Annotated in this window: 53 protein-coding genes, 1 pseudogene and 1 riboswitch (1 of these 55 cut by a window edge); of the genes and pseudogenes, 29 read left to right on the top strand and 25 right to left on the bottom strand. The window is 67.6% G+C overall.

The annotated features are described in order from the left end of the window. Positions 1–230: 230 nt before the first annotated feature. On the top strand, positions 231–1,235 hold the full coding sequence (locus ABD231_RS37105; protein WP_344163319.1) for an LLM class flavin-dependent oxidoreductase: 1,005 nt from the start codon (positions 231–233) through the stop codon (positions 1,233–1,235). A 285-nt stretch (positions 1,236–1,520) separates the two neighbouring features. Here ABD231_RS37105 and ABD231_RS37100 read toward each other — a convergent pair whose 3' ends face one another. Then, positions 1,521–2,033, bottom strand: coding sequence for an Lrp/AsnC family transcriptional regulator (locus ABD231_RS37100; RefSeq protein WP_344163316.1), 513 nt, complete (start codon positions 2,031–2,033; stop codon positions 1,521–1,523). 143 nt (positions 2,034–2,176) lie between these two features. On the opposite strand from ABD231_RS37100, the gene ABD231_RS37095 reads away from it, so the two are divergent. Further along, positions 2,177–3,343: a trans-sulfuration enzyme family protein gene (locus ABD231_RS37095; RefSeq protein WP_344163313.1), complete on the top strand. Its 1,167-nt coding sequence runs from the start codon at positions 2,177–2,179 to the stop codon at positions 3,341–3,343. Here ABD231_RS37095 and ABD231_RS37090 read toward each other — a convergent pair. Continuing rightward, a complete protein-coding gene (locus tag ABD231_RS37090) occupies positions 3,315–3,887 on the bottom strand; it encodes a ClpP family protease (protein WP_344163310.1) in 573 nt (190 codons plus the stop codon). The genes ABD231_RS37095 and ABD231_RS37090 overlap by 29 nt on opposite strands. Before the next feature lie 126 nt (positions 3,888–4,013). Between ABD231_RS37090 and ABD231_RS37085 the strand changes: the two genes are divergently transcribed. From ABD231_RS37085 to ABD231_RS37070, 4 genes are all read left to right on the top strand, one after another. Continuing rightward, positions 4,014–4,361 (top strand): helix-turn-helix domain-containing protein, encoded by a 348-nt coding sequence (locus ABD231_RS37085; RefSeq protein WP_344163307.1) that lies wholly within the window; start codon positions 4,014–4,016, stop codon positions 4,359–4,361. 3 nt (positions 4,362–4,364) lie between these two features. Beyond that, positions 4,365–5,348, top strand: coding sequence for a pyridoxal-phosphate dependent enzyme (locus ABD231_RS37080; protein ID WP_344163304.1), 984 nt, complete (start codon positions 4,365–4,367; stop codon positions 5,346–5,348). A 174-nt stretch (positions 5,349–5,522) separates the two neighbouring features. Next, entirely contained in the window at positions 5,523–6,116 is a 594-nt protein-coding gene (locus tag ABD231_RS37075) for a hypothetical protein (RefSeq protein WP_344163301.1), read from the top strand. Continuing rightward, the gene (locus tag ABD231_RS37070) at positions 6,034–6,408 is read left to right on the top strand and encodes a hypothetical protein (RefSeq protein ID WP_344163298.1); all 375 of its coding nucleotides are present in this window, start codon (positions 6,034–6,036) and stop codon (positions 6,406–6,408) included. The genes ABD231_RS37075 and ABD231_RS37070 overlap by 83 nt, the downstream gene beginning before the upstream one ends. On the opposite strand, the gene ABD231_RS37065 is transcribed toward ABD231_RS37070, so the two are convergent. Then, the gene (locus ABD231_RS37065; RefSeq protein WP_344163295.1) at positions 6,377–6,772 is read right to left on the bottom strand and encodes a GNAT family N-acetyltransferase; all 396 of its coding nucleotides are present in this window, start codon (positions 6,770–6,772) and stop codon (positions 6,377–6,379) included. The two genes, ABD231_RS37070 and ABD231_RS37065, sit on opposite strands and share 32 nt — an antisense overlap. A gap of 76 nt (positions 6,773–6,848) precedes the next feature. After that, a complete protein-coding gene (locus ABD231_RS37060; RefSeq protein WP_344163292.1) occupies positions 6,849–7,523 on the bottom strand; it encodes a phosphotransferase family protein in 675 nt (224 codons plus the stop codon). 277 nt (positions 7,524–7,800) lie between these two features. Between ABD231_RS37060 and ABD231_RS37055 the strand changes: the two are divergent. After that, a pseudogene (locus ABD231_RS37055) lies at positions 7,801–8,793 on the top strand (MFS transporter); the annotation flags it as partial. Between the two features lie 17 nt (positions 8,794–8,810). On the opposite strand, the gene ABD231_RS37050 reads toward ABD231_RS37055, so the two are convergent. Further along, a complete protein-coding gene (locus ABD231_RS37050) occupies positions 8,811–9,584 on the bottom strand; it encodes a TetR/AcrR family transcriptional regulator (RefSeq protein ID WP_344163289.1) in 774 nt (257 codons plus the stop codon). A gap of 62 nt (positions 9,585–9,646) precedes the next feature. On the opposite strand from ABD231_RS37050, the gene ABD231_RS37045 reads away from it, so the two are divergent. Next, positions 9,647–10,558 carry an SDR family oxidoreductase gene (locus ABD231_RS37045; protein WP_344163286.1) on the top strand — a complete coding sequence of 304 codons (912 nt, stop codon included), beginning with the start codon at positions 9,647–9,649 and terminating at the stop codon, positions 10,556–10,558. Positions 10,559–10,562: 4 nt separating this feature from the next. Here ABD231_RS37045 and ABD231_RS37040 read toward each other — a convergent pair whose 3' ends face one another. Genes ABD231_RS37040 through ABD231_RS37030 form a run of 3 tightly spaced genes read right to left on the bottom strand, consistent with a single transcriptional unit; the run spans position 10,563 to position 12,348 of the window. After that, a complete protein-coding gene (locus ABD231_RS37040) occupies positions 10,563–11,363 on the bottom strand; it encodes an MBL fold metallo-hydrolase (RefSeq protein ID WP_344163329.1) in 801 nt (266 codons plus the stop codon). Further along, a complete protein-coding gene (locus ABD231_RS37035; protein WP_344163283.1) occupies positions 11,363–11,731 on the bottom strand; it encodes a hypothetical protein in 369 nt (122 codons plus the stop codon). Before ABD231_RS37035 ends, ABD231_RS37040 begins: the two co-directional genes overlap by 1 nt. A gap of 20 nt (positions 11,732–11,751) precedes the next feature. Then, the gene (locus ABD231_RS37030) at positions 11,752–12,348 is read right to left on the bottom strand and encodes a LysE/ArgO family amino acid transporter (protein WP_344163280.1); all 597 of its coding nucleotides are present in this window, start codon (positions 12,346–12,348) and stop codon (positions 11,752–11,754) included. A gap of 72 nt (positions 12,349–12,420) precedes the next feature. Here ABD231_RS37030 and ABD231_RS37025 point away from each other — a divergent pair, with 72 nt between their 5' ends. After that, positions 12,421–13,308, top strand: a complete 888-nt coding sequence (locus tag ABD231_RS37025) for a LysR family transcriptional regulator ArgP (RefSeq protein WP_344163277.1) — start codon at positions 12,421–12,423, stop codon at positions 13,306–13,308. Here ABD231_RS37025 and ABD231_RS37020 read toward each other — a convergent pair. Continuing rightward, a complete protein-coding gene (locus tag ABD231_RS37020; RefSeq protein WP_344163274.1) occupies positions 13,259–14,464 on the bottom strand; it encodes an FAD-dependent monooxygenase in 1,206 nt (401 codons plus the stop codon). The genes ABD231_RS37025 and ABD231_RS37020 overlap by 50 nt on opposite strands. A gap of 101 nt (positions 14,465–14,565) precedes the next feature. Here ABD231_RS37020 and ABD231_RS37015 point away from each other — a divergent pair, with 101 nt between their 5' ends. Beyond that, positions 14,566–15,141, top strand: coding sequence for a TetR/AcrR family transcriptional regulator (locus ABD231_RS37015; protein WP_344163271.1), 576 nt, complete (start codon positions 14,566–14,568; stop codon positions 15,139–15,141). Here the strand turns inward: ABD231_RS37015 and ABD231_RS37010 are convergent. Beyond that, positions 15,138–15,986 carry an SCO6745 family protein gene (locus ABD231_RS37010; RefSeq protein ID WP_344163268.1) on the bottom strand — a complete coding sequence of 283 codons (849 nt, stop codon included), beginning with the start codon at positions 15,984–15,986 and terminating at the stop codon, positions 15,138–15,140. The genes ABD231_RS37015 and ABD231_RS37010 overlap by 4 nt on opposite strands. After that, positions 15,983–16,483: a GNAT family N-acetyltransferase gene (locus ABD231_RS37005; RefSeq protein WP_344163265.1), complete on the bottom strand. Its 501-nt coding sequence runs from the start codon at positions 16,481–16,483 to the stop codon at positions 15,983–15,985. Before ABD231_RS37005 ends, ABD231_RS37010 begins: the two co-directional genes overlap by 4 nt. Before the next feature lie 72 nt (positions 16,484–16,555). Here ABD231_RS37005 and ABD231_RS37000 point away from each other — a divergent pair, with 72 nt between their 5' ends. Further along, complete coding sequence (locus ABD231_RS37000) at positions 16,556–17,650, top strand: calcium:cation antiporter (protein ID WP_344163262.1); 1,095 nt, start codon at positions 16,556–16,558, stop codon at positions 17,648–17,650. On the opposite strand, the gene ABD231_RS36995 is transcribed toward ABD231_RS37000, so the two are convergent. The 3 genes from ABD231_RS36995 to ABD231_RS36985 form a co-directional block, all read right to left on the bottom strand. Then, on the bottom strand, positions 17,616–19,046 hold the full coding sequence (locus ABD231_RS36995) for an ankyrin repeat domain-containing protein (protein ID WP_344163259.1): 1,431 nt from the start codon (positions 19,044–19,046) through the stop codon (positions 17,616–17,618). The two genes, ABD231_RS37000 and ABD231_RS36995, sit on opposite strands and share 35 nt — an antisense overlap. A gap of 148 nt (positions 19,047–19,194) precedes the next feature. Beyond that, entirely contained in the window at positions 19,195–19,551 is a 357-nt protein-coding gene (locus ABD231_RS36990) for a YybH family protein (RefSeq protein WP_344163257.1), read from the bottom strand. Between the two features lie 12 nt (positions 19,552–19,563). Then, positions 19,564–20,598: an amidohydrolase family protein gene (locus ABD231_RS36985; RefSeq protein WP_344163255.1), complete on the bottom strand. Its 1,035-nt coding sequence runs from the start codon at positions 20,596–20,598 to the stop codon at positions 19,564–19,566. Positions 20,599–20,718: 120 nt separating this feature from the next. Between ABD231_RS36985 and ABD231_RS36980 the strand changes: the two genes are divergently transcribed. Genes ABD231_RS36980 through ABD231_RS36970 form a run of 3 tightly spaced genes read left to right on the top strand, consistent with a single transcriptional unit; the run spans position 20,719 to position 22,210 of the window. Then, positions 20,719–21,144, top strand: coding sequence for a hypothetical protein (locus ABD231_RS36980; RefSeq protein ID WP_344163253.1), 426 nt, complete (start codon positions 20,719–20,721; stop codon positions 21,142–21,144). 3 nt (positions 21,145–21,147) lie between these two features. Beyond that, entirely contained in the window at positions 21,148–21,570 is a 423-nt protein-coding gene (locus ABD231_RS36975) for a thiol-disulfide oxidoreductase DCC family protein (RefSeq protein ID WP_344163250.1), read from the top strand. Beyond that, the gene (locus tag ABD231_RS36970) at positions 21,542–22,210 is read left to right on the top strand and encodes a TetR/AcrR family transcriptional regulator (protein WP_344163247.1); all 669 of its coding nucleotides are present in this window, start codon (positions 21,542–21,544) and stop codon (positions 22,208–22,210) included. Before ABD231_RS36975 ends, ABD231_RS36970 begins: the two co-directional genes overlap by 29 nt. A gap of 1 nt (position 22,211) precedes the next feature. Here ABD231_RS36970 and ABD231_RS36965 read toward each other — a convergent pair whose 3' ends face one another. After that, the gene (locus ABD231_RS36965) at positions 22,212–22,712 is read right to left on the bottom strand and encodes a DinB family protein (protein WP_344163244.1); all 501 of its coding nucleotides are present in this window, start codon (positions 22,710–22,712) and stop codon (positions 22,212–22,214) included. A 177-nt stretch (positions 22,713–22,889) separates the two neighbouring features. Between ABD231_RS36965 and ABD231_RS36960 the strand changes: the two genes are divergently transcribed. The 4 genes from ABD231_RS36960 (at position 22,890) to ABD231_RS36945 (ending at position 27,384) form a co-directional block, all read left to right on the top strand. Beyond that, positions 22,890–24,518, top strand: a complete 1,629-nt coding sequence (locus tag ABD231_RS36960; RefSeq protein WP_344163240.1) for a DEAD/DEAH box helicase — start codon at positions 22,890–22,892, stop codon at positions 24,516–24,518. 179 nt (positions 24,519–24,697) lie between these two features. Beyond that, a complete protein-coding gene (locus ABD231_RS36955; RefSeq protein WP_344163326.1) occupies positions 24,698–25,594 on the top strand; it encodes a phosphotriesterase family protein in 897 nt (298 codons plus the stop codon). 12 nt (positions 25,595–25,606) lie between these two features. Then, entirely contained in the window at positions 25,607–25,975 is a 369-nt protein-coding gene (locus tag ABD231_RS36950) for a DUF1304 domain-containing protein (RefSeq protein WP_344163237.1), read from the top strand. 38 nt (positions 25,976–26,013) lie between these two features. Beyond that, positions 26,014–27,384 carry an MFS transporter gene (locus ABD231_RS36945; RefSeq protein WP_344163234.1) on the top strand — a complete coding sequence of 457 codons (1,371 nt, stop codon included), beginning with the start codon at positions 26,014–26,016 and terminating at the stop codon, positions 27,382–27,384. Here the strand turns inward: ABD231_RS36945 and ABD231_RS36940 are convergent. Continuing rightward, positions 27,365–28,006, bottom strand: a complete 642-nt coding sequence (locus ABD231_RS36940; RefSeq protein WP_344163231.1) for a LysE family translocator — start codon at positions 28,004–28,006, stop codon at positions 27,365–27,367. The genes ABD231_RS36945 and ABD231_RS36940 overlap by 20 nt on opposite strands. A 97-nt stretch (positions 28,007–28,103) precedes the next feature. On the opposite strand from ABD231_RS36940, the gene ABD231_RS36935 reads away from it, so the two are divergent. The 4 genes from ABD231_RS36935 (at position 28,104) to ABD231_RS36920 (ending at position 30,455) form a co-directional block, all read left to right on the top strand. Continuing rightward, positions 28,104–28,718, top strand: coding sequence for a hypothetical protein (locus ABD231_RS36935; RefSeq protein WP_344163228.1), 615 nt, complete (start codon positions 28,104–28,106; stop codon positions 28,716–28,718). Between the two features lie 123 nt (positions 28,719–28,841). Continuing rightward, positions 28,842–28,906, top strand: a riboswitch (cobalamin riboswitch). A 52-nt stretch (positions 28,907–28,958) separates the two neighbouring features. Continuing rightward, a complete protein-coding gene (locus tag ABD231_RS36930) occupies positions 28,959–29,156 on the top strand; it encodes a CbtB domain-containing protein (protein ID WP_344163225.1) in 198 nt (65 codons plus the stop codon). A 4-nt stretch (positions 29,157–29,160) separates the two neighbouring features. Further along, positions 29,161–29,907 (top strand): CbtA family protein, encoded by a 747-nt coding sequence (locus tag ABD231_RS36925; RefSeq protein WP_344163222.1) that lies wholly within the window; start codon positions 29,161–29,163, stop codon positions 29,905–29,907. Then, positions 29,904–30,455 carry a histidine phosphatase family protein gene (locus ABD231_RS36920; RefSeq protein ID WP_344163219.1) on the top strand — a complete coding sequence of 184 codons (552 nt, stop codon included), beginning with the start codon at positions 29,904–29,906 and terminating at the stop codon, positions 30,453–30,455. Before ABD231_RS36925 ends, ABD231_RS36920 begins: the two co-directional genes overlap by 4 nt. A 165-nt stretch (positions 30,456–30,620) precedes the next feature. On the opposite strand, the gene ABD231_RS36915 is transcribed toward ABD231_RS36920, so the two are convergent. From ABD231_RS36915 to ABD231_RS36890, 6 genes are all read right to left on the bottom strand, one after another. Then, on the bottom strand, positions 30,621–31,085 hold the full coding sequence (locus tag ABD231_RS36915; protein WP_344163216.1) for a hypothetical protein: 465 nt from the start codon (positions 31,083–31,085) through the stop codon (positions 30,621–30,623). Then, positions 31,082–31,651, bottom strand: coding sequence for a hypothetical protein (locus tag ABD231_RS36910; protein WP_344163213.1), 570 nt, complete (start codon positions 31,649–31,651; stop codon positions 31,082–31,084). Before ABD231_RS36910 ends, ABD231_RS36915 begins: the two co-directional genes overlap by 4 nt. Before the next feature lie 71 nt (positions 31,652–31,722). Continuing rightward, positions 31,723–32,100 (bottom strand): VOC family protein, encoded by a 378-nt coding sequence (locus ABD231_RS36905; protein WP_344163211.1) that lies wholly within the window; start codon positions 32,098–32,100, stop codon positions 31,723–31,725. Positions 32,101–32,109: 9 nt separating this feature from the next. Further along, positions 32,110–32,742, bottom strand: a complete 633-nt coding sequence (locus ABD231_RS36900) for a class I SAM-dependent methyltransferase (protein WP_344163209.1) — start codon at positions 32,740–32,742, stop codon at positions 32,110–32,112. Positions 32,743–34,127: 1,385 nt separating this feature from the next. Beyond that, on the bottom strand, positions 34,128–34,976 hold the full coding sequence (locus tag ABD231_RS36895; protein ID WP_344163207.1) for a fumarylacetoacetate hydrolase family protein: 849 nt from the start codon (positions 34,974–34,976) through the stop codon (positions 34,128–34,130). Between the two features lie 25 nt (positions 34,977–35,001). Then, positions 35,002–35,697 (bottom strand): GntR family transcriptional regulator, encoded by a 696-nt coding sequence (locus tag ABD231_RS36890; protein ID WP_132413387.1) that lies wholly within the window; start codon positions 35,695–35,697, stop codon positions 35,002–35,004. 123 nt (positions 35,698–35,820) lie between these two features. On the opposite strand from ABD231_RS36890, the gene ABD231_RS36885 reads away from it, so the two are divergent. The 6 genes from ABD231_RS36885 (at position 35,821) to ABD231_RS36860 (ending at position 42,498) form a co-directional block, all read left to right on the top strand. Further along, positions 35,821–36,909, top strand: a complete 1,089-nt coding sequence (locus ABD231_RS36885) for a sugar ABC transporter substrate-binding protein (protein WP_344163204.1) — start codon at positions 35,821–35,823, stop codon at positions 36,907–36,909. Beyond that, positions 36,906–37,994 carry a mandelate racemase/muconate lactonizing enzyme family protein gene (locus ABD231_RS36880; RefSeq protein ID WP_344163202.1) on the top strand — a complete coding sequence of 363 codons (1,089 nt, stop codon included), beginning with the start codon at positions 36,906–36,908 and terminating at the stop codon, positions 37,992–37,994. Before ABD231_RS36885 ends, ABD231_RS36880 begins: the two co-directional genes overlap by 4 nt. Positions 37,995–38,070: 76 nt before the next feature. Beyond that, positions 38,071–39,150, top strand: coding sequence for an ABC transporter permease (locus ABD231_RS36875; protein WP_344163200.1), 1,080 nt, complete (start codon positions 38,071–38,073; stop codon positions 39,148–39,150). After that, the gene (locus ABD231_RS36870; protein ID WP_344163197.1) at positions 39,147–40,142 is read left to right on the top strand and encodes an ABC transporter permease; all 996 of its coding nucleotides are present in this window, start codon (positions 39,147–39,149) and stop codon (positions 40,140–40,142) included. The genes ABD231_RS36875 and ABD231_RS36870 overlap by 4 nt, the downstream gene beginning before the upstream one ends. Beyond that, positions 40,139–41,656 (top strand): sugar ABC transporter ATP-binding protein, encoded by a 1,518-nt coding sequence (locus tag ABD231_RS36865; RefSeq protein ID WP_344163195.1) that lies wholly within the window; start codon positions 40,139–40,141, stop codon positions 41,654–41,656. Before ABD231_RS36870 ends, ABD231_RS36865 begins: the two co-directional genes overlap by 4 nt. Continuing rightward, on the top strand, positions 41,653–42,498 hold the full coding sequence (locus tag ABD231_RS36860) for an amidohydrolase family protein (RefSeq protein ID WP_344163192.1): 846 nt from the start codon (positions 41,653–41,655) through the stop codon (positions 42,496–42,498). Before ABD231_RS36865 ends, ABD231_RS36860 begins: the two co-directional genes overlap by 4 nt. A gap of 70 nt (positions 42,499–42,568) precedes the next feature. On the opposite strand, the gene ABD231_RS36855 is transcribed toward ABD231_RS36860, so the two are convergent. Continuing rightward, complete coding sequence (locus tag ABD231_RS36855) at positions 42,569–43,462, bottom strand: helix-turn-helix transcriptional regulator (RefSeq protein ID WP_344163189.1); 894 nt, start codon at positions 43,460–43,462, stop codon at positions 42,569–42,571. Between the two features lie 159 nt (positions 43,463–43,621). Between ABD231_RS36855 and ABD231_RS36850 the strand changes: the two genes are divergently transcribed. Then, positions 43,622–44,383: an SDR family oxidoreductase gene (locus ABD231_RS36850; protein WP_344163186.1), complete on the top strand. Its 762-nt coding sequence runs from the start codon at positions 43,622–43,624 to the stop codon at positions 44,381–44,383. Here ABD231_RS36850 and ABD231_RS36845 read toward each other — a convergent pair. Next, on the bottom strand, positions 44,358–44,996 hold the full coding sequence (locus tag ABD231_RS36845) for an HAD family hydrolase (RefSeq protein ID WP_344163183.1): 639 nt from the start codon (positions 44,994–44,996) through the stop codon (positions 44,358–44,360). The genes ABD231_RS36850 and ABD231_RS36845 overlap by 26 nt on opposite strands. Positions 44,997–45,190: 194 nt before the next feature. Next, positions 45,191–45,619, bottom strand: partial view of a DNA polymerase IV gene (locus ABD231_RS36840; protein ID WP_344163180.1) — the 3' end only. Its footprint extends 654 nt past the window's final position; 429 of the gene's 1,083 nt are visible here — the last part of the coding sequence; its start codon lies beyond the right edge, outside the window; the stop codon is at positions 45,191–45,193.

The following is a 45,619-nucleotide window of genomic DNA, read 5'->3' as shown; positions in this document are numbered from 1 at the left end:
AGCAGCCCTCCGCTCCCCAACACGCCCGCTGCTCTTTGTGCACCAAGTTCATCTTTGGGAACCCACCAACCACGCGGAGGCCGCGAAAATGGTTGGTGGGTGCACAAAGTTGGATCTCGTGCACAAAGAGAAGGCGACCCACCTTTGGGCGGGGGGGAGGGGGAGGGGGGAGGGGCGGCGGAATACGGGGTGGACGGAGGTGGTTGGCGAGTGGTGTGAGTAGCGAAGCTATGCCTTTGTCCGTGCTCGACCTGTCGCCCGTGCCTTCGGGGAGCAAGCCTTCTCAGGCGCTGCACGAGACGCTGGAGTTGGCGCGAGTGGCCGAGGCCGCCGGCTACCACCGGTACTGGCTGGCTGAGCACCACAACATCCCGAGCGTCGCGAGCTCCAGTCCCGAGGTGATGATCGCGGCCGTAGCCGGCGCCACCTCGACGATCCGGGTCGGAGCCGGCGGGATCATGCTCCCGAACCACTCACCCCTCAAGGTCGCCGAGACCTTCCGAGTCCTCGCAGGGCTGTACCCCGACCGCATCGACCTCGGTCTAGGTCGCGCGCCCGGCACCGACCAACGCACAGCCCTCGCCCTCCGCCGGAGCCGCGAGACTCTCGGCGCGGACGACTTCACCGAGCAATACGCCGAACTCCGCGCGTACGCCGAAGGTTTCCCGGCCGGCCACCCGTTCGAACCGATCACCGCGCAACCGTCCGACGTACCGCTTCCGCCGGTCTACATCCTCGGCTCCAGCACGTACGGCGGTCAGGCGGCAGCCGCCCTCGGAACCGGATTCGCCTACGCCGGTCACTTCGGCACCCTCGATCCGGCCGGCGTGATCTCGTCGTACAAGACGAACTTCGAGCTGTTCGAGCACGAGACCGAGCCCTACGCGATCCTCGCCCTCGCTGCGATCGTCGCCGAAACCGAGGAACGCGCCCACCAGCTAGCCGAGGCGAACGCCCTCTCGATCCTCCGCCTCCGCTCCGGCCGCCCCGGCCCGCTCCCCTCACCCGAAGAGGCCGCGGCCTACCCCTGGAGCGAAGGCGAACGAGCAGCCGTCGAAGAATGGGCCGGCCTGGCCACCGTCGGCACCCCCGACCAGGTAGCCACCGAACTCCGCCGTCGAGCCAACAAAGCCGGCGCCGACGAACTGATCATCACCACCCACATCCACAACCCCGCCGAACGCCAACGCTCCCTCCAACTCCTCGCCGAAGCCTGGGGCCTGAAACCCCGCTGATCCGGCGAAGGACAGCCGCTCGCATGTCCCCTCCGCAATCACACCCCGGTTGCCGCCCGCCCCGCCTCGCGTAGCTGATGGGTCAACCCATCAGCTTGTGGGTTCTGCACCCGCATGCGATGGGGGAACCCACAACCTCGTGGGCTGACCCACCAAATCGCGCGGAGCTGGGGCCCGTCCGCGGCCGGCGCATCGTCCCGTCCCCATCTGGTGGGCTGACCCACGGTGTGTGGGTTGGCCAACGTGTACGCGGTTGGCCAACCCGCCACGGCGTGGGCTGACCCGTCAAACGGGGGAGGTGGCTCGGACGTGTTCGAAGATGAGGCTGGTTTCGGCGTGGGCTACTGCGGGGTCCGCGGTGAGGTGGTCCAGGACGAACTCGCGGAGGGCGTCGGGGGAGGCGGCCGACACGTGCAGCAGGTAGTCGTTGGCGCCGCTGACGTGGAAGAGGGACAGTACGCCGGGTAGTGCGGGGACCTTGGCGCGGAATCGGTCGATCTCGTCGCGCGAATGTGTGCTGATCCGGATCGCGATCAGCGCCTGCAGGGGTTGACCCAGCGCGCCGAGATCCACGTCGGCGTGGAAGCCGCGGATGACACCGCGTTCGCGGAGGGCGCGGACGCGGGTGAGGCATGTCGACGGCGCGATGCCGGTTGCCTCGGCGAGGGCGTTGTTCGGCATCCGTCCGTCGACGGTGAGCAGCCGGACCAGCTCGCGGTCGACCTCGTCCAGGCCGCCCGACAGCGCACCCGGTACCGCCCGTGGGGCCGGTCCGGGGCTCCGGCGATCCTTCGGCATACCACCACTGTAGAGCGCGCACACAGAATCCACAGCGTGTGGACATCCCTGTGGACGAATTTTCTTCGGAACTATTGCGCTCAATCCGCAGAAGATTCCATCCTCAACCCCATCAGTGCCTGTGGATAACTTTGGGAGGCGTCATGCAGCTCGACACCCGCTCGGTGCACGCCGGCCGCGACGACCTGACCGCCCTCGGGGTACACGTCCCGCCGATCGACCTGTCCACGACGTACCCGCTCCCCGACGTCGGGACCGGCGGCGCGTCGTACGACGCACTCGCGCAGGGCAACGGCCCGGACGGCGGGAGCCTCGTCTACCAGCGCCTGTGGAACCCGACCGTGGCCCGGTTCGAGGACGCGCTCGCGGAGCTCGAGCGGACCGACGGCTCGGTCGCGTTCAGCTCCGGCATGGCCGCGTTCACCGCCTGCCTGCTCGCCACAGTCGCCGCCGGCCGCCCGCATGTGATCGCGGTCCGGCCCATCTACGGCGGCAGCGACCACCTGTTGTCCACAGGCCTCCTGGGGACAACAGTCAGTTTCGTCCGGCCGACCGACATCGCCGCAGCCGTCCGTGCCGACACGGGACTGGTCATCCTCGAGACGCCGGCCAATCCCACGGTCGAGCTCGTCGACATCGCCGCGGCGGTGCGGCAGGCGGGCGACGTACCGGTGCTGGTGGACAGCACCTTCGCGACTCCGGTGTTGCAGCAGCCGGCTCGGCACGGGGCGAGCCTGGTGTTGCACTCCGCAACGAAGTACCTGGGTGGTCATGGCGACGTCATGGGCGGCGTCGTAGCGGCCGGCCGGGACTGGGTCGGCCGGCTCCGGCAGATCCGCGCAGTAACAGGTGGCCTGCTGCACCCGTTGGCGGCGTACGAACTGCACAGGGGACTGCAGACGCTGCCGGTGCGAGTGCGGGCGCAGCAGGCCACCGCTGCCAAGGTGGCCGACTGGCTGTCCGCGCAGCCGGCCGTGGAGCAGGTCTACTACCCCGGTCTCTCCGACCCGCTGGAGCTCGTCGGCCGTCAGATGTCCGGACCGGGCGCCGTACTGGCGTTCACCGTCGCCGGTGGCTACTCAGCCGCGGCACAGGTCGCTGGAGCGCTGCAGCTGATCACCCACGCGGTCTCACTGGGCGGCGTCGACACCCTGATCCAGCACCCCGCCGCCCTCACGCACCGCCTGGTCGAGGCGACCGCCAAGCCCTCCGGCGCCCTCCTCCGACTCTCCCTCGGCCTGGAGGACCCCGAGGACATCACTACCGACCTCGAACAAGCCCTCAAGCAGGTACGGCGACCGGTCGCGTAAGCACGCGGTCGACAATCCCGTACTCCCGGGCATCCTCCGGAGTGAACCACCGATCGCGGTCGAAGTCCGTGGTGATGCGCTCCAGCGGCTGACCGGTCCGTTCGGCGATCAGCTGGGCCAGGTCCTCACGGGCCTTGATCGCCTGCTCGGCCTGCACCTTGATGTCACTCGCCGTACCGCCCATGCCGCCGGTCGGCTGGTGCATCATGATCCGCGCATGCGGCAGGGCGAACCGCTTGCCCGGCGTACCGCAGGTCAGGAGCACCTGCCCCATCGAAGCGACCAGACCCATCCCGTACGTCGCCACGTCGTTGCTGATGAAGTTCATCGTGTCGTAGATCGCCAGACCGGCCGAGACCGAGCCGCCCGGTGAGTTGATGTAGAGCGAGATGTCCGCCCGTGGGTCCTCGGCGTTCAGCAGCAGTAGCTGAGCGCACAGCGCGTTGGCGTTCGCGTCCTTGAGCTCGTCGCCGAGGACGAGGATGCGCTGCCACATCAGGCGTTCGTAGACGTTCTTGTCCAGGTTGTTCAGTAGCTCGCTCATGGAATCCAGAGTGCGGGCGGACCGCCTGATCAGGCCCAGGAATCTGCCCGTGGCAGATCTGCCCACCGCAGAGACCACCGGGATGGCACACTCGGTACAGGACATCGGAGCCGAGGAGGGCCACACGTGTTGCTACGCGAGGTGATCGGGAACGTCTTCCGCCGGTTGCGGCGCGAGCGCGGGATCACCCTGCGCGAGCTGGCCGAACGGGCGCAGGTGTCGGTGCCCTACCTGTCCGAGATCGAGCGTGGCCGCAAGGAGCCGTCGTCCGAGATCCTGGCGGCGATCTGCCGGGCTCTCGAGCTCGAGCTCACCGACCTGCTGAACGAGGTGCAGTTCGACCTCGCGACCGCGGTCCGCGCCACGCTGCCGATCCGCCTGCAGACCACCTCCATCCAGGTCCGCCAGTCCGAGCCCCGCGCGGTCGGCTCTTCGCCAACAGCTCAGTACGGCGCTTTCGCACTGGTCGCTTAGTTGGTGGACTGGTACGAGAACCCTCCCGCCCGGGAGTGGCGGACGACGCCTGCCCCGGTCGAGGTGCTCGCGTTCCACCAAAGCCTCCCGGCGTACCGGCCGACACCGCTGACCGCGGTTCCGTCGTTGGCTCGTGAGCTCGGGGTCGGACAGGTCCTGGTCAAGGACGAGTCGCAGCGGCTCGGTCTGCCCGCGTTCAAGGCACTCGGCGCCTGGTGGGCGATCCACCGCGCGCTGCGTGAACGCCCCGGCCCGGCCGAGCTCGTCACCGCGACCGACGGCAACCACGGCCGCGCGGTCGCCCGCCGGGCCGCGATGCTCGGGTTGCCGGCTCACGTGTTCGTCCCGGACATGGTCAGCTCGGCCGCGATCGACGCGATCCGGAATGAGGGTGCGACGGTGAGCGTCGTACCGGGCTCGTACGACGACGCGGTCGCCGAGGCGGCGGCGTACGCAGGGGACGAGCGGTTGTTGATCCAGGACTCGGCCTGGCCCGGGTACGACGTCGTACCGCAGCTGATCGTGGACGGGTACTCGACGCTGTTCCGCGAGATCTCCGTCGAGCCCGACCTGGTCGTCGTACCAATGGGCGTCGGTTCTGTCGCGCAAGCCGCAGTCACCCACTACCGCAGTGAGGCGCCCGCCCCGATGATGCTCGGCGTCGAACCAACAGCCGCCTCCTGCGTCACCACCAGCCTCCTAGCCGGCGAGCTGCTAAGCATCCCCACCACGAAGACAGTCATGGCCGGCCTCAACTGCGGTACCCCCTCCACCCTCGCCTGGCCCGTCCTCCAAGCCGGCCTCGACCACGCAGTCACCGTCGACGACGCCGCAGCCCTCCAAGCCTCAACCGACCTAGCCGCCGCCGGCATCTCCTCCGGCCCCAGCGGCGCCGCCACCCTCGCCGGCCTAAGAGCCGCCCGCCCCCGCCTAGACCTCTCGCCCGACAGCACAGTAATCCTCATCAACACCGAAGCCGCCCCCTGACATCCGCCCGGGCTCAGCGTGGTTGTGGGGTTGGTGCGGACCTGAAGGCCATTGCAATTGGTCGCGCTCATCGCCTTCCCCGCTCAGCGCCTCTCGATTCGTGCAGTTGTGATGGCGTCTAGGTTCGGGTAAATCGGGAGCGTTGGGGGACTGCGGTCCGGCAGAGTGGTGAGGGTGGATGTGAGTGAGCGGTTCTGGGGGAGGTTGCCGGCGGGGAGTCGGGAGGCTCTGGTCGACGGGTTGAGTGCTTCTGAGTTGCAGTCGGTGTTGCTGGATGTGAGTCGGGAACGGGCGGCGAAGGTGACGCCGGCGCGGTTGATGCAGCGGTGGCGGGACGATCGGTTCGTGCGGCCGTCGACTGCTGATCCGCGCGCGCTGGTGCGGACGCAGCAGCGGTTGTGGGAGGCGTTGCCCGAGCGGTTCGCTGGGGTGGAGTTGTCGCCGGTGACGCCGTTGGGGACCTCGTCGGCGGTGGCGACGATCAACCAGCACCAGGTGCTGAGCACGATCCGCGGTACCGAGGTCGCCAGCGATCCCACCAACGAGCTGGCGATCGAGGCCGCCGTACGGCGTCGTGCTGGGCAGGCGCGTGTTGATCTGGCCGCGTGCCAGCGGGTGGTTCGGGCTCAGCCGGTCGACGGGCCGGGGATGTTCGCGCACTTCCAGCTGTTCGTGTTGGTGTCGAGTGCTCGCGACACTGGTTCGGGTCGGACTGAGGGCCGAGCTGCTGATCGATCATCTGAACTTCTGGGCGGACGTTCTCGGTGAATCTGCCGACCTGACGTTCACCACGTTCACCCCGTCCGCGGTCACCGAACGCATCGCCGACACGGTTCGTCCGGCGGTGCGGGCGCCACTCCGCGAGGATGCCGACCGTACGAAGAGCGCGACCTACTACACCGGTACGGCGCTCGGTGTCGGAATGCGGGGCGCGGAGTTGGGTGATGGTGGATTCACCAGCTGGACCGCCGACCTGCTCGGTGATGCCAAGGAACGTTGCCTGACGTCGTGTATCTCGACCGAGCGGCTCACCGCAGTTTCAGCAGACCCGCCTGAGTAGGACGGAACCCGCAGGCATCCAGGTAGAACGCGGCCAGGTGCGGCTCGAAGTCGACGTGCAGCCACTCGCACCCGGCTTGCCGAGCCTCGGATGCCGCAGCCGCCACCAACTGCTGCCCGATCCCACGCCGGCCGAACTCCGGGTGCACGGCCGTGTCGAGCACGAACGCGTGCGCGCCGCCGTCCCAACACACCTGTACGAATCCCACGAGCCGATGGTTGCTAAAGGCACCGACCCAGGTGAGTGCCCACCGCTCCAACCGCTCCGCCCACGGCTGCACCTCCGGTTCGCCCTCGAACGCCGCCGCATGCAGCTCCGACAACACGTGATCATCAACCGGGAACTTCACCACCAGGTCGATCACAGCATCCCCACCCCCGCCGCAAGCCGCGCCTCGAACGCGACCGCCTCAGCCGATTCCTCCGGCCAATCGGCCATGCTCAAGAATCCCTGCACGATGGCAGACGGCAGTACCGCGACAGCCCCTCGACCGGCCCGTAAGCATCCAAGGCCTCCGCCCACCGCGCCGGCTCCACCGACGAGACCAGGTGCCACGTCAGATCGACCACTCCCGGTGCGGCTGACACGTCTTCCCAGTCCAGCAAGGCGATCTCACCGTCCGGCGCAGTCCGCAGGTTCGACGCCGACGCGTCCCCGTGCACCAACGTCAGCGGTCCGGCGTTGAGCACCCGCGCCTCAACCTGCCGCACCTTCCCAACCAACCGCTCCCCGAATTCCCGCACCGGCGCCGACAACGACCTGGCGGCCAGCTTGGGCCAGGTGTCGTCGTACAGGCGAGCAACCAGTTCGTCCCCCGCCCCAATCGGCCGCAACCACGGCCACCGCACGTCGGCGCGGTCGACCCATCGCTCATGCATCGACCGCAGCAGCCCAGCCGCCGCCACCGGCTCAGCTCCCTCGCGCCAGTCGGAGAGATCCTCAAGCTCCAGCAACGAACCTTCGTCGTCGACCTCAGCCCGGTAGCACCGCGGTACCCGAACCCCAATCTCCGGCGCGATCTCCCGGTAGAACCGCACCTCCGACTCAGCCATCCGCAACTCCGCCGCAAGAGACCCAGGCTCCGCCGGCAACCGTCGCTTGACGTAGTTCCCCATGTGCCGACCCTAGGCCCGCCCCCACCAAACCGCCCTCCGATTTAGACCCGAGCGGATCCCAGACACTCACCAACTCGGGTGAGGAGTGGAGGGGCACGCTCAGGGGAGGCGGGGCGAGAGGGCTGGAGTGGGGTTGGTGAGTGGGGGCGGTCCGCGAATCCGGGGTGCGGGTGCGGAGGTTCGGCGGTACCTTCGAGAGATGAGGTTTCCGAGTCCGCATCTTTGACCTAGGTCTCGTCGCGCCGACCGGCTGCCGCCCGGGTTGTCCACCCGGATCGTGGCCTACCAGGCGTTGCAGGACTTCATTCCGTTGTATCCGCTGTACCAGTTGCTGTTCACGGATCACGGGTTGTCGACGGCGCAGATCTCGACGCTGTTCGTCATCTGGTCGGCGACCGGTTTCGTCGTTGAGGTGCCGTCTGGTGCGTGGGCGGACTCGTATTCGCGCCGCAAGCTCCTGATCCTCGGCGCGTTGATCGGTGCCGCTGGTTACGCAGCCTGGATCGTGCTGCCTACGTACGCCGGATTCGCCCTCGGGTTCGTGCTGTGGGGGATCTCGTCCGCCCTCATCTCCGGGACCTACGAAGCCTTCGTGTACGACGAATTGGCGGCCCGCTCGCTGACCGCGCGGTACGCGACCCTGCTGGGCCGAGCCCGCTCCGCGTCCTTCATTCTCAACCTCGCCGCCACCGCACTCGCGTCCCCGCTCTTCGCGCTCGGCGGCTACGCGCTGGCCGCGGCGGTCAGCATCCTGAGCAACCTCACCCAAGCGATCGTCGCCTGGATCCTGCCTGAGGCTCCGCGCGCAACCAGGCAGTCCGAAGGCACCAGCTACATAGCCATGCTGCGATCCGGCCTGACCGAAGTGCTCACCACCCGGACCGTACGGCGGGCCGTCGTGCTGACCGCGTTGGTTGCCGGCCTCCTCTCGTTCGACGAGTACTTCCCGTTGCTGGCAAGAGAAATCGGCACCCCGACCCCTATCGTCCCACTGCTGATCGCAGGCACAGTCGCGGCTCAAGCGATCGGCGGCGCACTCGCAGGCCCGGCGTACAAGTTGCCAGCAGCAACGTTCGCCGGAGCGCTCGGCATCACCGCGATCCTGATCGCGACCGGCGCACTCAGCCGATCAGCCTGGGGCTTCCTGCCAATAGCCCTCGGGTACGGCGTGATGCAGCTGGTGATCGTGGTCGCCGACGCGCGGCTGCAGGACGCGATCACCGGACCGGCCCGCGCAACCGTCACCTCAGTGGCCGGACTGTTCAGCGGGATCTTCGCGATCGCCGTTTACGCCGGGTTCGCGCTCGGATCAGTTTGGTTCACCATGTCCACGCTCGTCGCCGCACTCACGATCCCCGTGCTGCTGACCGCATTCGTCGTACCAGCGGCAATGCCAGCCGTGAAGATCGACAACGCCGATTCGAACCCGCTGTCGAAGTCATAAGCGAGCCCATCAGCCCCCAGTTCCGACACAACCCGGACCAGCGTCGGCGCCTTACCTGCAGGTAGTTCCGCCACCCGACTAAGCAAGTCAGGCCCAAGATCGAACGTCTCGGCCCGCACAGCGACCTCACCCAGCAAGAAACCGTGGATGAAGTCGATGAGCGTGTTCACCGCCTCCACGATCGACCGCGCCGGCAACCCGCCACGGTCGAGTGCGCGGTAGAACGGCTCGACCGTCACCACCACGACCGCCGACACCGTCGAGGTGTCAGACAAGATCTGCAACGCCAGATTCGGGTGCGCCCGCAGCGCGTTCCGATACGCACGCGCCGCGTCCTTCAACTGCTCCTGCCACCCAACAGCGTCCCCCGGATCCGGGAACTCCAGGTCGGCGAACACCAACTCCGCCAGCCCAGCCAGTACGGCGGCCTTGTTCGGCAGGTGGTGGTAGAGCGACATCGGGTTCACGCCGAGCGTCGCGGCCAGCCGTCGCATGGTCAGCGCATCAATGCCCTCGTCGTCGACGATCCGCAGTGCCGCGGTCAGGATCGCCTCCCGGCTGAGCCGCTCCTCGCCTGCCCGGGGCCGTCCACCGGAGCGCTTGCCAGCATTAACCATACGTCGTATGGTACATAACCATACAGCGTATGGCCAAGTCATTTAGAAGAGGGATGAAGACGATGAAGCCGTTGGCGGGGAAAGTCGCATTGGTGACCGGTGGCAGCCGGGCGGCCGGGCGGGGGATCGCGGTTCAGTTGGGCGCGGCCGGCGCGACCGTGTACGTGACCGGCCGGACCACTCGCGCCAGCCGTTCGGAGATGAACCGCCCCGAGACGATCGAGGAAACCGCCGAGTTGATCGACCAGGCCGGTGGCCGCGGCATCGCCGTACCGGTGGACCACCTCGATCCCGCGCAGGTGAAGGACCTGATCGACCGGATCGAGCGTGAGCAGGGCGCGCTGCACATCCTGGTCAACGACATCTGGGGTCAGTTCGGCGAACCTGAGTGGGACAAGACCGTGTGGGAGAGCGACCTCGACGGTGGACTGCGCCTGCTCCGGCTCGGCATCGACACGCACGTGATCACCAGCCACTTCGCGCTGCCGCTGCTGATCAAGTCACCCGGTGGTCTGGTGATCGAGATGACCGACGGCACGAACGAGTACAACAAAGACCACTACCGCGTCTCGTTCTTCTACGACCTCGCGAAGGGCGCGGTCAGCCGGATGGCCTTCGCGCTCGCCCACGAACTCGACAAGCACGAAGCAACCGCCGTACTGCTCAGCCCGGGGTGGTTGCGCTCCGAAGCCATGCTCGAAGGCTTCGGCGTCACCGAGGAAACCTGGCGGGACGCGACCGAACGCATCCCGCACTTCGCCATCTCCGAGACCCCCTCGTACGTCGGCCGTGCCGTCGCCGCGCTGGCCGCGGATCCCGACGTACGTCGCTGGAACGGCAAGTCCACCTCAAGTGGCGAGCTGGCCCAGATCTACAACTTCACCGACCTGGACGGCTCGAAGCCCGACGCCTGGCGCTACATCGTCGAAGTCCAAGACCCCGGCAAGCCCGCCGACACCACCGGCTACCGCTGAAAACCTAAAGCCGGTACGGCGGGCAGACCTCCGAGCCCGTTGTCGGAGTGGGCAAAGAATGTCCCTCGGCGTCCAGGGCCGAATGTGGATGCGCGGCCGCGATCGGAATGCCGTTCGCGGCCGCCAGCGCGAGCACCTCACGCCGGGACGTGATAGCCAGCGCCGGATCCAGCTCGTACACGTAGGTCAGCTCCGGCCACCGCGCCTGCGCAGGATGCACGAGCACATCCCCACCGAGCAACGCCCGGGACGTCAGCACCGACTGATGCCCGGGCGTATGCCCCGGCGTCGGCAGCAACCGCATCCCGCGGAACCCGACATCCCCGTCCACCACCCGCAACTGCCCGGCGTCCTCGATCGGCCGGATCATCCGCTCGTACGTCTCCCCGCCCCGAACATGCGCCAACTCAGAGGCCTGTACGACGTACTCCGCGTTCGCGAAGCGTGGTCGTGTCCCCTCCGCGCTCCACCCGACGTGATCCGTGTGCACGTGCGTCAACACGACCGCATCCACGTCGTCGGCCCCAACCCCCGCCAACTCCAGCAAACCCGGCAAGCGTCCCGCGACCCCCAACCACTCAGCCGCCGCACCGCCAGCCGGTCCGATCCCCGCATCGACCAGCACCACCCCGGCATCACCAGTCACCAGGTAACTGTGGAAATGCAGCCACCACCCACCCGCACTCACATTTCCCGGCGCCACCCGCGACGTCCACTCCGCATGCTCAGCACTCCAATCAGGCATGGCCTCCGACAACGCCTCCGGAAACACCGCCACCGCATCGCACAGCACAGTCACGTCCATCACGAGGGAAGGCGGCGAATGACGGCCTCGGCGATGTCGTGAAGACCCTGGTTGAGGGCGATCTGCGCAGTGGGCGCGTGCTGGTGGACGAGATTGAGGATTCGTTCGAAGAGGTCGAGCAGCTCCTCGTTCTTGCGGATGCCGGCGCCGACGAGGACGCAGTCCCACGCCTGGGACTGGAGGGCGGTGACGAGGGCGGGAACGTCGTCGCTGCCATCGAGGCCGACCAGGGACATGTGGGCTTCGATGCCCTCGTCACGGAAGCGGTCGATCGCGGCGTCCATCGCGTTGGCCACCGGGGCCGGGTCCCACGGGCCGGGGATGCGGTGCGGGTCGAGACCGATGACAAGGACCTTCGGAGTAGTCACCAGTCGACCGTAGTCCGCGATCAGCTCACGAGCATCACCGTGGCGAGGGTCGTCATCAGGAGCGCGATGGTGCTGTCGAGGAACTGCCACGCACGCGGCCGGGCGAACACCGGGGCCAGGCGGCGGGAGAGGAACCCGAGGGCGAAGAACCAGGTGAAACTGGCGGTGACGGACCCCAACCCATAGAGCCATCGAGCGTCAGGCCCGTGCTGGTTGGCGAGGCTGCCGAGGAGGACGACGGTGTCGAGGTAGACGTGCGGGTTGAGCCAGGTGAAGGCAAGACAGGTCAGTACGACGGTACGGACCGCGGCCGGCGCATGGTCGGTGGCTGCCATCGTCGTGGGGCGGAAGGCGCGGCGGGCGGCGAACGCGGCATAGGCGAGCAGGAAGGTGGCGCCGCCGTACTTGGCGATCGAGAGCGCCAGCGGGCTGGCCGAGATCAGGACGCCGAGGCCAGCGATACCGCTGGAGATCAGTACGGCGTCCGACAGCGCGCAGACGAGGACTACCGGCAGCACGTGTTCCCGGCGCAGGCCCTGGCGCAGCACGAACGCGTTCTGCGCGCCGATGGCGACGATCATGGCGAGGGTGGTGGCGAAGCCGGCGAGGAGGGACATGCTTCGACGGTAGGAAGATTCGCGGGCGTAAACCAGCTAAAGATTTTCACGTGCCATTAGGATTGCTTCATCATGCAGATCGATTCCGCGCAGCTGGAGACGTTCGCGGCGGTCGTCGACGAAGGCAGTTTCGACGCCGCGGCGCAACGGCTCCAGGTCACGCCATCCGCGATCAGCCAACGGATCAAGGCGTTGGAGAGCCGCCTCGGTCAGGTGGTGGTGATGCGCGGGAAGCCGGCCCGCCCGACCGCGGCCGGTGAGGCGGTACTGCGGCTCGCGCGGCAGGTCGCGCTACTCGAGTACGAGGCAATTGCCGCCGTACAAGGCACTGTCGACGCGCTCCGGCTGCCGATCGCGGTCAATGCGGACTCGCTCAACCACTGGTTCCTGGACGCGATGCTCGATCTGTCCGAGCAGTTCCCCGCGCGGTTCGTGGTCCATCGCGAGGACGAGGAGTACTCCGCGGAATTCCTTCGCAACGGGACTGTATTGGCCGCAGTCACCGGCGATCCGCGCCCTGTCCAGGGCTGTCGCGTCGTACCGCTGGGCAAGATGCGCTACCTCCCCGTCGCCACCCCCGAGTACGTCGACCGCTGGCTGACCGGCAAACCGTTGGCCGACGCGCTCGGCGACGCCCCGCTGATCGTGTTCAACGAGAAGGACGTCCTGCAGCACCGGCTGATTCGCAAGATCACCCGGCGCCGACTCGACCCGCCGTCGCACGCCGTACCGGCGGCCGGAGCCTTCCATCAGGCTGTGCTGATCGGGCTCGGCTGGGGGATGATCGAGGATCAGGTCGCCGACCCCGCGATCGAATCCGGCCAGCTGGTAAACATTGCCCCCGGCAAGTATCTCGACGTACCGCTGTACTGGCAGCACTGGAAGCTGGAGTCCGAAGTGCTCGCGGCACTCACCGCGGCGGTACTGCGCGCAGCGGCTGCAAGTCTTCGTAGGTCCTGAGCTCGATCGCGTTGCCCACCTTCAACGACATCTCGTCGATCATGTTCCGCCACGGCATGTACGGCAGCATCCGGAACATCAGATTGCGCAGCTTCAGGAACGACTTCGTCGCCGGAATGAACCACCGCGCCCCCTCGACTCCCTGCTTCTGACAGGCCGCCACGAAGTCCCGCATCCGTACGTCGTATGCCTCGAACGCCCGCACGTGGTCACCGCCGGCCAAGTGCAGTTCGCCAGCCAGCACGTATGCGCCGACGATGGCCAGGCTGGTCCCCATCCCCGACAGTGGTGAGGCGCAGTACCCGGCGTCACCGACCAATGCGATCCGCCCACGCGAGTAGCGATCCATCTTGATCTGGCTGACCGAGTCGAAGTAGAAGTCCGGCGCGTTCCGCATACCCTCGATCAGCCGCGGCGCCTCCCAGCCGATCCCCGCGAACTGCGCGGCGACGAGCTCCTTCTGCGCCGGAATGTCCCGCCGGTCGTAGTCGAGTTTCCCGGAACTGAAGTAGAACAGCGCCTTCGCCTCGGTGTTCTGACGCGAGCTGTAAGCCCCGATCGTCTTGCCTGGCTCGTTGTAGAGCCGCCCGGCGTAGTCCAGGTCCATGTGGTTCGCCACCGTGCTCACCGAGACGTAGTACCCAAGATCGTGCAGGTACGACGATTCCGGGCCGAACGCGAGCCGTCGTACGGCGGAATGCAGCCCGTCCGCGCCGATGACGAGATCGAACCGGCGTTTCCGGCCGCTCTCGAAGACGACGTCGACTCCGGTCTCGTCCTCGGTCAGCGACAGGATCGAGTCGCCGAACACGTACTCGGTGTTGTCCGAAGTCTCGGCGTACAGGATGTCGACGAGATCGCCGCGGAGAATCTCGAGCTCGCCGCTGAGCGCGGTGGACGAGGTCGACGCGACCCGCTTGCCGGCCGCATTCACGTACTCGACCTCGCCCAGGTGCGTCGCCTTCTCCTGGACCTTGGCCAGGATGCCCATCCGCTCGAGCACCGTCATCGACGCGCCGCGGAAGTCGACCGCGTACCCACCCGGCCGCGGTGCGGGCGCCCGCTCGACGACGGTCGGCGTGTAGCCGTAGCGGTGCAGCCAGTACGCCAGCGCCGGTCCGGCCACGCTCGCGCCGGAAATCAGAACCGTGGTCATCTCGGAAACCTCCAGGTCAGAGCTCGATGACCACGACTGTACGACGGTCTTAGACGTTTGTGCAAGACGTTCGTATCAGACACGGTGTTACGCTGCGTGCCATGGGTAACCGGGAGGCGCTGGTCGAGGGCGCGAAGCAGTGTCTGGTCCAGAAGGGGTACGGCCGGACGACCGCGCGCGATATCGCGTCCACGGCCGGGGTCAGCCTGGCGGCGATCGGCTACCACTTCGGCTCCAAGGAGGCCCTGCTCAACGAGGCGATGCGCGAGGCACTCGACGAGTGGGGCGCCGATGTCGGGCGCGCGCTCGCGCCCGCGGCCGGCCAGAACACCAGTTACGAGCGTTTCGTCGGGACCTGGCAGCAGGCGATCGGCAGCCTCTCCGAGGCCAACGTGAAGGCGCTGTGGACCACCCAGTTCGAGGTGCTCAGCGCGGGGCAGCCCGGCCTACTGGCTGAGCTCTCGAAGCTGCAGGGCGAAGCGCGCGAAGGGTTGGCACACCTCTTCGGCGGTGTCGATGCCGACGCGGACCAAGCCGAGGTCGACCGGATCGGCTCGTTCTTCCAGGCGCTCCTGCTCGGTGTCGTCGTGCTCTACCTCTTCGACCCGACCAAGGCCCCCAGCCCGGAAGACCTGGCCGCCTCGATTCGCATAATCGCCGAGCGGATCGACCACTAGTCCCAGCGCAGACCCATCGGGTTGTCCGGCGGAAGCAAGCCGCCAGACATCAGTACGGCGCTCAACGGGTACACCAGGTCGTGCAGCTCGGTCGTGAGGTCGTCGCCGAGCGCACGCCAACCGGTGTCAGCCAACGCATCGGTCGTGTCTTCGACCTGCTGGCGAAGCGCCCGACCGGCATCGGTCAGTGCGCCGGCCGCGTCGAGCAGTCCCCGCGAACGCAGGTCGTCCTCGGCAGCCGCCCACTCCTCGGCACTCCAGCGCCGGGCAATGTCGAGGAGCCCCTTCGTCGGGCCGCCCGCCGCCGCGGCCGTCACCAAGGCCTGGCACGGACCGAGCTCAGCGGCGACGAGTGCAGCCACATGCCCGTCACCACGCGACTCACGCAGAATCGTCGTCGCGTGCCACAGCACGAGGTGCGGCTCATCCGGCCAGTCGAGCGCCGCATTGGCCGCCCCGAGCGCGCGCCCAGCCAGCGGGGCAGCCTCGGCTGCCTGACGTGCCACCTCAGCCACGCGGTCGAACGACGGCAGCGGATCGAACAACCGTCGTACGGCGGTATCGACCGCAGCGAGCCGTGCTTCCAGCAACTGGGCCGGGGTAGCGCGGTCCCAGACGTCCGGGACCGATCGGGCGACCATCGCCGGGTGGAAGTTGTAGAAGATCGCGGCCACCAGCTCGGGTGACGCGGCGCCGAGTGGCGCAGCGCGACAACCGAAGTAGCTCATCCAGCCGCCCTTGAGCCCCAAGGCATCGGTCGCCTGCCTGGTCTCGGGCGCAAAGAAGCTGATCGCTTGGAAGGGCTCGAGCGTCTTCCACATCCGGCGTGCGCGGTTGTCCCTCACACCAGCGGACGGTACATCACATGGAGCCCGACGTACCCGAGTTTGGCGTGTTCGAAGGCCTCCGGCACGGTCCCGGCGATCCGGAACCCGAGCGCCTGCCACAGATGGACGGCCGGCTCGTTCGTCTCCACCACCGCGTTGAACTGGATCGACCGGAAACCCTCCTGCTCGGACCAGGCGATCATGTCCTCGCAGAGCAGCCGCCCGACGCCGAGGCCGCGGGCTTCCGGGCTGACCATGAAGCTGGCGCTGGAGACGTGCGCGCCCGGACCGGGACGGTTCGGGTACATGTTCGCGCTGCCGAGGACGGTGCCGTCGGCATCGACAGCGACCGTGGTGCGGCTGCGGGGCGCGGTGGTCATCCACATCGCCTGTGCCTGCTCGTAGGTGAGGTCGGGATCGTAGACGTACGTCTCCCGTGCGGCGACGATGTCGTGGAAGAACGGCCAGATGGCCGGCCAGTCGGCGTCGGTCGCGACCCTGATCTGCACTGTCATGATGCGAAAAGCATCACCTTCACCGCTGCAACTGCCAACCGATTTAGTGTTGGTCTCATAGGATGAGTGGGGATGACAAGCTCCGTGGTCCATGGGTTGCCGCGCTGGAGTCTGGCCGTGCCCCCGCTCGCCTTCGTCGTCCTGGTGCTGTCCTGGGGCCGTGATCTCGGTGCGATCCTGCTGATCCTGGTCTGCGCCGGTCTCGGCGCCGCGGTGATCGCAGCCGTGCACCACGCCGAGGTCGTCGCGCACCGCGTCGGCGAACCCTTCGGCACACTGATTCTCGCGCTCGCCGTGACGATCATCGAGGTCGCACTGATCGTCACGCTGATGGCGTCCGGCGGTGACAAGGCCGCGTCGCTGGCTCGCGACACCGTGTTCGCCGCGGTGATGATCACCTGCAACGGCATCCTCGGCATCGCGCTCGTGGTCGGTTCGTTGCGGCACCACGTGCAGGAGTTCCGGGTCCACGCATCGAGCGGCGCACTCGCGGTGATGACCGCGCTGGTCACGCTCAGCCTGGTGCTGCCGACCTTCACGACGAGCGCGTCCGGGCCTCGATTCAGCGGACCGCAGTTGGCGTTCGCCGGCGTGGTCTCCCTCGTCATGTACGGCGTTTTCGTCTTCGTGCAGACCGTCCGGCACCGCGACTACTTCCTCCCGGTGAAGTCTTCGGATGACACCGATGACGATCACGCCGCCGCGCCCAGCGGGAAGGTCGCGCTGATCAGCCTCGGCCTGCTGTTCGTCTGCCTGGTGGCCGTGGTCGGACTGGCCAAGACGGTCTCGCCGAAGCTGGAGTCCGCGGTCGAGTCGGCCGGTGCTCCGCTTGCGGTGGTCGGTGTTGTCATCGCACTGCTCGTGCTGCTGCCGGAGACGGTTGCGGCCACCCGCGCGGCACTCCGCAACCGCCTCCAGACCAGCGTGAACCTGGCGCTCGGCTCGGCTCTGGCCAGCATCGGCCTGACCATCCCGGCGATCGGGATCGCCTCGATCTGGCTCGACGGCCCGCTGGTGCTCGGCCTTGGCGGCAAGGAGATCGTGCTGTTCGCGCTGACGGTCGCGGTCAGCACCATCACCCTCGCCACCGGCAAAGCCACCCTGCTGCAGGGCGCCGTTCACCTGATGGTGTTCAGCGCCTTCCTGTTCCTCGCGGTAAGCCCTTGAGGTAGTCGGCCACAGCCTTCTGTTGATTGTGCTCGGCCCAGCCGAGCGCATCCGCGTCGTACATCCGATCGTGGAGCCAGGGGTCCGCACCGAGCTCGACCAGTCGCTTGACCGTTGCCAGATGTCCGTTCAGAGCAGCCCGATGGATCGGTGCAGCACCCGCCATGTCGTTCACGTCGAATCCCAAGCGCTGCAAGGGTTCCAGTGCTTGGGTCTGCCCGGTCTCGGCGGCTCGCATCACCAGATGCGGATTGCGCGCAACCGCCCGGGCAGCAAGGTCAGCGCTCGCTGAAGGTGACTCCCCGCGCCAGGCGGCGGCGTACAGCTCGTGTACGTCGTCCAGTGGTGCCGCGCCGTGAGCGCGCAGCAGGTCCGCGATCTCGGTATGGCCTTGTACGGCGGCGAATTCGTACGCACGATGCCCGCCGAACACCGGGTGTTGCGTCCCACGCCCTTCCGGATCGATGCCCTGGGCAAGTACCAGTTCGACCCGACGCAACAGACCTTCGGACGACGCGAACACGAGCTCATCCTCCAGCAACTGCTGAGGTGTCGGATGCGCCGCCGTCATCCGCTCATGCCACGGACCGCCGTCACCCCGACCCAGTCCGAACTCGAGCAACAGCTCCAGGTGCACTTCGTCGTACGGCGGGGGTGAGCCCGGACCGCAGTTGTACATAGTCTGGCTGTCGTTCGGATCCGCGCCGGCCTCAAGGAGCACCCGAGCCAGCTCGGCGCGGTTGTGATGCGGAGGCTGGTCGCCTTCGCCGCGGCCGAAGACGCCGGTGAGCGCGGTGAACGGCGAGGGTAGGCCTTGCCAGAGATATCCCGCGTTCGGATCGGCGCCGTTCGCCAGCAGGAGTCGCGCGATCTCGACCTGGTTCGGTGAGTCGATGCGGCTGTAGGTGAGATAGACCAGCGGCTCCCACTGGAACGGTCCGCCCTCGACGCCTGCCAGATGGAGATTGCGACGGACGCCCTCCAGCTCGCCGGTCACCACCATCGTATAGATGTTGCTCTGGGCAACTTCCGGCAGAAACGCTTGGGCTGCTTCCTGCCGGGCCGGATCGTCCTCCCCGTAGTGCAGTGTCGTCAGCCGGAGGAACTCGTCGGCGCGCTGCTCGGGAGTGTCCAGCGGGCCGCCGACCTGTTGGCGATGAGGGAAGCGGGTGTAGCGCCCGACGAGCTCGAGATGACGCACGATCCGCGGCCAGCTGGGGAATCCGTAGCTGCGCGCGATCACCAACTGCGCGTCGGCCAGCGTGTTCACCGGATGGAACTCGGAAGCCAGCGCGACCGCGGTCGGATCACCGGCCTGAACGTTGGTGAGCAGCCGTTTGGCCTGCTTGCGGAGGTGATCCAGATTCGGTTCGTTCGGAAGATTACGGGTCGGCATGGCCGACCTCCTCTCTACGAGCCTGCTGTCCGCGTCGTCAGGCGAGAAAGGAGGTTTACGAACGTGTCACCAACTCACTGCAACAGGTGGGCTGAGCCCTTCCCGCGGACCGGTGGCGCCCTGAGCGCCTACCCGAAACGGTAGCTCATCAAGGCTTCTCCATCCACCATTCGGTGAACTCGTGCGCCCGGTCCTTGGTCAAACGGATCACCCACAGGTTGCTGAACTCACCCGGCGGCTCGGTCAGGTACGTCGTCCAGCCGCGGACGAACCCGACCCCGTCACCGAAGCCGAGCACCTCGTACTCGAAGGCCGTTTCGCCCGGCGCGTCCGCGACCTCCGCCCAGGCCTCCACGATCGCGTCCCGCCCGACCACCGGCTCCTCGTCCGGCCGCCGGTACCAGACCGCGTCCTCGGTCCACAGCGCCGCGACATCGGCCGGGTCGTTCGACTCCCAGGCCTTGCGGTACTTCGTCACCCACCGGTCCAGATCCTTCTCCCGCATACCGGCATCGTCTCAAGCGATCCGGTTCCCCTTCAGTACGACGCTCGCCGGGGTCGCGAGGATTTCCGGGTGCTCGCGCGGATCCGCGTCGTACGTGACGAGGTTGCCGTCGCCGGTCAGCCCGAGGTACTCCTGCGCTCCGGTGGAGGCGGCGACGAGTGCCTGGGTGACGGTCAATCCGTGCTTCACGAGCTGGTCGACCTCGCCCGCGACCGAGCCGACCACGTCAGAGCCAGCCAGCACGCGGACGCCGTACTGGTCGGCTAGTTTCACCATCGCGCCGAGGTGTTCGGACCGGGCCAGTCGGCGTTCTCGTCGCTCGGGGGTCTCATTCGGAGTCTCGCCGACGGATGCGCACAGCGTTGGGGTCCAGGCGCCGCCGCGGGCGCCGAGGGTCTGCAGATCGGCCTCGCTGATCACGGTCCCGTGCTCGATCGAGTCGACGCCGACACGGATCAGCTCGCTGACGACCTCGGTGTTGCAGTGCGCGGCGACCCGCGCGCCGCGACTGTGCGCGAGGTCGACCACTGCCGCGACCAGGTCGATTTCGTAGGTCTGGGCCGGCGGACTGCCGAGAAGCGAGCCGTCCGGCGCCATCTCGGGGAAGTCGGCGACCAGCTTCAGCCAGGTCGCGCCGTCGGCCATCTCCGCCTCGACCGCGGTCAGCAGTTCCTCGGGGGCGACCGGCTCATGCATCCGCGGGAAGTAGTACCCGGCGGGCGCGAGGAACCGGCCGGCCGCGATGACGACGGGCCGGCCATCGTCCGGCGTACTGGCCAGCTTGAGCGTGACCGAGCGGTCGCCGCCCACGTCGCGCACCGCGCTGACGCCGGCCGCAGCCAGCCCGGCCAGCCGCTCGGTGGCGAAGTCGCTCCCGAACAACCGCGGGCCGAGCTCATCCGTCCCCACCGTCAGGTGGCAGTGCGAGTCGACCAGACCCGGTACGGCGAATCGTCCGGGGAGCGGCTGTGGATCGCCCGAACCGACCGTCAATCGGGTGCTCTCACCGGCGGGAAGGGCGGTTCCTTCGAAGACCCAGGTCGTCATCCCACCATCCTCACCCCGAGCGAGACCCAGGTCACCACGGACTCCACTTGAACATGTTCAAAACCTCGTCGTACGCTCAACTCACGATGATTTGAACGTGTTCAACTGTGAGGAACGAACATGAGCATGACTGTGACGACGTACCTGACCTACCTGGCGGTCGCCGTACCGCTGACGATCTGGGTGGCCCGCACCCTGAGCCGGAACGGCCGCATCTTCCTGATCGACGTCTTCGACGGCAACGAGGCCTTCGCCGACGCGGTGAACCGGCTGCTCGTGGTCGGCTTCTACCTGCTGAATCTAGGTTTCGTGACCCTGTTCCTGCGCTCGAAGAACCCGGTCCTGGACGCCAGCGGGGTCTTCGAGGCCCTGAGCGTGAAACTCGGCATCGTGATGCTGGTCCTCGGTGGCATGCACCTCGCCAACGTCTGGGTCTTCAACCGAATCCGCCGCCGCAGCCAGGCCGAGCGCCTGGCAACACCCCCGGTCCCGCCCAACGCCGTACTGGCTCCCCAGCCCGAGCCCCCGCTCAACTACGGCTACTGATCCATGCGGGAGCTGACGGTCTTGTACGACCCGCACTGTGGCCTGTGCCGCCGGTTCAAGCACTGGCTGGCGGCCCAGGCGCCGGCTCCCGACGGCCAGGGCGGGGTGGTGCGCACGCGCTTCGTCGCGGCGGGGTCGGCGCAAGCGCGGGCGCTCTATCCCACCCTCGACCACGAGGCCACGCTGCGGGACGTGACGGTGGTCGCCGACGACGGATCCGTGTACGTCGATGAGCGGGCTTGGATCATGTGCTTGTGGGCGACGTTCGAGCACCGCGCCACGGCCGTCCGGCTGGCGACTCCGGCGATGCGGCCGGTGGCGCGGGTGATGATCCAGGCGGTGGCTGGGGTGCGGCACCTGACCGTTGAGACGCGTGGGGGTGACTACGCTGACGGGTGTGACGGACAGTGCGACCACCAAGGGTGAGCAGACGCGTGAGCTGATCCTGTCCACCGCGCTGCGAATGTTCCGCGAGCAGGGGTACGGCAAGACGACGATGCGGGCGATCGCGGCCGAGGCGGGGGTCTCGGTCGGGAACGCCTACTACTACTTCGGCTCCAAAGAGCATCTGATGCAGGCGTACTACGACCACCTGCAGGATCAGCACCGGGAGGCGGTGCAGGCCGTCCTGGCTGGTGACAAGAGCTTCACCGCCAGGATGATCGGCGTACTGCGGGTGTGGCTGGACGTGTCGGCGCCGTACCATGAGTTCGCGGGGACGTTCTTCAAGACGGCGGCTGATCCGAAGAGCCCGTTGTCGCCGTTCAGTGCGGAGTCGCAGCCGGCGCGGGATGCGAGTGTCGAGGTTTTCCGTCAGGTGATCGCCGGGTCGGATCTGAAGCTCTCGCCGGAGTTGGCGGCGGAACTGCCCGAGCTGTTGTGGCTGTTCCAGATGGGGATCGTGCTGTTCTGGGTCCACGACGACAGCGACGACCTCCGCCGTACCAAGCTGCTGATCGACCGCTCGGTACCGCTCATTGACCGGCTGCTGCGGCTGACCCGGATCCCCGGGGTGCGCGGAGTGGTCAACGACATCGTCGGCCTGATCCGCGCCATCAAGGTGTGAGCTACTCGCCAGTGCTGCCGTCGATGCGTTCGCGCAGCAGGTCCGCGTGGCCGTTGTGCCGCGCGTACTCCTCGATCAGGTGGATGTAGAGATAACGCACGCTGTATTCACCCTCGCGACGCGGACGCAGGAAGGTGTCATCGAGGCCGTAGCCCACCGCGATCTCCTCAGACTCCTGTACGGCGGCCGCGTACGTCTGCAGGTCGGCCTCCGCCTCCGCAGCATCGACGAGGTCGAAGTCGCCATCGGGATGTTCGTAGGTCCAGTAGCGGTCTGGGACCACCTCGCCGGCCAGGCAGGTTTTGAACCAGTACTGCTCGACTTCCGTGAGATGGCGCACTAAGCCGAGCAACGACATGCTGGACGGCTCGACACTGCGCCGTACCAGCTCCTCCCCGCTCAGACCGCTCACTTTGAGCAGCAATGTCTGCCGATGGAAGTCGAGAAATCCCTGCAGCAACTCGCGTTCGGCGGCGATCTGGGGCGGGTCTGTTCTGGTCACGGAGACAAACTAGCTGGGGGATGGACCTCCGGTGCCGTACACTGACTGTGACGGCCCGCCCAGTTCTGCCTCGGGCCAGGAGCACTCTGTGACAGAGGTGCTCGCAGTCGACCCCCAAGCGCCGCGGCCCCTGACGGCCGCGCCGGGCAGGACGACCCCACGATTTTTGGAGTACTTATGGCGGCCCGCCGCCCCCTTTCGCAAGCCACGAACACGTCCACCTCCGCCCCGTCCTCCCGCCCGCGCCGCCGGCGCCCGGCCGCGAAGAAGACCAACGAGAATGTTGCACAGAGCAACAACTCGGTCACTGCTTCGGAGTACGACTCGGTGATCCCGCTCGAGGTCCCGGACGACCTGACCTTCGCCGATCTCGGCGTACCGGCTGCTCTGACCGCGGCGCTCGCCGCGACCGGGGTGACCAAACCCTTCCCGATCCAGGCGGCGACGCTGCCGGATTCGCTGGCCGGCAAGGACGTTCTCGGCCGCGGCCGGACCGGCTCCGGCAAGACCTACGCCTTCGTGCTGCCGCTGCTGGCCCGCCTGTACCTGCGCGGTAACAAGCGACAGTCGAAGGCTCCGCGGGCCTTGATCCTGGCGCCGACGCGCGAGCTGGCGACCCAGATCCAGGCCTCGATCCAGCCGCTGGCCGATGTGCTCGAGCTGCGCACGATGACGATCTTCGGCGGTGTCGGCCACGGCCCGCAGACGACCGGACTGCGTAAGGGCGTCGACATCGTCGTCGCCTGCCCCGGCCGCCTGGAGGACCACCTCAAGGCCGGCAACGTGAAGCTCGACGCGGTGGAGATCACCATCCTCGACGAGGCCGACCACATGGCCGACCTGGGCTTCCTGCCCGCCGTTCGCCGGATCCTCGAGGCGACGCCGGTCAAGGCCCAGCGGCTGCTGTTCTCGGCCACGCTGGACGCGGGCGTCAACGTCCTCGTGCAGCGCTTCATGACGAACCCGGTCACGCACAGCGTCGACTCGGCGCAGTCGCCGGTCTCGAAGATGACCCACCACGTGCTGCACGTGAAGGCCGACAGCCGGCTCCCGGTGCTGGTCGACCTGACCGCGGCACCCGGTCGGACGCTCGTCTTCACCCGCACCAAGTACGGCGCCAAATCGCTCACCAAGAAGCTGATCGCCCAGGGCGTTCCCGCGGTCGAGCTGCACGGCAACCTGTCGCAGGGCGCGCGGACGCGCAACCTCGAGGCGTTCTCGGCCGGTACGGCGAAGACGCTCGTCGCGACCGACATCGCCGCGCGCGGTATCCACGTCGACGACGTCACGCTGGTCATCCACGCCGACCCGCCGGTCGAGCACAAGGCCTACCTGCACCGCTCCGGCCGCACGGCCCGCGCGGGCGCCGAAGGCACGGTCGTCACGCTGATGACCGACGACCAGGTTCGCGACGTGCGCGACCTGACCCGCAAGGCCGGCATCGCCCCCAAGACCACCAAGCTCGCGGTCGGCGACCCGCTGCTCGCAGAGCTCGCCCCCGGCGAGCGCGTCTTCATCGAGCCCCCGGCCAAGCCCGCCGCCACCGAGGTCACCACCTCGGGCCGTGGTCGCGGCCGAGGTCGCGGAAACGGCCGCGGCGGAGCCACCTCTCCCCGCGCGGCTGGCACCTCAGCCCGCGCCGCCGGGACCTCACCTCGCGCGGCCGGGACCACCTCGTCCCGTCCCGCTGGTGGGACCGCTCCGAACCGCGGTGGGGCGAAGTCCACCGCCGCCCGCACCGGCGACAGCCCGTCCGCCTCGCGCGGCGGCCGCCGCCGTCGCGGCCCCCGCAAACAAGCCGCCTAACCCCGGCCCCCGCAAACAAGCCGCCTAACCCCCAGCGCCGCTTCGGGCCGCCCGCGCCACCACTGGTGGCGTGAGACAGGAACTGATGGCCGGAGACCTGACACCACAGGTCTCCGGCCATTGCTTGGTGTCTCCGGCCACCACTGGTGGCCGGGGCGGCGGGTTAGGTTGGGGTGGTGATGATTCGGACGGTGTTGGGGGAGCTCAGGCCGGATGGGCTGGGGATTTGTGACGCGCATGATCATCTGTTCTTCCGCTCGGTGATGCTGCGCGGCCAGGAGCTGGATGATGTGGATGCCGCGGTTGCTGAGGTTGGCGAGTTCGCGGCCGCGGGCGGCCAGGCGATCGTGCAGTGGACACCGTACGGGTTGGGCCGCCGGGCCGAGGAGCTGCCCGGGATCTCAAGGCAGACTGGGGTTTCGCTGATTGCGGCGACCGGTCTGCACCGGGCCGAGCACTACCCCGACGGCTTCGTCGAGAAGGTGTGGCCGCGGCTCGCGGAGGTCTTCCACGACGAGCTGACCGTTGGCATCGGCAACAGTTCGGTCCGGGCCGGGCTGATCAAGGTGGCCGGTGGATTCCATCGGCTCGACGACCACGCGCAGTACGTGATGCGCGCTGCCGCGGAGGCACATCACGCCACCGGCGCACCGATCGCGATCCACCACGAACTCGGGTCCGCGGCCGACGCCGTACTGGACCTGCTGGTCGACACCCTCGTCGTACCGCCGGAGAGTGTCATCCTCGGACATCTCAATCGCTTTCCGGACGCGCGGGCGCACCTCGACCTGGCGAGGCGGGGTGCGTGGCTGGCGTTCGATGGCCCATCGCGGGCAAACAACGCGACCGATCCACACTTGCTCGAGTGCCTGGCCGGGCTCATCGACGCCGGGTACGGCGACCGCTTGCTGCTCGGCGGGGACACGACGACCGCGAAGGCGCGGGGCGCGACCGGCGAGGGACCGGGGATGTCGTTCCTGCTGACCACGCTCCGGCCGCGGATCATCCGCGAGTTCGGCGCCGACACGGCGGACGCGATCTTCCGGAGGAATCCGGCCCGGGCGTTCGCCTGGTAGTACGGTTCGGCCATGAGTGTCGTCGCACAGGTGTTCGTCGTGGTGGCCGGTCTGTTCCATGTCGCGATCTTCGTCATGGAGAGCCTGTTGTTCCGCAAGCCGAGCACGTATCAGCGGTTCCTGGTCAAGGACGAGGCCGAGATGAACGCCGCCCGGCCGTGGGCGTTCAACCAGGGGTTCTACAACCTGTTCCTGGGCGCCGGCGCGCTCGGCGGGCTGATCGCGGGCGGCGACAAGGGCCACGCGATCGCGCTCTTCAGCTGCGCCTGCATGGCCGGTGCCGGCATCGTCCTGGTCGCCTCCGACCGCCGGATGCTGCAGGCCGCGGCCACCCAGGCACTGCCCCCGATCCTCGCCTTGGTACTCGCCGCGACCCTCTGATTGACTTCAACCGCACTTGAAGTCGGAAGGTGTTCGGCATGACCACGACTGCCGAACCAACGCTTTCGACTCCAGGTGTGTTGTCCCCGCAGTACCGGGCGCTGACGATCGGCATGGTCGCGCTGATCACGCTGGTCGCGTTCGAGAACCTGGCCGTGACGACCGCGATGCCGACCGTCGCCCAGGCGCTCGACGGCCTGTACCTCTACGCGCTCGCGTTCGGCGGCCCGCTGGCCTCCGGTGTGGTCGGGATGGTTGTCTCCGGCACCTGGAGTGACCTGCGCGGCCCGACCCGGCCGCTCTGGCACGGGACGGCCTGGTTCCTCGGCGGCCTGGTGATCGCCGGGATCGCGCCGAGTATGGAGGTCCTGGTCGCCGGCCGGATCATCCAGGGCTTCGGCTCGGGCCTGCTCACCGTTGCCTTGTACGTCGTCGTCGGTCAGCTCTACCCGGCGATTCTCCGCCCGCGGATCTTCGCCGCATTCGCGACCGGCTGGGTGGTGCCGTCACTCGTCGGCCCGGCGATCGCGGGGCTGATCGTGGAACACACCAGTTGGCGGATCGTGTTCCTCGCCGTACCGGTGCTGGCGATTCCGGCGGCCTTCGTGATGCGGCCCGGGCTTGCGCGCGGCGACCGGTACGACGTTCGTTCGGGGCGGCTGTGGGACAAGCAGGCGCTGTGGGCGATCGCGGCCGCGGTGGGCGTCGGGGTGCTGAACTACGGCGGCCAGCAGCACGGCGTACTGCAGATCGCACTGCTCGGTGTCGGCCTGGCCGCGATCGTGGTGTTCGCACCGAAGCTGTTGCCGCGCGGAACCTTCGCCTTCGGGCGCGGGCTGCCGTCGGTGATCGCGTTGCGCGGGCTGGTCGCCGCGGCCGGGTTCGGGGCGGAGGTGTTCCTGCCCCTGATGCTGACCCGCGAGCGCGGCTTGTCCCCGGCCGTCGCCGGCCTCGTGCTCACCGTGAGCGCGCTGAGCTGGACGCTGGCGTCGTGGTGGCGCGGTCGCCCGAAGCACCGGTTCGGACCGTCGGTCTTCTTGCAGGTGGGCATGATCGCGATCGTGCTGGGGATCGGGATCGCCGTACTGACGCTCGATCCGCACGTGCCGGTCGTCGTCGGCATCCTCGGGTGGAGCCTGACCGGGTTCGGCATGGGCACGGTCTTCCCGACGCTGTCGGTGCTGGTTCTCGAGTACTCCGAACGCGCCGAGCAAGGTGCGAACAGCTCTGCCCTGCAGCTCAGCGACTCGTTGTCCACGGCAACGGTCCTGGCCGTCGGCGGCTCGCTCTTCGCGGCGATCGAGCCACACTCCCCGGTCACCGCATACCTGGTTGCCTTCGGAGTCCCCGCCGTACTGGCTCTGCTCGGGGTTCAAGCGGCGCGGCGGACTACTCCTTCGTCCCGGTAACGGCGATCCCGGCACCGAGCCCGATGATCATCAGCCCGCCCGTCCCACCGACAAGCTCGAGCCGGCGCGGCGACCGCGCGAACCACTCCCGCGCCGTACCGGCCACGAACGCCCACAAGCTGTCGGACAACAGCGCGATCGTGATGAAGACCAGCCCCAGCACCAAGATCTGCACCCAAGCCGGGCTCCCCGCCCCCTGATCCACAAACTGCGGCAACGCGGCGGCGAAGAACACCGCAGTCTTGGCATTGGTCACCCCGACCAGAAACCCCTGCCGCAAGGTCTTCCGGGTGCTCCCCGGCCGGGCGGCGGTGGTCATCGCCTCGACCAGCGACTTCCGCGTCCGAAACGCATGCACCCCGAGATAAATCAGGTAAGCCGCCCCGGCCAGCTTCACCACAGTCAGCGCCACCGCACTGGCCGCGATCAACGTCCCCAACCCCAGCGCCACCAGCACCAACATCACCGAGGCGCCCAGCGTGTTCCCCAACATAGTCACCACGGCCTCACGCCGCCCGACGGCGAGCGCACGACCCACAATGAACAACACACTGGGCCCCGGAATGACGATCATCACCAACGCAGTAATCGCAAACGCAAGCAAGTGCTGAGCGGAAGGCATGAGCACAGCGTAAGTCGAAACTTCCTTCAGCGTGACAAGTATTCGAACCGTCTCGAAAAGGTGGCCCACTCCCACTCCCCATGTCACGGTGACGCTCATGACTCAGCTCTCCCGCCGATCCGTCCTAGGCCTGGCGGCCGCAGCCACCGCCGCCCCACTGGCCCTCCGTCTCCCAGCGCACGCGGCTCCCGCCACCGGCTTCGACCTGCGGACCGATGCCTGGACCCACGTCAACGCCGGGCGCCCCGACATGTCGTACTGGACCGCCCCGGCCGATGACCGGACGGCTCGCGATGCTGTCCACGTGGGGCTGTTGCAGCAGCCATGGCCCTGGCGCTCGTTCGTCCGCTTTCCGCTGTCCGCAGTGGCCGGCTCGACGATCGAAAGTGTGGGATTCCAGGCCCGCATCGCGAGTAAGAGCTTGCTGAACGGCCGAGTCGAACTCTGGCATGTCGCAGACATCGACCCGGCGGTGGCCCTGACCTGGAACAACACCAACTCGACCGCGACCTGGCGGACCGGGCTCGGCTCCGACCCAGGAACCGGGCCGGCCCTCTCCTACGGGAGTGGGTCGCTGCTCACGGCGGTTCAGGAGGCGGTGGCTCGGCAGGCGTCGCACATCTCGTTCGGTCTGCGCAACTCCGTCGAGAACACGGTCAATTGGAAGACCTTGGACCGGGATGCAGTGTCGCTCCTGATCTTCACCGCCTAGCCACGCCTCGACGTCAACCGAAGGCTCAAGGTCGATTGAGGTGATTGTCACGCCGGAGCCGTAGCTCGTTGACCCCTCTGTGGGGCGGCGGCTACGGTTCGGAGGACAACTGCGATGCCCGAGGGAAGCCGGTGAAAGTCCGGCGCGGCCGCGCCACTGTGAGCGAGCTTGCTCGCGAGTCAGGATGCTCGGGCACCAGCAGCCTTTCGAAGGGGACGCGCACTTCCCCAGGAGGTTCAGATGGCAGCTCCTGCCCAGTCGGTCGGCGTACCGGCGATCTCGTCCCGGTTGCTTCTTCTTTCCGCGCTCAGCGTCGGCCTGATGCTGCTGCTCGCTTATCTGGTCGGCTTCGACCAGGGGGCGGTCTCGCAGTCGGGGATGTACCTGCACGAGCTGATGCACGACGGTCGGCACCTGCTCGGCGTGCCCTGCCACTGATCAGATGCGCACCTTCGGATCACTCCTGGTGCGCGGCCTGATCGTCGGTCTCTTCGCCGGCCTGCTGGCCGGAACCTTCGCTTATGTGATGGGCGAGTCGCGGATCGATGCCGCGATCGCGATCGAAGAAGCCAACGCGGGCGCGCACACCCATGACCATGGCGACGAGCACGCCGCCTCTGAAGAAGAGCCCCTGGTGAGCCGGAACGGCCAGCGGGCCGGCCTCTTCCTGGCCACCGGCCTGTACGGCGTCGCCCTCGGCGGCATCTTCGCCGTCGGCTTCACCCTGCTCCGGCGCAAGCTCCGGACGGACAACGACTCGTACGCCGCCCTCGGCCTGGCCGCCGCCGGTTTCATCGGCATCGTCCTCGTCCCGTTCCTCAAGTACCCGCCGAACCCACCGGCCGTCGGCGACCCCGAGACGATCACCCGCCGTACCGTCACCTACCTACTGGCGATCGTGATCGGCCTGCTCGCGGTCTGGGCCGGCGTCGCGCTATCACGCTGGACCGCCCGGTACGGCGAAGTGGCCCGCCTGGCCGGCGGTGTCGCGGGACTCGTGCTGACCGTGGTGGCGGCGTACCTGATCCTGCCTCGAATCAACGAGGTTCCGGACACGTTCCCCGCTACGCTGCTCTGGCAGTTCCGGTTCGCCTCGCTCGGTACGCAGGCGACACTGTGGCTCCTGCTCGGTTTCGGGTACGCCGCCACCGTGGCCCGCCGGCCATCCGAACAGAAGGTGTCTGTTTGAGCTCGTTGACGCTGGTCGCCCACGCACTGACCCCCGCGCTGCGCGGCCTCGTCCTCGGCGGCGCCCCCGACCCAGACCCAGCAAGCGTAGAAGCGGCCCGCGAACTAAAGCTCGAGGCCGACGCCACGTACGCCGGCCCCGAGCCCGCCGCCATCCAAACCGCCGAAGCCCTAGGCCTGACCCCAACCGTCGAACCGGCCCTCCGAGACCGCGACTACGGCGACTGGTCAGGCCGCGGCCTCGAAGATCTCCTAGCCGCAGACCCCACCGGCGTCGCCGCCTGGCTAGAGCGCCCCCACACGGCCACCCCAGCCGGCGAAACGGAAAACGACGTCATCACCCGAGTAGCCGACTGGCTAGGCGACCTAGTAGAACGCCACGACGACCGCAGCACCCTCGTCGCCGTCGTACACCCGGCAGTCGTCCGCGCAGTAATCCTCTACATCCTCGACGCCCCAGCCGAGTCCCTACGCCACGTAGACATCCGCCCCCTCGCAACCGTCACCCTCTCCCACCACACCGGCAACTGGTCCCTAGCCTTCCACTGACGGTTAGAGAGTGGGAAGGAAAAGACCAACAGAAAAGACAGAAGAGCAAAAGCAAAAAGACGAGAGATTTAGATTGGGCTGGGTGCCCAGATCCGTTGCCTGCAAGGACCCCGCCGCGCTGGAGCACTCATCCGCGCGGCACCGACCAGCTTGTAGTTCGGTTGGTCAGGTTGCTGACTGGAGGATCTGGTCGATCGCGGGCTGAAGGGTTTTGATCAGTTCATCCCCGATGGCGAGAGCGTCTTCGACGTCGGCAGCGCTGACTGCCTCGGCGCGGTACTCCGCTCCGTGACGGACATAGCGGAGTTCGGCTGCGTCGATCACGATCCGGCTGGCCCCGAAGTTGGAGGCAATGGCAGCTGCAGCATTGAAGGTGATCACGTGAGCGGACTGGCCTTTGGGTCGTAGGCCGGTGGCCATGACGAGCGCCAGACTGGTCTTGCGACAGGCATCGTAGGCCAGTTGGAAAGCGCCCTCGGGGTCGCCGGCCGCAGCGCCTGCTGCTGCGGTGCGCAGGTGATTGCCGGCCTGACGTAGGAGATTGGTGGTCACCGACTCGTCGACCGGGACTCGTTCGACCGCTCCTTCGCTGATCAGGCTGGCGATGGTTGCGCGGGCGGCGGCGTTCACCGTGCGGCTCCGGTCTTGTCAATGACTGTCAGATAAGGGTTGTTCTGGACGGTTTGGATGAAGGTGGTGGTTCGTCCGACCCATTCTTGCGAGGTAATCACCGTGAGTTGGACGGGGACGCCGAGTTGCTCCTCGAGTTGCGCGTTGGCTCGGCGCAACGCGCGCGGCTGAGGTGCGCCGACCACAATCACGTCGACGTCGTTCGGCGGGGGGCCAGGCTCCCCGTGATAGCGCCGTGCCCAGGAGCCGATGATGAATGCGAGTTCGATCCCGGGAACTTTCGACAACTCCCGCGGTACGACGACGGCGGGACCGTAGGCGCGGCCGAGGATCTGCACCAACGGCTCGAAGTAGGGGCTGGCCGTGTTGGCTGAGACCAAGCGGGCGTTGCCGGCGCGGCGTTCGCGCAGTAGTCCACCCTCGACCAGGCGATTGACCTCGCGAAGGGTATTGGGCTGTGCGACTCCGGCGACCGGCTCAAGCGTCGCGATGGGCTGCTCACGGTCGGGCACGAGGAACAGCCAGGCGAGAATCCTTGCCTGCGCCTCGGAGCGAAAAATTGGCATCAGCGCCGAAGGGGAAGTAGCCACATTCCGTATAGTACTATACGGCAATCGTATAATCTAACCCGCGGTAGTCAGCTGGTGGCGGCTCGTTCGGTGGCGCTTCGGAGGACGCAGAACTCGTTGCCTTCGGGGTCGTGCATGACTACCCAGCCGGTGCCGTCGGGGTTGCGGAAGTCGGTGCCGATGGTGGCGCCCAGGGTCAGGAGCCAGGCGACCTCTTCGTCTCGGGGGCCGTCTGGTTCCAGGTCGAGGTGCAGGCGGTTCTTGCCGGCTTTGCCGTCGTTGTTCTGCTCGAAGAGCAAGGTCCCCGACTCGGTCGGCACGCTCGCGTAGGGGTCGCCGGGCTGGTCGTCGTCCGGGCGCTCGGTGCGCAGGACCTGCAGCCAGAAGCCGGCCAACTCGTACGGATTGTGCGCATCGAAGGTCACTGAACGAACGCGTGAAGTCATGCCTCGACCCTACTTCCGGAACACCAGCCGGTCCTCGGGATTTTCCGCTGCGTACGGCGTGAATCCTGCCGCGACCGCAAGCTCCGTCAACTGCTCCGGCAACCACAGATGTACCCAGATGTCCATCGGGAGGTCGCCGTACCCCGATGTCTTGTGGTTCGACTCCGTGCCGACATGGAACCCCATCAGGAGCAGACCGCCGGGTGCCAGCACCCGATAGAACTCGGCCAGCGCCTGCGGTACGACGTCACGCGGCAGATGAATGATCGACCACCAGGTCACCAACCCACCGAAGTGCTCGTCGGGGAACTCGAGCGCGGTCATCGAGCCGACGCGGAAGTCGAGCTCCGGGTGATCCCGCCGGGCGACGCCGATCATGCCCGGCGAAAGGTCGAGCCCGATCACGGAACCGCCCGCGGAGCCCGGCGCAGAGCCGACAGCACCCGCGGCGGCGCTCCCTGCCAGCAGGGCGGTTGTCCGCCCGGGACCGCAGCCGGCGTCGAGCACCGGCCGGCCTGCCGCCATCCGGGTGACCAGGCCGAAGCCCTCCAGCTCCCAGTCCGGCCCGTCCACCACACGCTCGGCGTACGACACCGCAACCGTGTCGTACGACGTGCTGATCCTCGCAAGTGCATCTGTCATGGCGCGACCCTAAATGCCCCCGCCGACAGAGCTGGCCTGCCGAGTTGGGGGTCACCCCCAAAGCCGGCTAGTTAGGCGGTTCGGGGGTGGTGTCAAGAGCGGTGCTGTACGGCGCCGCTGGGGAGCGCTACCCCACCGAATCGGCGGGTGGGGCTCACCCAGCCGTGTGGAAAGCGTGGTGGTGGGTCCTCCTCCAACCGGTTTGGGGAGTTGGGTCGCGGCCGGCTCGGTTGGCGCCCGCCCGAGCTGCCTTGCCTATCCGGCTTTGGGGCTGACCCATCTGCTGGGTTCACCCATCCGCTTGTGGGTTCTGTACTCGCATGCGGGTGCAGAACCCACAACCTCATGGGGGAACCCACGAGATGCATCGGGACCAGAGGCGGGACCACTGCCAACCCGAGCCTTTCCCCACACGGCAACCACAGTCCGGCACCCCAAGTCTTTCCGCACGGCAACCAAGACCCGGCAACCCGAGTCTTCTTTTCCGCACGGCAACCGCAGCCCGGTCACCCAAGGCAGCGTGAAACCGCGGTCACCTGGCCCCGCCATCCAGCCCAGCCACCGCGGCGCCCCGCCACGCTGTCTTTCAGGTCGGCCGGGAGCGGTGATCAGCCACCGCGGACGTCCCCGGCCGAGAACTTTCGGCCTGCACCCCCTCTCGGCCGCCAAAGGGCGGCCGACTGAAGCCAGAGGGCGAGCTGGGCGGGTGGCTGGGCTGGATGGCGAGGCCGGCGACCGCGGTTTCACGTTGCCTGGGGCTGACGGGCTGTGGCTGGGGTGCGGGACGCCCGAGTTCTGCGTTAGCCGAGGGATTTTGGGGACTCGGTGACGAAAATCCATCAGATAACGCACACGGGCAGCCCCCCGGGGGCCCGAGAGCGCGGGCACGAGTCACCTTGAGCACCCGTCAACCATCTGAGCCCGGCCGAGACGGTCGAACGGTGCTCAAGGTCGACCGGGTGACTCACCTTGAGCACCCGTCAACCACTGTTCGGCTGCGCACGTGGTTGAGCCGTGCACGACGTCGTACCGGCTCGAGGCGCGGTGGGGGGTGGCGACGTGGGCCTGGCGCAACGAGTCCGTGAACCGGTTTGGGGAGGGTGTGGCCGGTTGCAGGGGTGTGGGGAGGATTCACCGCCCGAATGCGTCCGGGATCCGCCCCGAACCGGTTTGGGGAGGATCCCGACCCCCGGCCAGGGCGAGGGGAACGCGGGGTTCCTGCTCGCCGGTTCCGGGTGGGGCTGGCTGAGGTCGCCGTGCTGGACCGTGCTTGACGCGACCCCGAACCGCCTAACTAACCGGCCTTGGGGTTGCCCCCTGAGATTCTCAATGGGCAACCCCTCAGCTGCGTGGATATCTACTCAGCTGAGGGGTTCGCCGAGGGGTCAGGCTTTTCCGAGGGCCTGCTTCTGCTGGCCGAGACCTTGGATCTCCAGCTCCATCACGTCACCCGGCGCCAGGTACGGGAAGCGGCCGGACAGCGCCACACCTTCCGGCGTACCGGTGTTGAGGATGTCGCCGGGGCTGAGCACCATGTACTGCGAGAGGTCGCGGATCAGGGTGGCGACGGAGAAGATCAGGTCCCGGGTGTTCGAGTCCTGGCGGGGCTCGCCGTTCACGAAGGACTTGAGATCGAGGTTCCCCGGGTCGACCTCGTCGGCCGGGACAAGCGCCGGGCCGAGCGGGTTGAAGGTCTCACAGCACTTGCCCTTCGACCACTGGCCGCCCGACTCCTCGATCTGGAAGGCACGCTCGGAGACGTCGTTCGAGACGGCGTACCCGGCGATGCAGGCCAGCGCCTCCTCGTCGGTCTCGACGTACCGGGCCTCCTTGCCGATGATGACGGCGAGCTCGACCTCCCAGTCGGTCTTGGCCGAACCGCGGGGGATCAGGACCTCGTCGTACGGGCCGACGACGGTGTTCGGGTGCTTGAAGAACACGATCGGCTGCTTCGGCGGTGCGGAGCCGGACTCGGCCGCGTGGGCGGCGTAGTTCATGCCGATGCAGACGACGGCGCCGGGGCGGGCGATCGGAGCGCCGACCCGGAGGCCGTCCGTGGAGGCTGCCGTCAGCTCACCGGCCTCCAGTGCGGCGCGGGTGCGGGCGATGCCGTCGGCTGCCAGGAAGGCGCCGTCGATGTCGGCGGTGAGCGGGCTCAGGTCGTAGACGGTGCCGTCGGTGGCGCGCACGTACGGGCGCTCCTCGCCGACCGCGCCGAGGCGCAGCAGTTCCACAGGTGTCTCCTACCTCAGGACGGAATCACTCTTGATCGAACATCGGCCGCAACCGCTCACGGGACGCCTCGATGTGCGCCCGCATCGCTGCGGCCGCCTCCACCGGGTCGCCCTTGCGGACCGCGGCCACGACGGTCTTGTGCTCCCGCAACGCCTTTGTCGCGATTCCACCGCCGTAGTACAGCCGGAACAGGTGCAGGTGGCAGTGTGTACGGGCGAAGGACAGCCGCGCGGTCTCGTTGCCGGACAGCTCCAGCACCAGGTCGTGGAAGCGCTGGTCGTGCGCAGCCATCGCCCGATAGCTCTCGTACGCCGGCCTGTCCGGTACGTCGGTGTAGCTCAGCATCTCGTCCTTGAGCCGGACCAGGTCCTCGGTGCCGGCGCGTTCCGCGGCGCGACCGGCCGCCCAGGGCTCGATGTGCAGCCGGAACTCGAACAGGTCCTCGAACTCGGGCCGGCTGAGCCGTGACGACACCCGGTAACCGCGCAGCGGCTCCTTGATCACCAGTCCGTCGGACTCCAGCCGGGCCAGCGACTCCCGGATCGGGGTCTGCGAGATCCCGAGCTCCCGGGTCAGGGCGTCGATGTTCAGCCGGGTGCCCGGCTCGACCACGCTGTCCATGATCAGGCCTTTGACGGTCTCGTAGACGTCGTCGCTCAGCACCTGTCGCTGGGGCAAGCGGGCGAGCTGCCCCGCCAGACCCACATGCGCATCAGTCACAGTGCACTCCTCCCGAACCATATTCTGCCCGACTTGTCATCGTTACCTCGACGAGTCTTGACGGCTCCAGTGTGAGGCGGCAGCATCAGGTTCGCAATATCCTATAGGATCTGGAGTCCGCTCATGACCGTCGCCCTCCGCCGAACCGCCCTCTGTCTGGCTACTGTCGCGCTCGTCGCGACCGGTTGCACCACCAAGCCCGCCGACTCCACATCCGGTGCCGCACCGAAGGACGACGCGTCCAGCGGGGCCAGTTCGGGCCCGGTGACGCTGAAAGACGGATCGAAGGTCAAGCTAGCGCTGATCCCGGGCGGCGCACACCCCTATTTCCAGCCGTGGAAGACCGTCGCCGCGGTCGACAAGGTCGACTTCCGGCTCGCCGACGCGACCTTCAACGAGACCGGCGAGTGGGACCAGGGCAAGCAGAACAACGTGATCAACTCGCTGGCCGCGCAGGGCTACAACGCGTTCGGCATCTTCGGCGTGTCGCCGACCGACATCAACTCGACGTTCGAGGACCTGAAGGCGAAGGGGTTCGCGGTCGGTTCGCTGGCCTCCTGCCCGGCCGGTGACACCAACGCGGCCGACTTCTGCCTGTCCACGGATGTCGAGGCGGCGGCGTACAAGGCGGCCAAGGCAACCATCGAGGCGATCGGCGGCGAGGGCACGATCGTGCACCTGACCGGCAACAACGTCGACTCCAACACCCAGCGCCGGATCGCCGGGGTGAAGAAGGCGATCGCCGAGACCAACGGCAAGGTCACCGAACTGCCGGTGATCACGGACATCGACAAGGACCTGTCCACCGCGCAGAAGGCGGTCGCCGACCTGCTTGCTTCCAAGGGCAAGGAGATCAAGGGGATCGTCACCACGGCGTACAACCCGGCCGTGGCCGCGGCGGATGGTGTTGCCTCCAGCAAGCTTCCGATCAAGGTCGTCGCGATCGACGACGACGCGAAGATCCTGGCCGGGATCAAGTCCGGTGGCGTCGCCGCGACCGTGACGCAGAACCCGGCCGGCCAGGCCTACATCGGTGGCTGGCTGCTCGCGCTGCTGCAGTCCAAGCAGTGCACGATGAAGACGCCCGGTGTGATCGTGGACTCCGGTTCGTTCGTCGTCACGAAGGCCAACGTCGACACGTACGACGAGGAGCGCAAGGCGAAGACCAAGGCGCTGCAGCCCGAGTTCGAGAAGCAGCTGAGCTGCCAGTGAGCGCTGTTACGCGTGCCGAGGCCTACCTGGTCGATCTCGAGGTCGAGACGGTCCGCACTGATGCTGTGCAGTCGTTCCTCAAGCAGGAGACGATTTTCGTCTCGCTGGAGACGGCTGACGGGCTGAGCGGGCTGGGCTACTCGTACACGATCGGTACGGGCGGCACCGCCGTACTGGCGTTGCTGCGGGACCATCTGTTGCCGCGACTGATCGGGAAGGACGCCCGAAACGTTGAGGCGTTGTGGTCGGACCTGTTCTGGTCGACGCACGCAACCACGGTCGGTGCGATCACCTCGCTGGCACTGGCGGCCGTCGACACCGCGCTGTGGGACCTGCGATGTCTGCGGGCGGCTGAGCCGCTGTGGCGGTTGGCCGGTGGGTATCGGCAGCAGGTGCCTTTGTACGACACCGAGGGCGGCTGGCTGCACCTGACGACGGATGAGCTCGTCGCTGGCGCCCTGGCCTCGCAGAAGGCCGGTTGGCCCGGTGTGAAGCTCAAGGTGGGCAAGCCGCGGGTTCACGAGGACCTGGAGCGACTGCGCGCCGTACGGGACGCAGTCGGGCCTTCGTTGGACATCATGGTTGATGCGAACCAGTCGATGACGTACGCCGAGGCCAAGCGGCGTGCTGCTGCTTTCGAGTCGGTGGACCTGTCGTGGTTTGAGGAGCCGTTGCCGGCTGACGATCTGACCGGGCATGTGCGGCTGGCGCAGTCCACGTCGATCCCGATCGCTGTTGGCGAGTCGCTGTACTCGGTGTCGCAGTTTCGTGAGTACGTCGCGGCCGGGGCGGCCGGGATCGTCCAGGTGGACGTAGCGCGCATCGGCGGGATCACTCCGTGGCTGAAGGTCGCTCATCTGGCTGAGGCGTTCAACCTCGAGGTCTGTCCGCACTTCTTGATGGAGATTCACGTCAGCCTGACCGCCGCCGTACCGAACGGCCGGTACGTCGAGCACATCCCGCAGCTGCGAGCCATCACTCGTTCTGAAATGGCCGTGGTGGACGGGCACGCGGTTGCGCCGGATGTGCCTGGGCTGGGGATCGACTGGAACCCTGACGCCATAGACGATCGGCGTGTCTCATGAACGAGCGAAGCGAGTTCATCATCCAATACAGTGTGCCCTGCACTTCATTCGCGCCCGCAGCGAAGCGAGGACGTGAATGAGTGCGCCGGTGTCGGAGACTGCCACTCAGGCACTCCAAGAGGACACACCGGTCGAGAAGCCGCCGCGTGGCACGCCCTGGTGGGCCAACCAGCGGATCGGATTGCTACTGCTCGTCGTACTGCTGGGTGCGCTGTTCGGCGTGCTGCGGCCGGCGTTCTTCAACCAGCAGCTGGTGATCTTCCCGCTGCTGCGCGATATCGCAATGTTCACTGTGGTCGGGCTGGCACAGCTGTGTGTGCTGTCGATCGGGCATATGAACCTTGCCGTCGGCCGGATGGCGGCGTTCTCGATGATGATCACCGGCATCTCCTACGACCTGTGGCACTTCACCTTGTACTCCGGTCTCCTGGTGGGACTGGTGGCAGGTACGGCGATCGGTGCGCTGGCGGGCTGGGTGATCGCGCGGACCGGGGTCAACTCGTTCGTGGTGACGCTGGCACTGGACTTCCTGCTGCTGGGGATGATTCCGCTCGTCTACACGTCGCTGACCGACAATGCGGCGTTCGTGACCAAGCCGCCGGGTATGCGGGAGCTGCGGAACTACTCGCTGGCGGACGTGTGTGTCGGCAACGTGTGCGGATCGCCCGCCGTACCGCAGCTGGCGATCTTTGCCATCGTGGCCATGGTGGTCGTCGGCTGGATCTACTCGCGGACCCGGCTCGGCCGCGAGCTGCTGATGACCGGCTCGCCGGTGCGCGCTGCTGAGCTCTCGGGGATCCCGACTGCGCGGCGAGTGATTACCGCGCACGCCATGTCGGGCTGCCTGGCCGCGCTGGCCGGTTTCATGCTGGCGGTCTCGACCGGGTCGATCAAGGCGACCATCGGCGAGGAGTTCATGCTGCCGTCGTTCCTCGGCCCGATCCTTGGGGGCACTTTGCTGGCCGGCGGTTTCGTCTCGATCTGGGGCACCTTGATCGGTACGGCGCTCACGTCGGTGATCCGGAAGGGTCTCGACCTGCTCGGTGTCGGTCTGGAGAGCCTGAACATCTACCTGGGCCTGATCCTGCTGCTCGCGCTGTCCACCGACCGGGTCCGAACAGTCCTGTCCGAGCGGCAGGAGGTGCGACGACAATGAAGCGTTTCGCCCGATCGACCGAGATGACCTTGCTTGTCATCGGCATCGTGTTCTTCATCGGGTTGGTGATCGCGTCCGGCGGTGACCTGCTCGCAGCGAATTCCTTGAGAGTGCTACTTCAGTTCCTTGCCGTGCCGATCCTGATCGGATTGGCTCAAATGGTGGTACTCGCAGTGGGTCAACTCAACTTGGCCGTCGGCGCGATCGGTGGATTCGCGGCGGCGGCGATGGGCGTGCTCATGGCCGATCACGGCGTACCGGTTCCGCTGGCGCTGCTGATCGGGTTCCTGCTCGCCGGAGTTGTCGGCCTGCTGAACGGTGTGCTCGTCGTGCTGACCCGGATCAACGGGTTCATCGTCACGCTGGCGACGATGACGATCCTGCTCGGCGTGCAGTACCGGTTGGTCGGCACGCGGACCGTCGATGCTTATCCACAAGGGCTGAAGACCTTCGGGTCGGCCGCGCTGTTCGGCGTCATCCCGTGGATCTTCGTCGTGGCGCTGATCGTGGCCGGGCTGCTCGCGGTGATGCTGAAGCGGACGGTGCCGGGTCGGCAGCTGCTCGCCTCCGGTGGGAACCCGATCGCCGCCCGGCTGTCCGGGATCTCCAACGACCGCTCGGTGATCGTCGCGCATGCGTTGTCCGGTGCGATCCTCGGCGTTGCTGCGATTCTCACGGTCGCCTCGTCGCCAGGTGTGAACAAGAGCATCGGCGGTGACTGGCTGCTGCCGTCGTTCGCGGCGCCGATCATCGGCGGCGCGTTGCTCACCGGCGGATCGGCCGTCGTACTGGGCACTGTGCTGGCAGCGTTCATCGTGCGCTTCGTGGACACCGCACGGGCCGAGTTCTCCCTCGAACCTTCCTGGGTGAACTTCGTGGTCGGCGCGGTCGTCCTCGGCTCGGTCGTGCTCGGTCAGGTCCGGACTCGTCGGCAGGACCGGCGCTCGGTGGTGAAATCGCCCGACGCGGCGGTGGCCGGAGGTGTGTCATGACGCTGTTCGAGGCTTCGGAGATCGTCAAGGTCTTCCCCGGCGTGCGCGCGCTGGACGGCGTCACGTTGTCGCTCGAGGCCGGCTCGGTCCACGCCTTGCTGGGTGAGAACGGCGCCGGCAAGTCGACGCTGATCAAGGTCGTCACCGGGCTCTATCGGCCGGACGGCGGCCGGTTGCTGCTCGACGGGCGCGAGGTGTCCTTCGGATCGCCGCACGAATCGGCCGCGGCCGGGATCGGCGTCGTCCACCAGGAGCGCAACCTGATCCCCGGCTTCACGGTCGGCGAGAACATCCTGCTCCAGAAGCTGCCGACCAATCGCGGTCTGGTCGATCGGTCCGCGATCCGGTCCGAGGCAGCGCGCTGGCTGGCTGAGCTGGAGCTCGACATCGATCCGGATCAGCCGGTCACCGAGCTCTCGGTCGCTCAGGCGCAACTCGTCGAGATCGCCAAGGCGCTATCGGTGGAGAGTCGCGTGCTGCTGCTCGATGAGCCCACCGCCTCGATCACGCCGAACGAGGCAGCTCTGCTGTTCCGCGTCGTGGAGAAGTTGAAGGACGACGGACGCGCGGTGCTGTTCGTCAGCCACAAGCTGGAAGAGGTCTTCCAGATCTGCGACACCGTCACCGTCCTGCGCGACGGCGCCTCGGTGCTGTCCGGGGGCGCGTTGTCCGAGCTCACCCGCGACCAGGTGGTCGACCTGATGGTCGGCCGCGTCCACGAAGCCCTCAACCTGCCAGACCGAACCGTCGACACCACGGTCGCCCCGATCCTGGAGCTCCGCGGCGTCGGTACGGCGACCGGTCATGCCGAGGTGGATCTCACCGTCGGCCCGGGCGAGATCGTCGGTCTGTACGGTCTGGTCGGCGCCGGTCGGAGCGAGCTGGCCAAGGCCCTGCTCGGCCTCGACCGCATCACCGCCGGCGAGGTCCTGGTGCGCGGGCAGGCGGTCAAGATCCGCACAGTCCGCGATGCCCTGCGCAACCACAAAATCGGCTATGTCACCGAGAACCGCAAAGAAGAGGGCATCTTCCTCGAGCAGTCGGTCGCCCGCAACATCGCCGTCACCATCTGGGACCGCCTCCGCAAACTCCTCGGCTACGTCCCCGCCAAGTCCGAGACCGAGATCGTCTCGTCGTACGTCGAACAACTCGGTATCCGGATCGCCTCACCGTCCCAACACGCCGGCACGCTCTCCGGTGGCAACCAGCAGAAGGTCTCTCTGGCCAAATGGCTGGCCGCCCAGACCGAGATCCTCATCATCGATGAGCCCACGGTCGGCATCGACGTCCGCACCAAAGACGCCTTCCATACGCTCATCTGGGACCTCGCCGCCAACGGCCTCGCCATCCTCCTGATCACCTCCGACCTCCCCGAGATGATCACCCTCGCCGACCGCGTAGTCGTCATGCGCGACCACCGCATCCAGGGCGAACTCCCCAACACCCACGACTACGACCAGATGAGCCAACAAGTCATCCGCCTAATCCACGCAGAAGGCACCACAGCCGCATGAGCAGAGTCGACGCCCATCACCACGTGTGGGACCTGTCCGTCCGCGACCAGACCTGGATGGTCGGCCCGGACTTCGCCCCCATCCGACGCAACTTCACCGCCGACGACCTCGCACCCCTGGCCGCCGCAGCCGATGTCACCGCCACCGTCCTGGTCCAGACAGTCGGTGTCCTGGCCGAGACCGGCGAGTTCCTGGAAGTTGCTGCCAGCAACGACCTCGTCGCCGGTGTCGTGGGCTGGGTGGACCTGACCGCACCCGACATTGCGGACGTGCTCGCCAACCTCCAGTCCCGCCCGGATGGCCAGTACCTGAAGGGCATCCGCCACCAGGTGCACGACGAGCCGGATCTCGAGTGGCTACTGCGCCCCGACGTACAACGCGGCCTGGCAGCAGTCGCCGATGCCGACCTCGTCTACGACCTGCTCACCAAAACCCCGCACCTCCCAGCGGCCATCAAGACAGCCCAGGCGCTCCCACACCTTTCCTTCGTAGTCGACCACATCTCCAAGCCCGCCATCGGCGGCCCGCTAGACCCCTGGGCCACCGACCTCCGAGCCCTCGCCGCCCTCCCCAACGTCACCTGCAAACTCTCCGGCATGGTCACCGAGGCCAACTGGACCTCCTGGACCCCCGCCGACCTCAAGCCGTACGCCGACGTAGTCCTGGACGCCTTCACCCCCCACCGCGTCATGTTCGGTTCCGACTGGCCCGTCTGCCTCCTAGCCGCGTCGTACGGCGACGTGGTGGCAGCCGCCGAGACCCTCACCGCCGACCTAACCCCCGCCGAACGCGAGGCCGTCTTCACCACCACAGCCACCACCACCTACAACCTCACCACCTGACGAGCCAACCCCCAGCCACCCAATGCCGTCCCACGCCCTCCGCATGAGCCGGTACGACGTTGTGCCCGGTTCAACCACGCGCGCGGCCAGCAAGTGGTTGACGGGTGCTCAAGGCGATTGGGTGGGGGCTGGTCAGGGGCCAGCTGTTGAGGAGGCGGAGGGCTTCTGCCGTGGGGGAGCCGGGCTCGACGTTGTAGACGCAGAGCATCTGATCCGGGTCGTCGGGAAGGTGGAGCGCCTCATAGGAAAAGTGGAGTTCGCCCACCTCCGGGTGGTGGTACCGCTTGCTGCCGTGAGTACGCCGCAGGACGTGGTGATCGTTCCACCAGCCGGGGAACTCGGGGGACCGCAAGGTCAGTTCGCCGACCAGGTCGGCGAGGCGGCGGTCGTTCGGGAAGCGGCCGGCGTCGAGTCGGAGCATCGCGACGGTCTCCGCCGCGATCTGTTCCCAGTCGCCGACCCGCTCACGTGCTTCGGGGTTCAGGAGGTAGTAGCGAGCCAGGTTTCGCTGCGGGACCGGGAGCGCCTCGAAGTCGGTTATCACCGCACGGGCCAGCCGGTTGGCCGCCAGTACATCGGTACGCCGCCCGATGATGAAGGCGGGAACCTGCTCCAACGTCTGGAGCAGCAGATGCAGGCCCGGCCGGACTCGCTGCGGCGCGACCGCGGTACGCCGTACTGGGGTGGGCCTGGCCAGCAGATCGGTGAGGTGTTCGCGCTCAGCCAGGTCCAGCCGCAACGCCCGGCTGAGCGCTTCGACGACCTCCGGCGACGGCGAACCGGCGCGGCCTTGCTCCAGCCGGGTGTAGTACTCCGTGCTCACTCCGGCCAGGCGGCTGACCTCGTCGCGGCGTAACCCGGGCACCCGGCGAGCACGGCCGTCGTCGGCGATTCCCGCCTCATCGGGGGTCAGTCGGGCGCGGCGAGTGCGCAGGAAGTCGGAGAGTTCAGCACTGCGGTCCATAACCCCAGTGTCGGTCACCGCGCTGCCCAGCAGGCGCGGATGGGTAGCCCTGTCGGTACCTGTCGGGACAGGGCTTGGCTGGGGCCTCGAAACACCGCCCGGGACTGATGTTCTGGAAAGGCGGCAGATCGCCGCCCAGCTGTTTCGAAAGGTGTTCACATGTCGAAGCCACTCACCGGCCGCGTCGCAGTCATCACCGGAGCCTCCAGCGGTATCGGCGAGGCCGCAGCCGAGCACTTGGCGGACCTCGGCGCCCGTGTCGTGGTCCTGGCTCGTCGCGCCGACCGGCTGACCGACCTCGTCGCCCGGATCGAGAAGGACGGCGGTACGGCGCTCGCGATCGCGGCCGACGTCACCGATGTCACCGCGATCCGGGCAGCCGCGGACCGCGTCGCCACCGAGTTCGGCGGCGCCGACCTGCTCTTCAACAACGCGGGCGTGATGCTGCCCGCACCGATCGACGAGGTCGCCACCGACCAGTGGCAGCAGCAGATCGACCTCAACGTGAGCGGCCTGATGAACGTCATCGGTGCCTTCGTCCCGCAACTGGTCAGCGCCGCAGCCGAGCGCGGTGTCGCCGACCTGATCAACACGTCCTCCATCGGCGCCCAGAACCCGTATCCCAGCTTCGCCGTCTACTGCGCCACCAAGGCCTACGTCACCCAGCTCTCCAAGCAGATGCGTGCCGACCTCGGCCCGAAGAACGTCCGCGTCGCCGCGATCGAACCGGGTTTCACCACCACCGAACTCCAGAGCCACGTCACCGACGCGGGCATCTCGGACTGGCTGGAGGGTGCCAAGACCCAACTCGAATGGCTCACTGCAGCCGACGTCGCCGCGACCGTCGGTTTCATCGCCGCCTCGCCGGCCCGGGTGAACTTCCAGCAGATCACGATCATGCCGACCGGCCAGCCGAACTGAGGAGCTTCCACAGCCCGGTCATGGTGTGGACGACGGGTGGTTGGAAGCCCGGCTCGGGGTGGGCGTCGGTGTCGTCACTGCGGAAGAGGACAGGCCGGAAGCCGGCCGCTTCGGCGGCCATCAGGTTGGTCGGCCGGTCGTCGACGAAGCGTGTGCGGGCGGCGTCCAGCCCGGGGTGCGCGAGCACCGGGCGGTACGCCGCAGGATCGGGCTTGCGGGCGCCAATCGCGGAGCTGACGAACCACGTCTCGACGTAAGCAGTCAGCCCGAACCGGAGTCGCAACTGCTCCGACCACGGCACCGCGTCGTTGGTGAGCACCAACGGCGTGATGCCGGCCTCGCCCAGTCCTCGCAAGACCTCCGGTGCATCCTGCGTCAGCTCGTGACGACTGCAGTAGTCACCATCACTCGCGGTTGCCGCGACGCCGAGCGCAGACCAGAGTTCGCCCGTGGAGATCGCGCCCAGCGTGCATCGGCGGTAGACCTCACGAATCTCCGCCTCGGTATGAGTGCAGCCGTGCTCACGCAGGTAGGGGATGAGGACGCCCCGCACAACGTTCCCGTGCCGGTAAAGCACGCCCATGGCATCGAACACCACAAACTCACGCTGCACACCCGCGATCATCCCAGCCCTCGACGATCGCGTCCCGCCGATTTCTCCCCCACCCACCCACCCCGCAGGGCGTGGCGGACCGCCATCACCCACTAACCTCGCTCGACGACCCGCGCTGAGCGTGCGCCGGCGTTGCTAGCGGGTGAAATGAGCAGTTGGACGGTGGTGGCGGTCCGAGGTGGGAGGGCGAGGGGCTACGCGGGTGGGGTGGGGGCGAACTCGACTCGCACCCCGAGCAGCCGGACAGGGCGGCGGAGTTCGAACTTTTCCAGCAAGGCGAGTGCGGTCGCCGCGATCACCTCGGGGTCCTGCGTCACCGCCTTCAACTTGCGGCTCTTGATGGGGGTGAAGAACGAGGTGAACCGGACTTTCACCCAGACACGTTGGATGCTGCGCCCCTCCTTCACCACCTCCCGGGTCACCTCGACGGCGATTCGGCGCAGCTCGTCGGCGATCTCGGCCGGCTCGACCAGGTCGCGCTCGAAGGTCTCCTCGTGACTGCGCGATACCGGTTCGCGCGGCACGTCGGTGACCTCGGTATCGCCGAGTCCGCGGCCGAGGGCGGCGTACCAGGTGCCCATGTTCGGGCCGAACCGCTTCTTCAACGCTTCAACATCGGCGGC

It is taken from the genome of Kribbella yunnanensis (assembly GCF_039529655.1).
In the GTDB taxonomy this organism is placed as follows: Bacteria; Actinomycetota; Actinomycetes; order Propionibacteriales; family Kribbellaceae; genus Kribbella; species Kribbella yunnanensis.
Note: the sequence above shows the minus strand (reverse complement) of the source record. Positions and strands in the feature narration are given on the sequence as shown.

Excerpts from the sequence above, each read along its gene's own strand:
- ABD231_RS37105 (WP_344163319.1), top strand. The coding sequence starts at position 231 with ATGCCTTTGTCCGTGCTCGACCTGTCGCCCGTGCCTTCGGGGAGCAAG.
- ABD231_RS37100 (WP_344163316.1), bottom strand. The coding sequence starts at position 2,033 with ATGCCGAAGGATCGCCGGAGCCCCGGACCGGCCCCACGGGCGGTACCG.
- ABD231_RS37095 (WP_344163313.1), top strand. The coding sequence starts at position 2,177 with ATGCAGCTCGACACCCGCTCGGTGCACGCCGGCCGCGACGACCTGACC.
- ABD231_RS37090 (WP_344163310.1), bottom strand. The coding sequence starts at position 3,887 with ATGAGCGAGCTACTGAACAACCTGGACAAGAACGTCTACGAACGCCTG.
- ABD231_RS37060 (WP_344163292.1), bottom strand. The coding sequence starts at position 7,523 with ATGGGGAACTACGTCAAGCGACGGTTGCCGGCGGAGCCTGGGTCTCTT.
- ABD231_RS37050 (WP_344163289.1), bottom strand. The coding sequence starts at position 9,584 with ATGGTTAATGCTGGCAAGCGCTCCGGTGGACGGCCCCGGGCAGGCGAG.
- ABD231_RS37045 (WP_344163286.1), top strand. The coding sequence starts at position 9,647 with ATGAAGCCGTTGGCGGGGAAAGTCGCATTGGTGACCGGTGGCAGCCGG.
- ABD231_RS37040 (WP_344163329.1), bottom strand. The coding sequence starts at position 11,363 with ATGGACGTGACTGTGCTGTGCGATGCGGTGGCGGTGTTTCCGGAGGCG.
- ABD231_RS37030 (WP_344163280.1), bottom strand. The coding sequence starts at position 12,348 with ATGTCCCTCCTCGCCGGCTTCGCCACCACCCTCGCCATGATCGTCGCC.
- ABD231_RS37025 (WP_344163277.1), top strand. The coding sequence starts at position 12,421 with ATGCAGATCGATTCCGCGCAGCTGGAGACGTTCGCGGCGGTCGTCGAC.
- ABD231_RS37020 (WP_344163274.1), bottom strand. The coding sequence starts at position 14,464 with ATGACCACGGTTCTGATTTCCGGCGCGAGCGTGGCCGGACCGGCGCTG.
- ABD231_RS37015 (WP_344163271.1), top strand. The coding sequence starts at position 14,566 with ATGGGTAACCGGGAGGCGCTGGTCGAGGGCGCGAAGCAGTGTCTGGTC.
- ABD231_RS37005 (WP_344163265.1), bottom strand. The coding sequence starts at position 16,483 with ATGACAGTGCAGATCAGGGTCGCGACCGACGCCGACTGGCCGGCCATC.
- ABD231_RS37000 (WP_344163262.1), top strand. The coding sequence starts at position 16,556 with ATGACAAGCTCCGTGGTCCATGGGTTGCCGCGCTGGAGTCTGGCCGTG.
- ABD231_RS36995 (WP_344163259.1), bottom strand. The coding sequence starts at position 19,046 with ATGCCGACCCGTAATCTTCCGAACGAACCGAATCTGGATCACCTCCGC.
- ABD231_RS36990 (WP_344163257.1), bottom strand. The coding sequence starts at position 19,551 with ATGCGGGAGAAGGATCTGGACCGGTGGGTGACGAAGTACCGCAAGGCC.
- ABD231_RS36985 (WP_344163255.1), bottom strand. The coding sequence starts at position 20,598 with ATGACGACCTGGGTCTTCGAAGGAACCGCCCTTCCCGCCGGTGAGAGC.
- ABD231_RS36980 (WP_344163253.1), top strand. The coding sequence starts at position 20,719 with ATGAGCATGACTGTGACGACGTACCTGACCTACCTGGCGGTCGCCGTA.
- ABD231_RS36975 (WP_344163250.1), top strand. The coding sequence starts at position 21,148 with ATGCGGGAGCTGACGGTCTTGTACGACCCGCACTGTGGCCTGTGCCGC.
- ABD231_RS36960 (WP_344163240.1), top strand. The coding sequence starts at position 22,890 with ATGGCGGCCCGCCGCCCCCTTTCGCAAGCCACGAACACGTCCACCTCC.
- ABD231_RS36955 (WP_344163326.1), top strand. The coding sequence starts at position 24,698 with ATGATTCGGACGGTGTTGGGGGAGCTCAGGCCGGATGGGCTGGGGATT.
- ABD231_RS36950 (WP_344163237.1), top strand. The coding sequence starts at position 25,607 with ATGAGTGTCGTCGCACAGGTGTTCGTCGTGGTGGCCGGTCTGTTCCAT.
- ABD231_RS36945 (WP_344163234.1), top strand. The coding sequence starts at position 26,014 with ATGACCACGACTGCCGAACCAACGCTTTCGACTCCAGGTGTGTTGTCC.
- ABD231_RS36940 (WP_344163231.1), bottom strand. The coding sequence starts at position 28,006 with ATGCCTTCCGCTCAGCACTTGCTTGCGTTTGCGATTACTGCGTTGGTG.
- ABD231_RS36935 (WP_344163228.1), top strand. The coding sequence starts at position 28,104 with ATGACTCAGCTCTCCCGCCGATCCGTCCTAGGCCTGGCGGCCGCAGCC.
- ABD231_RS36930 (WP_344163225.1), top strand. The coding sequence starts at position 28,959 with ATGGCAGCTCCTGCCCAGTCGGTCGGCGTACCGGCGATCTCGTCCCGG.
- ABD231_RS36925 (WP_344163222.1), top strand. The coding sequence starts at position 29,161 with ATGCGCACCTTCGGATCACTCCTGGTGCGCGGCCTGATCGTCGGTCTC.
- ABD231_RS36910 (WP_344163213.1), bottom strand. The coding sequence starts at position 31,651 with ATGCCAATTTTTCGCTCCGAGGCGCAGGCAAGGATTCTCGCCTGGCTG.
- ABD231_RS36905 (WP_344163211.1), bottom strand. The coding sequence starts at position 32,100 with ATGACTTCACGCGTTCGTTCAGTGACCTTCGATGCGCACAATCCGTAC.
- ABD231_RS36900 (WP_344163209.1), bottom strand. The coding sequence starts at position 32,742 with ATGACAGATGCACTTGCGAGGATCAGCACGTCGTACGACACGGTTGCG.
- ABD231_RS36885 (WP_344163204.1), top strand. The coding sequence starts at position 35,821 with ATGACCGTCGCCCTCCGCCGAACCGCCCTCTGTCTGGCTACTGTCGCG.
- ABD231_RS36875 (WP_344163200.1), top strand. The coding sequence starts at position 38,071 with ATGAGTGCGCCGGTGTCGGAGACTGCCACTCAGGCACTCCAAGAGGAC.
- ABD231_RS36870 (WP_344163197.1), top strand. The coding sequence starts at position 39,147 with ATGAAGCGTTTCGCCCGATCGACCGAGATGACCTTGCTTGTCATCGGC.
- ABD231_RS36865 (WP_344163195.1), top strand. The coding sequence starts at position 40,139 with ATGACGCTGTTCGAGGCTTCGGAGATCGTCAAGGTCTTCCCCGGCGTG.
- ABD231_RS36860 (WP_344163192.1), top strand. The coding sequence starts at position 41,653 with ATGAGCAGAGTCGACGCCCATCACCACGTGTGGGACCTGTCCGTCCGC.
- ABD231_RS36855 (WP_344163189.1), bottom strand. The coding sequence starts at position 43,462 with ATGGACCGCAGTGCTGAACTCTCCGACTTCCTGCGCACTCGCCGCGCC.
- ABD231_RS36850 (WP_344163186.1), top strand. The coding sequence starts at position 43,622 with ATGTCGAAGCCACTCACCGGCCGCGTCGCAGTCATCACCGGAGCCTCC.